This window comes from Streptosporangiales bacterium, from assembly GCA_009379825.1.
Lineage (GTDB): Bacteria > Actinomycetota > Actinomycetes > Streptosporangiales > WHST01 > WHST01.
The window spans coordinates 1-57482 of sequence record WHTA01000002.1 but is presented as its reverse complement, the minus strand read 5'-3'; the positions used below and the strand labels follow the sequence as shown (position 1 = coordinate 57482).

Here is a 57482-nt window from a genome sequence, read left to right as displayed (position 1 = left end):
GCAGCGGGCCGTCCAGATCGACGACACACGCACGGCACGCGGGCGCGTCGGTGACCTTCGGCTCCTGCGCCGTGGGCAGCGGCTCGCCGTACGTCACCATGCTGCGGTCCGCGTCGTACGACATCGACACCGTCACGGGAGTCGGCCAGCCCTTCACCCGGTGCGACGTGCACAGGCAGACCTGTTCCTGCTCCGACAGCGTCCGCCACAGGTAGGCGCCGAACATGTCGTCGCCGAAGGCGGCGGCCAGGCCGACCTTCAGCCCCAGCCGGCTCAGTGCCGTCGCCAGGTTCGCGATGCCACCGGGCGCGGAGCCGAGGCCGGACGTCCACAGCTCGGTACCCGGCTTCGGCGGCCCGGCCATCCCGGTGAAGATCATGTCGAGGAAGACGGTGCCGACGAGGAACACGTCGTACGGCTCCCCGTGCGTCCCGAGCGCCCGTACCCCGATCTCCTGCCGCTCCTCGCACGGGTCCTCGAGCGGGGCGCCGTACGGGTCGGCGGCGGGCGGGCAGTCTTCTTCCGCGCCGTGCAGCGCGTCGACATCCATCGTCGGCTCAGCCACGATCCCCACCTCCTCCAGTCAGCGCCCGAAGAGCCTGCCTACTTCCGGGTGTGCTGACACGTAATCGTCGAGCATGCGTTCGGCGTTCCGCACCGAATCGGTCAACGGGTGGCTTCCGAGCGCACGCAGCGCGAGCAACCGGTCACCGGTCAGCGCGGCCTCGATCGTGTCGCGTTCCACGGCCTTGACCGTGGTCAGCAGACCAGCGGCATGCCCCGGCACGTCAGCCATCGCGAGCGGACGCGGCCCACTGGCGTTGACAATGCACGGTACCTCGGCGACGGCGTCGTCCGGGAGGCAGGAAAGCGAACCCTTGTTACGCACGTCGAGGATCAGCTCGGTCGGCTCGCCGGTGCCGAGCGCACGCATCAACGCGACCGCTACGCCTTCGTAACCGCCTGCCTCCAGATCGTCGTGGTCGCGCCGGTCGGACGCCTCCCGGCTCTCCGCGAGATACGACTCCTCGCGCTCCCGCCTGGTCTGCTCCCACAGCGCGAGTGCGTCGCCTGGCGCCGCCTTCGCCGCCTCGTAGAACGCCTGCTGCTGCGCCTGCAGCAGCTCTCCCCTGGTCTGCTCGGCGCCGTGGATGCCGGCGACGGCCTCCCGGTTCGAGTAGTAGTAGTACAGGTACTCGTTCGGCACCATGCCGAGCGCGCGCAGCCAGGTGGCGCCGAACAGCCGGCCCTCCTCGAAGGCGGCGAGCTTGGCGTCGTCGGCGAGCAGCTCCGGCAGCCGGTCGGTGCCGTCCACGACGACCTGGTCCAGCCAGCCGAGGTGGTTCAGCCCGTAGTAGCGCAGTGACGCGTGGTCGGGTGCCACGCCCAACGTCCGCAGCACCCGTCGCCCGAGCGCGATCGGCGAGTCACAGATGCCGATCACCCGGTCGCCGAGCACGCGGCTCATCGCCTCGGTCACCATGCCGGCGGGGTTGGTGAAGTTCACCACCCAGGCCTGCGGGCACACCGCAGCGACCCGTTCCGCGACGGCCACCATCGGCGGCACCGAGCGCAACCCGTAACAGACGCCGCCCGGGCCGGTCGTCTCCTGGCCGAGCACGCCGTGGCGCAGCGCGACGCGCTCGTCGATGGTGCGCCCCTGCAGGCCGCCGACGCGCAGCGCGGCGAAGACGAAGTCCGCCCCGGCGAGCGCCTCGTCGAGGTCGGTGGTGACGACGACGCGCGGCGCGTCCTGGCGACCGTGACCCAGCTGCGCGAGCACCGCCTCGATCACCTGGAGCCGTTCCGCATCGGTGTCGAACAGCGCGATCTCGTCCACGAGGTCCTGGCCGAGCAACGCGCGGTAGATCAGCGGCACCCGGAAGCCGCCGCCACCCAACACAGCCAACCGGGTCATGCGCGCTTGTCCTGCACCAGCGTCCCCACTCTCGGTGTTCACAGGCCGACCCGGCCCCGCACGATCTTGCCGTACGCCGAGGGGCCGGTCTCCGGGTGGAAGGCCCGCGCCGCCTCGGTGATCGCCTCGTACTCGTCGTCGGCGAGCTCGATGTCGGCCGCGGCGACGTTCGCCTCCAGCTGCTCGACGGTGTGCGCCCCTGGAATCGCGACGACCGGCTCGTGGTACAGCAGCCAGGCCAGCGCCACCTGCGCCGGCTTGGCGTCGTGCGGCCCGCCGACCTCGCGCAGGGTACGCAGCAGCGGCTCGGCGAGCCTTAGGTTCTCCGGCAGGAAGAGCGGGTTGGCCGCGCGCAGGTCGGTGGGCCGGTGGTTCTCGTCGTACCGGCCGCCGAGCAGCCCCTGCTCGAGCGGGCTGTACGCGACCACCATGCGGTGGTTGTCGGCCGCCCACGGCACCAGCTCCCACAGCGGCCGCAGGTGCGCCAGCGAGAAGTGCACCTGGTTCGACACCACCGGCTGGCCGAGGGCCTGCTCCGCCGCGATCCACCGGCGCAGCGAGTAGTTCGACACGCCGATCGACTGCACCAGGCCCTCGTCGAGCATCTGCCGCGGCCCCTGCATGACCACCGCGTCGGGGATCACCGGGTTGGGCCAGTGCACCTGGTAGAGCGGGATCGAGTCGAGCCCGATGCGCTTGGCGCTCGCCTTCGCGGCGCGCTTCACCAGGCCGGCGACCGGAGCCACCGGGGTGACCTTCGTCGCCACCGTCACCGAGTTGCGGTCGGCGCCCAGTGCCTTGCCGAGGATCCGTTCGCTCTTGCCGAAGCCGTAGATCTCCGCGGTGTCGAACAGGGTCACGCCGAGGTCGAGCGCGCGGCGCACGATGGCGTGTGCCTCACCGCCCGCGTAGTTCTCGCCGTACCCCCATTCGCGGGATCCGAACTGCCACGTACCCAGGCCGATCTTGCTGACCGTGCCCAGGCCCTCCACCTCGACGGTACGCATGGGTCCAGTCTGCCCAGCCACGCTCCGTCGACCGCCCCCGGGGTTGTCGCAACCGGCGCGGCGCGGTAGGACGGCCACCATGCAACGTACGCGTGTCGTGGTCTCCGGCTCGGTGCAGGGCGTGTTCTTCCGCGACTCATGCCGTCGGGCCGCCGACGCCGCCGGTGTGGCCGGCTGGGTGCGCAACCGCAGCGACGGCACCGTGGAGGCCGTGTTCGAGGGACCCGCGGCCGCGGTCGACCAGCTGGTCGAGTGGTGCCGGCAGGGCCCGCGGCACGCCCGGGTGAGCGTCGTACAGACCTACCAGGAGCAGCCGACGGGCGCGCACGGCTTCCGGATCACGCACTAGCCGGAGGGCTAGACCTCCACCACGAACGGCACGATCATCGGGCGGCGGCGGTACGTCTCGTTCACCCACTTGCCCACCGTGCGCCGCACCAGCTGGCTGAGCTGGTGCACATCGGCGACGCCGTCGTCCGCGGCGCCCTGCAGCACCTCCGCGATGCGCGGCACCACCTCGTCGAAGGCCTCCTCGTCGATGCCGGAGCCGCGGGCCTGGATGAACGGGCCGCCGACGATCTTCCCGCTCGCCGCCTCGACGGCGACCACGACGCTGACGAAGCCTTCCTCGCCGAGGATCCTGCGGTCCTTCAGCGACGCCTCCGTCACGTCGCCGACGGACGCGCCGTCGACGTACACGTAGCCGACCGGCACCGCACCCTCGATGCTGGCCTTGCCGTCGACCAGGTCGACCACGACGCCGTTCTCCGCGATGACGATGCCGTCCTTCGGCACCCCGGCGGCCTCGGCCAGCTCGGCGTGCGCGCGCAGGTGCCGCCACTCGCCGTGCACGGGGATGAAGTTCCGCGGCCGGACCGCGTTCAGCACGTACAGCAGCTCGCCGGCCGGGGCGTGCCCGGACACGTGGACGAGCGCGTTGCCCTTGTGCACAACCGTCGCACCCCACCGGGTGAGGCCGTTGACGACGCGGAACACGTCGTTCTCGTTGCCCGGGATGAGCGAGCTCGCCAGCACGACGGTGTCGCCCTGCTCTATCCGCACCGGGTGGTCGCGGTTGGCCATCCGCGACAGCGCGGACATCGGCTCGCCCTGCGAGCCGGTGCAGACCAGCACGACCTCGTCGGGCGGCAGGCTGTCCACGTCCTCGCTCGGGTCGCACAGCACACCGCCGGGCACGCTGAGGTAGCCGAGGTCGCGCGCGACGCCCATGTTGCGCACCATCGACCGCCCGACGAACGCCACCCGCCTGCCGTGCTCGTGCGCGGCGTTGAGCACCTGCTGCACGCGGTGCACGTGGCTGGCGAAGCAGGCGACGATGATCCGCCGGTCCGCGCTGCCGAAGACCTGCCGCAGCACCGGGGTGATGTCCCGCTCGGCGGTGACGAACCCGGGCGTGACGGCGTTCGTCGAGTCGGACAGCAGCAGGTCGACACCGGCGGCACCCAACCGGGCGAAGCCCGGCAGGTCGGTCAGCCGGCCATCCAGCGGCAGCTGGTCCATCTTGAAGTCGCCGGTGTGCAGCACCACACCCGCGGGGGTGTGGATGGCCACGGCAAGCGCGTCGGGGATCGAGTGGTTCACGGCGAGGAACTCGCACTCGAACGGGCCGATCCGCTCGCGCTGCCCTTCCTTCACCTCCAGCGAGTACGGGTTGATCCGGTGCTCGGCGAGCTTGCTCTCCACGAGAGCCAGGGTGAGCTGGCTGCCGATCACCGGGATGTCGGGCTTCTCCCGCAGCAGGTACGGCAGCGCGCCGATGTGGTCCTCGTGGCCGTGGGTGAGTACGACCGCGTCGATCTGGTCCAGCCGGTCCCTGATGGGCGCGAAGTCCGGCAGGATCAGGTCGACTCCCGGCTGATCGGTCTCAGGGAAGAGCACGCCGCAGTCGACGACGAGCAACCGTCCGGAGTGCTCGAAAACCGTCATGTTGCGGCCGATCTCGCCGACGCCACCCAGCGGGACGACGCGAAGACCGCCTGGTGCCAGGTCTCCTGGTTCGGTCAGCTCGGGATGCGGATGACTCACGCGTTGCCTTCTCCTACGTCGATACCTGCGAGCGCCAAGTCGGCGCGGATCGCAGCCACCGTATCCGGGTCCGCGTCGACGTACGGCAGGCGCACCGGTCCCGCGGGCAATCCGAGCATCCGCAGCGCCGCCTTGCTGGCGATGCAGCCCTGGGTCCGCTTCATCAGGGTCTGTACCACCGGCAGCGTGCGCTGGTGGATCTCGAGCGCCTTCGTGGTCTCGCCCGCGTGGTACGCCTGGATCATCGCCGCGAGGTCGGCCGCGATCACGTGCCCGACGACGCTGACGAAGCCGGCGGCACCCACAGAAAGCCACGCGAGGTTGAGCGGGTCGTCGCCGGAGTAGTACACGAGGCCGGTCTCCGCGATCAGCTGTGAGGCCGCGAACAGGTCGCCCTTCGCGTCCTTCACCGCGACGATGCGGTCGTGCTCGGACAGCGCGCGCAGCGTGTCCGACTCGAGCGCGACCCCGGTGCGGCCCGGGATGTCGTAGAGCATCATCGGCAGGTCGGTGGCGTCCGCCACCGACCGGAAGTGCGCCAGCAGACCGGCTTGCGGCGGTTTGTTGTAGTACGGGCTCACCACGAGCAGCCCGTGCGCACCGGCCTGCGCGGCCCCGCGGGCCAGCCGCACGGTGTGCTCCGAGTCGTTGGTGCCGACGCCGGCGACGACGTAGGCGTCGGCACCCACGGCCGCCAGGACGGCGCGCAACAACCGGTCCTTCTCTTCGTCGGAGGTGACCGGGGACTCGCCGGTGGTGCCAGAGACCACGAGACCGTCGTTTCCCGCGTCGACCAGGTGCCTGGCCAGCCGCTGCGCACCTTCGACGTCGAGCTGACCATCCTCGGTGAAGGGCGTGACCATGGCAGTGAGCATGCGTCCGAATGGGGGGCTGAGAGTATGCGCTGTTGCCATGGACCGAACGCTACCCCGTCGCTCCCAGCCGCGCCCAACCGTTACTGCTCGTGAGATGCCATTTGCGCGGAGTAGCGATCCCATGAAAGACTGGACAACGTACACCCCGGCACCGCCCGCTCGGGGGTTCAGGCAGCGCCGGGGCTCTGTGGTGTACATCGGGGCACGGGCCGCGGGCGTTACGCCCGCGGCCCGTATTTTCTCTCCAGCCCCCCATGAATGGCCGCAGCCGGACACCTACGACGGCCGCCGACAGTGGGCCGCCGGAACACCCGCGCCCCCAACCGTGCATGTCACGTGACGATCCGTCGCAGCAGCTGCGCAGCCCTGGCTACTGACCGGTAAGAATGTGCGAGTAACGGTCCGCCGCTGCCTGAACCCCCGAGCGGGCAGCGGCGGGCCTGTTCATTGGCGGCCTCGCCAATTTCCCTGATCCCTTTGTTTCTTTCTGGGGGCCCGGCCCCAGACCCCCGGGTTCCCTGCGTCCGGTGGAAGGTGCGTGGCTGGAGGCCTTCGCTTCACTCGGCACGCACGTGGCCCACTCGCGGCCGTCGCGCGCCTCGCCGTGGGTTGGTTGTGGGGCGGGTCACAGCGGGGGGCGAGAAAAAGTTCGGGTGGCCCGTAACGTCGGCGGGGGTCGGCTCGATGACATGTACAGAAGCCCCGGCATCGTTTGAACCCCCGAGCAAGCGATGCCGGGGCTGAACCATGTCCGCAGCGGTGTTGACCTGCGTAGGGCACGGCGGAGCCAAAAAAGTCACCGACGGTTGTAACGAAAGCACGAGCCGTCGCGATTTCTCCATCAAAGCCAAGGGTTGGTTGAACCCCCGAGCAATCGATCCGAGGCTGAAAACTGCAACTGGTCGAGTGAAACCCGGTTAGCACGGAAACACCTCCGGGAGCTGTAACACTCGACCGACAGGCTCGATGTACACCACAGAGCCCCGGCCCTGTTCGAACCCCCGAGCGGATAGGGCCGGGGTTTTCCATGCCCCGGCGGCCTACGGGGAAGCCAGCGCCAGCTGCTCGTCGGTCTCGTCGTCGAGCACCGAGACGCGCACCACGGGCTCCCCGCGATCCCCCAGCCGCGCCCGCGCGTCGACCGCGAACAACACCGTCACCGGGCGCGCGCCGTACCGGCCGGCGTACCGCAGGATCCGCCAGCCGTCCACCAGCCAGTGCTCCAGCAGGCTCGACCGCACCACGTGGGCCGTCGACTGCCACGCCACGCTCGCCTCGAGCAGCTCGACGGCGGCCGCGGCCGGCGGCAGGTCCTCGTCCGCCGCCAGCGGGTGGCCGAACAGCCGCACCCGCAGCCGCCGCAGCGGCAGCAGCCACCGGTACGACGCCGGCGAGACCGCCAGCACGACCGCCGCGCAACACAGCAGCGCCGCTACGAACGCGACCGGCCGCAGCTGCGCCACCTGCCACCACGGATGCGTCCCGACCCCGACGACCGTGCCGCCGGCGGTGAGGGTCGCCGCACGCGCGAACGTACGCCAGGTGATCGGCGACGCCTCCGACCCGCACCCGCACGAGGAGCCCGGCGCCACCTTCCTGGCCCACGCCAGGTACCCGCAGAACACCACGCCGAGCACCGCGACCACGCCGCCGCCGGCCGGCGGCGCGAACAGCACCGCCCCGGCCACCGCCAGCTCGCCCAGCCCGACGGCCCGCAGCGCCAGTCGTGCCCGCGGCTTGCTACCCGCGAGCACGACCAGCGCCTCGGGAGGTGCGGCCGACGCCGACGGCCACACCTTCGCCGTGCCGGACCGGACGAGCAGCGCGGCCACCACCACCGCCGCAGCCGCCCACCCGCCGACATCGACGCTCAGCTCCATCACGACCCGCCCGCGGTGACCCTGGCTACGTCCACCGAGTCGTCCGCCGGGTTCCAGGCGCCCAGCACCTGCACGCTGTGCCCGATCCGCAGCCCGGACAGGTCGGCGGTGGCGGCGCGGCCGGCCACCTTCGCGACGGTGAGTCCGCGGACGACGCGGCCGAGGATGGAGTGGCCGGCGTGCAGGAGCGTAAGCCGGTCCTGGCCGACGTCCGTCAGGTCGCCGTCGAGGTTCACGATGTTCAGCCACACGGCGTCCGCCGCGATGCTGCCGTCGGGCATCGGCACGCCACGCCCGTACATGCCGTCGCCGAGCTCGATCGCATCGGCGTCGGCCGGGCGCAGCTTCCAGATGCTGGTGGCGTTGGTGACCTGCACGTGGTGCGTCTCCCCGTATGAGCCGGCAACGGTCAGCATGTTGCCGTTCCTGGCGGTGACGACCCCCTCGGCGAACGAGCTCTCCGACACCGCGGGATCCAACGGTTTCGTCGGCGCCGCGAACGCCGCGTCCGCGTCCAGCCCGCCGAGCGCGGAGGCGCCGACGATCGCGGCCCCGCTCAACGCCGCTGCGGTGAGGAAGTTCCTGCGGTCGATGCCGCTCATTCGTAGATCAGCACAGGGACGTGGCCGCTGTCCAGGTTCCCGATCTTGACGAACGCCGCCGGGGTGAGGTCGATGATGTGGTTCGTACGGCAGGTCGAGCCGCAGCACGACTTCGCGTCGCAGAAGCTCTTCGTCCGCGGCCCGCAGTCGGCGATGGTGATGCAGACGCTCTTGCCCGAGCAGTTGTGCTTCACCTTCATCTCCGCGCCGCACCCGCGCTTCGGCAGCTTCTCGCCGCAGCGGTCCGGCCGGGTGATGTCCCAGCAGTTGTCGGACGCGTACGGCCACGCCCCCATCAGCTTGTTCGACTGGCAGGTGCCGCACGCGCCGTTACCCGCCGACTTGCACGGCCCCCACTTGTTGCCGCAACAGAACCACGTGCATTTGCCCGCCCATAACGGCTTCGACCCGCAACCCATCGCGCCACTCCACAGATTCGACTACTTCTTGTGAAGGATTGTGCACGAAAAGTGACTGGCTGCCGGTGATCGACGCGTCCCATATCTTTGGTTACGTATCTCACAGGCACTGCCCGGGGCGTACGGCCACGCGGCGGGTCGATAGTTTCGGGCCGTGGAACAGTCCGACGTCAGCGTGCGCCCCGCGCTCGCGGCCGATGCCCCCGCGATCGCGCACATCCAGGTACGCAGCTGGCGCGCGGCGTTTCGCGAGCTGCTGCCCGCCACGGCGCTCGACTCGATGACCGGCGAGGCCGCACGCGAGCAGTACGAGCAGCAGTGGCTGCAGTCGGTCGAGCAGCCGCCGAGCAGCCACCACCGGGTACTGACCGCGCTGGCCAGGAACACCGTCACCGGGTTCGCCGCGTACGGACCGAGCGGCGACGACGACCGCTGGGCGCGTACCGACGCGGAGTTGTACACACTCACCGTCGACCCGGACCACTACCACGCCGGGCACGGCAGCCGGTTGCTCAACGCCACCGTCGACCTGCTGCGCGAGGACGGTTACCAGACGCTGTCCACGTGGGTGTTCGCCGATGACGCCCGCTACCGCGGCTTCCTCACCTCTTCCGGCTGGGCCGCGGACGGCTCCCGCCGCGGCCTCGACCTGGACGAGCTGGCGCCAGACACCGTCGCGGAACAGGTCCGGATGGTCACGCGGCTGAGCTGACCTGTCGATAAGCTGCCGCTGATGACGAGTACCGCCCGCGCCTGGCTGGATGGCGCCCGCCCGCGCACCCTGCCCGCTTCCGTCACCCCGGTACTCGTCGGCACCGCCGTGGCGTACGCGGAGGACGGCATCGTCTGGTGGCGGGCGCTGCTGGCGATGCTCGTCGCGGTGGCACTGCAGGTCGGCTGCAACTACGCGAACGACTACAGCGACGGCATCCGCGGCACCGACGAGCACCGCGTCGGGCCGGCCAGGCTGGTCGGCTCCGGTCTGGCCCGGCCGCGCACGGTGCTGGTGACGGCGGTCTGCTGCTTCGCCGTCGCGGCCGTCGTCGGGCTGGTCCTCGCGGTCGTCACCACGCTGTGGCTGTTGGCGGTCGGCGCGCCCGCGCTGGCGGCCGCCTGGTTCTACACCGGCGGCAGCAGGCCGTACGGCTACCGTGCGCTCGGCGAGATCAGCGTGCTGGTGTTCTTCGGCGTCGTACCGGTGGTCGGCACCGCGTTCGTGCAGACGGAGCAGCTCAGCTGGCTCGCGCTGTGGTGCAGCCTGCCGGTCGCGTTCCTCGTGGTGGACCTGCTCGTGGTCAACAACCTGCGCGACATCCCCACCGACGCCGCGGCCGGCAAGCGCACCCTGGCCGTGCTGCTCGGCGACCGCGGCACCCGCAGGCTCTACGTCGTGCTGCTCGCCGCCGCCCTCGCCGGCACGGTGGCGGTGATCGTGCTGCGGCCGTGGAGCGCACTCGCGCTGCTCGCCATCCCGCTCGCCTGGCTGCCGCTGCGGCTCGTGGTCGGCGGCGCGACGGGCGCGCCGTTGGTCCTGGCCCTGCGCGACACCGGCCGGCTGGAGCTCGCCTACGGCGTGCTGCTCACCGCCGGGCTGACCCTGTCCGCAGTGTGACCGGGTGACCCGACCGGCACCACGGCCGGCGACGCTGTGGCTGGCCGCCGCCCTCTCGCTCGGGCCGTTCGCCGCGCTCGGCCTCGGCCGGTTCGCCTACACCCTGCTGCTGCCGCCGATGAAGACACAGCTGCACTGGTCGTTCGCCACGGCGGGCGGGGTGAACACGGCCAACGCGATCGGCTACCTCGCCGGATCGCTGCTGGCGGCGAGGATCGCCGCCAGGTTCGGCTCCCGCCGTACGTTCGTCGGCAGCTTCCTGGTCACCGGCGGCTCGTTGCTCGGGTGCGCGCTCACCACGTCGCTGCTGCCGCTGTTGTTGCTCCGCGCCGTGTCCGGGTTCTCCGGCGCCGCCACCTTCGTCGTCGGCGCCGGTCTGCTGGTGCAGACGGTCAGCGCGCGAGGCGGCGCGGGTCCGCTGCCGATGGCCGTGTACTCGGCCGGCACGGGCACCGGCATCGCCGCGAGCGGCCTCACCGTGCCCGTACTGCTGGCCGCGCTCTCCGACAGCGTCGGCTGGCGGGTCGCGTGGGCGCTGCTCGGCGTGCTGACGTTCGCCGCGTTGCTGGCAGTGCTGCCGGCGGCACGACGGACGGTCGAACCGCCGCCGGCGCCGGTGCGTACCGGCGACAGCTGGCCGGCCGCGAAGCTCGTCCCCGCGCTGCTCGCCTACAGCCTGTTCGGGGTCGGCTGCATCGCCTACCTGACGTTCATCGTCGCGTTCCTGCAACACGAGGGCGTCGGCACGGTGGGCGTCGCCGGGTTCTGGTGCCTGCTCGGGCTGGCCGGCGTGGTCGGGCCGCTGTGCTGGTCGCCGGTGTTGCGACGGCTCGGCCACTCGGCCCGTACGGCGGCCGTCCTCGGTGTGCTCGCCGTGGGCGCCGGGATACCGCTGCTGACCCAGTCCGCCGTCGCGGGGCTGGTCTCCACGATCCTCTTCGGCACGTCGTTCCTCATGGTGGTCGCGGTCTTCACCGACATCGCCCGCGCCCAGCTCGCGCCGCACCAGTGGACGCCGGCGATCGGCGGGCTCACCGTCGCGTTCGCCACCGGCCAGTCCGCGGGACCGGTGCTTGCCGGCCTGCTCGCGGACACCGCCGGCGGGATCGAGCTCGGCCTCGCCGTGTCGACCGGTGTCCTCTTCGTCGCGGCCGGCGTCTCGCTGGCGCAGCGCCCGGCGCCGCGGTGAGTCAGAACCTGCCCTCGCGCAGCCAGTCGCGCAGCTCGGTGCGACGGATCTTGCCGGACACCGTCTTCGGCAGCTCGCTGACGAAGAACACCTCGCGCGGGTACTTGTACGGCGCGGTCTGGGCCTTCACGAACTCCTGGATCTCCACGGCGAGCTCGGGCGAACCGGTGTAGCCGGGCGCGAGGATGACGAACGCGGTGACGATCTGCGTCCGCTGCGGGTCGTCCTTGCCGACGACCGCTGACTCGGCGACGGCCGGGTGCTCGACGAGCGCTGACTCCACCTCGAACGGCCCGATCCGGTACGCAGACGACGTGATCACGTCGTCCGACCTGCCCTCGAACCAGAAGTAGCCGTCCGCGTCCTTGCGCGCCTTGTCGCCGGTGAAGTACCAGCCACCGGTGAACACCGCGGCGGTCGCGTCCGGCGCCCGGTAGTACTCGCGGAACAGCCCGAGCGGCCTCGGCTCGGCCCGCACGCAGACGTTGCCGACCTCACCGGTCGGCACCTCACCGCCGTCGTCGTCGCGCACGTCCACCTCGTAGCCGGGTGCCGGCTTGCCCATCGAGCCCGGCCGCACCGGCACCGCGCGGTAGTTGGCGACGATGTTCGTGGTCTCCGTCTGGCCGTAACCGTCGTAGACGGTCAGCCCGCCGGTGCCCTCCTTCCACACCTTGATCACCTCGGGGTTGAGCGGCTCGCCCGCGCTCGTGCAGTGCCGCAGCGTGGAGAAGTCGTACGCGCCGAGGTCGGCAAGCACGAGCATCCGGTACAGCGTCGGCGGCGCGCAGAACGACGTGATGCCCTGGTCCTGCACGACCCGGAGGATGGTGTCGGCGTCCGGCTTGCCCATGTCCATCTGCACGACGGTCGCGCGCTGGTGCCACTGGCCGAACAGCTTCCCCCACGCGGCCTTCGCCCAGCCGGTGTCTGAGATCGTCCAGTGCAGGTCGCCGGGCCGCAGGTCGTGCCAGTACCGCGCGGTGATGACGTGGCCGAGGCTCAGCGACGCCTGGGTGTGCAACACCATCTTCGGGTGCGCGACCGTGCCGGAGGTGAAGTAGATGAGCATCGGGTCGGACGCCGCCGTCGGATCGGTTGGCGTCGCGGCGTCACCGGCCTCGGCGACGGCCGTGTCGAAGTCGATCCAGCCGTCCGCCACGGCGCCGTCGCCGGCCACGCAGAGCTTGCGCCGTACCGTCGGCAGCTCGGCCACCACCTCGTCGACCTTCGCCGCGCCAGGTCCGTCGACGACGACGGCGACCGCGTCGGCAGACGTGACCCGGTACGCGATGTCCTTGGCGGTGAGCAGGTTCGGCCCCGGCATGGGGATGGCGCCGATCCTGATCGCGCCGAGCACGGCCGCGTACCAGGCGGGCACCCGCGGGAGCATCACGAAGACGGAGTCGCCCTTGCCGATGCCCAGGTCGAGGAACGCACGCGCGGCCTGCCGCGACAGCGCCGCCAGCTCTGCCGCGGTGTGCCTCGCCGACACGTCGCCCTTGGCGTCCAGGCTGAGCAGTGCGAGCGCGTCCGGGTCGGCCTTCGCCCAACTCTCCACGATGTCGAGGACGGGGTTGAACCGTTCCGGCGGCGTCAGGTCGAAAGCGGCCCGCTCGTCGTCGTAGGACTGCAGGTTGGGTTCGCAGTCACGGGTCGGTCGCTCGACAGGCATCATCGTCCTCCGTTCGATTCTCCCCGGAGGCTAGTCGCTTCCGGCACTGTCGGCTACCGCCTGTCGGTCGGCGACCGGGGGACGGCGGCACGGTAACCTCGCGACGTGCGCAACGGCCGGAAATGGGTAGTAGCGGGCACCGTCGCAAGCCTCGTGGCGACCGCGGCCTGTGTGCCCGCGACGTCCGACGCGCGCTCCACCGGCACCCCGGACGAGTCGCGCAGCACGTCTTCGTCGGAACGCACACCGACGAAGAGCGCCACGGCCGACCGGCCACCGCTGCACGGCCGGGTGATCGTGGTCGACCCCGGGCACAACGGCGCCAACGCCGCGCATCCGCAGCGGATCAACAAGCTGGTCGACGCGGGCGGGCTGCGCAAGCCGTGCAACACCGTCGGCGCCGAGACCGACGGCGGCTACCCGGAGCACGCGCTCAACTGGGCGGTCACGAAGCGGCTGACGAAGCGGCTGCGCGCACACGGCGCCACGGTGATCCTCACCAGGAAGAACGACCACGGCGTCGGACCGTGCATGGACGAGCGCGGCAGGACGGCCGCCAGGCACGACGCCGACCTGCTCGTCTCCGTACATGCCGACGGCAGCAGCGCGCGGGCGCACGGCTTCACCGTGCTGCGTCCGGCGAAGGTCCCCGGCTACACCGCCGGTACGTTCGGCGAGTCGAGGTCGCTCGCGACCGACGTCGCGGACGCGCTCGCCGGCCACGGCTTCACCAGGTCGACGTACCTGGGCAAGAACGGCATCGAGGCGCGCGACGACCTCGGCACGTTGAACCTGGCGCGCTCCCCCGCGGCCATGGTGGAGATGGGCAACATGCGCAACACGGCGGACGCGAAGGTGCTGCGCAGCGCCAAGGGCAGGAAGCGGATGGTCCGCGGTCTCACCGCCGGCGTGGTCGACTACCTGGCCCGCGGCTGACCGTGGCCGGTTCCGGTCGTGCACCGTCGAGCCAGCGATGGCACCATGCGGTGATGTTCAGACGCGCGGCACTCGCCGGGATCGTCACGGGTGCGGCCCTGCTCGCGGCCGGCTGCGGTGGCGGCTGCAGCAGCTCGACAGGAACCTGCGAGGCGGAGACCAACTGGCCAGCCATCATCGGCGGCCTCGCCGCCGCGGTAGTGTTCGTCGGCCTGGTCGTGCTCGTCATCGTCCTCATGGCCCGCAGCTCGGCGAAGAAGAAACGGCAGCGGGAGCACGAGCTGCAGCAGGTACTCAGCGGCCCGCCGGTCCTAGGCAACCAGGCACCCACCTCGCCGTACGGCCCACCGCCACAAGGACCACCGCCGCCGCAGCGACACACCGCCACAAGGACCACCGCCGCCGGAGCAGGGCTGGCAGCCACCGCCGCAGTAGGCGGCGGGCGGTCGGCCCCGTCCGTGGCCGGCTGCGGGCGGTTGGCTGCGGTGCCCGTCGGTACCGGTATGGGCCCCGAGTAGCCGGCCGCCGGCAGAGGAGAAGCATGCCCCTGCCGCCAGTCCGCCAGCCGTTGCCCGGCGACCGCAGCCTCCGCCGCCGCCCCGGCGGCAAGGCCGGGCGGAAATGCGTCAGGCTCCCGGCCGGTGGGCCGGGAGCCTGGTCTAATGCTCGTCGAGCGAGGTGAGGATCAGCGAGCCTCGTGCTGCGCCGGAGCGGTACGGGAACGCGAGCTCATGATCCACTTCGCTGCCACCACTGACAGGACGACACCCAGCGCCGCCTCACCGGCCAGCAGTGCCCATACCGTCGCCATTGCTATCTCCTCCTCGATGGTCATCATGTCTTACGTCTGGTATCTGTATCAGCGGATCATCAACCACCGCCGTACATATCCATTGAAACTCAAAAACCGACGCTTGTCTTCCTTGGAACCGTCAAGAGTCGGTGTGATCTAGCGCACTTGGTCCGGCCCGAAGCGCACCGGCGCGTGGAAGGCCGCCTTGCGCACCGCCCGGCGCAGCGTCGCGAGCAGCACGCGGCCGGTCACCGCGATCAGCACCGCATTCGTGAGGGCCCGGCCGGCGTCCCACCCCAGCGAGGTGGCCAGGTCGTAAAGCACGTACCGGTGCAGGTTCGTCCAGGCGGACGCCGCCGGGTCGAACGAAAGCGCGGTGTCGCCGCCGAGCACGAACGGCCAGGCGGAGAGGTTGATCGCGAACCCGTAGAGGAACGCCGACAGCGCGCCGTAGCCGGCCAGCAGGACGACCTCCGCGCGGCCGCGGGCGGGCGGGAGCAGCCCGGCGCCGAGCCCCACCCAGGCCGCGGCGAACATCTGGAACGGCAGCCACGGACCGACGCCGCCGGTGAGCAGCGCGGACGCGAACAGCGTCGTGCTGCCGAGCACGAACCCGAAGCCTGGCCCGAGCACCCGGCCAGCGACGACGAGCAGGAAGAAGACGGTCTCCAGGCCGGCCAGCCCGGCGCCCAACGGCCGCAGCACCGCACCGATCGCCGTCAGCACGCCGAGCAGCGCGAGCGCTTTCACGTCGATACCGCCCTCGGCCAGCTGGGCGAGCACCACGGCGACGACCAACAGCAACAGCGTCGCGAACAGCAGCGGCGCCTCGTGTGCCGCGCTGAAGCTCGACCCCGGCGTCATGAAGAACGGCCAGCCGAACATCACCAGCCCGACGACGGACGAGGCCACCAGCGCCACCACCGACCACGGCCGCAGCCGCACCGCCGCCGGCCCGGTCACCGGCCCTCGCCCGTCGGTGCGGCGAGGTCCGGCAGCCCGCGCCGTACCTCGTCGACGGTCAGCCACGGTCCCGTACGGAGCACCTTGGCCACCTGGGGCGCGAACAGCGGCGACGAGACGACCACCGCCGCGGCCGCGTCGTCGGCGACGACCTCGCCGCCGGCGAGCACCACCACGCGGCCGGCAACGCCGGCCGCGAACTCCACGTCGTGCGTCGCCACGAGCACGCTGGCGCCGTCGCTGGCCAGCGAACGCAACACCTCCGCCAGCCGCCGCTTCGCCGGGTAGTCCAACCCGCGGGTGGGCTCGTCCAGCAGCACCACCGACGGCCGGCCGACGAGCTGCACCGCGAGCACCAGGGCGAGCCGCTGGCCCTCGGACAGGTCGTCCGGGTGCCGTGCGCCGTCGATACCCGGCGCCAGCTCGTCCAGCAGCGCACGGGTCGCGTCGGCCGGTACGGCGGACTCGGCGTCGGCCTGCGCGCACTCCTCGTCGACCGTCTCCAGGTAGAGCAGGTCGCCAGGTGTCTGCGGTACGAGCGCCACCAGCGACCGCGCCTGCGCCGCCGATAGCCGGCCGGGGTCCGCGGCGCCGACCCGTACGGTGCCGCCGTGCCGCGGACCGCTGCCCTGCAGCGCCCACAGCAGCGACGACTTGCCCGCCCCGTTGCGTCCCATCAGCGCGGTGACCTCGCCCGCGGACAGCTCCAGGTCGACGGCACGTACGGCAACCACGTCGCCGTGCCTGACCAGCACGCCGCGTGCGGCCAGCAGGGTGTCGCCGGCGCCGTTCGCCGACGGCGGCGGCGTGGCCGCCGCCAGCCGCTCACGCAGCGGGCCGGCGAGCCGGCGCGCGTCCCGTACGGAAAGCGGCAGCGGCCGCCAGCCGGCGAGCCGGCCGAGCTCGACGACCGGCGGCGCGACCTCGGTCGTCAGCAGCATGCCCGCCGGCGGGCCGTCGGTGACCGAGCCGTCGGCCGCCACCGCCACCACCCGGTCGGCGTACTGCACCACGCGCTCCAGCCGGTGCTCGGCGAGCAGCACCGTCACGCCCAGGTCGTGCACCAGCCTGGTGACGGCGGCGAGCACCTCCTCGGCGCCGCCCGGATCGAGCGCGGACGTCGGCTCGTCGAGCACCAGCACGCTCGGATGGGCGGTGAGCACCGAGCCGATCGCCACCCGTTGCTGCTGGCCGCCGGATAACGTGCGCAGCGACCGCCCGCGCAGGTCCGCGAGCCCGAGCAGGTCGAGCGTCTCCTCGACCCGCTTGCGCATCACGTCGGCGGGGAGCGCGAGCTGCTCCATGCCGTACGCGAGCTCCTCCTTGACGGTGTCCGTGACGAACCCGGCGAGCGGGTCCTGGCCCACCCGGCCGACCACGTCGGCGAGCTCTCTGGGCCGGTGGGTGCGGGTGTCGCGGCCGGCGACCGTGACCCGGCCCGCCACCGTGCCGCCGGTGAAGTGCGGCACCAGACCGGTGACCAAGCCGAGCAGGGTGGACTTACCCGCCCCGGTACGCCCGACGACCAGGCACAGCTCGCCTTCAGGGACGGTGAGGTCGGCGTCCACCAGGGTCGGCGCAGCGGCGTCGGTGTACGTCACGGTGACCTGCTCGAGGTGGATCATCCGACCACCTCGGCCGGCCACCGGGGGCCTGGTGTGCCGGTCTCCCCCGTACGTACCGGCGCCGGCGCCACGACCGCGGGCGCGCACGCGACCAGCACGGCGAGCAGCGGCAGCCAGCCCAGCTGCGGTGCGGCCAGCGGCTGCTCGGCCGCCTGGGCCACCGCCGCCGAGCTGGCGACGACGAGCGCCGCCGCGACCACTCCGCTGCCGGCGACCAGCCACTCCGGCAACCGCCACGGGTCCGGCCGGTAGCTCGTCCGGCTGACCCGGCGCCCGCCGGCCACCAGGCCGGCGACGCACAGCGCGACGCCCAGGCCCAGCATCGGCAGGCCGAGCACGGCCGGCGCGGCGCCGTCCAGCAGGCCGTACGCACCGAGGCACACCCCGACCAGGCCGCCGACGACCAGCACCGCGGTGGCTCTCCTGCTGGCGGCCGACGCGGTGACCGTGCGGCCGTACCCGCGGGAGTCCATCGCCGCGGCCAGCGCCAGCGACCGGTTGAGCGCGTCCTGCAGCACCGGCACGGCGAGCCCGCGCAGCCGCCGCAGCCAGCCGCCTGTCGCGCCGCGCAGCCGCCGCGCCCGCAGCACCCGCTGGCCGCTCTCGATGACCTGCGGCGCGACGGTCAGCGCGATCACCACGGCGACCCCGACCTCGTGCAGTGCGCCGGGTAGCGCGCGCAGCGCCCGCTTCGGGTTCGCCAGCACGTTCGCGGCACCCACGCAGCACAGCAGGGTGGCCAGCCGCAGCCCCTCGTACGCCGCGGCCAGCACACCGCCGAGCAGCACCGGACCGCCGAGCCTGATGCCGGCCAGCCACTCCGGCAGGGGCACGGTGGGCAGCTCGAACAGCACCGGGTCGTCGCTGCTGCCGCCGGTGCCGAGCAGCATGTGGAACGCCACCCGGATGGCGACGACGACCAGCCCGAGGACCAGGTAGACGCGGAACCCGCGGGCCCACGGCGCGTCGCCGCGCTTGGTGACGACGACGAGCGCGACGCAGCCGAGGACCAGGCCGAGCAGGAGGGGGTTGGTGGTGCGGCTCGCCGCGGTCGCCAACCCGAGCGCCCACAACCACCAGGCGATCGGATGCAAGCCCCGCGGGGCAACACGTAGCACTGCCTTCACTTGCCTCTCGGGGTCGGTGAGTGCGCGCACCGGACCCCGCACGCCCGGACAGTACGAGTCCCCGTGCAGTGCACGGGGACGGCGACCGGACCGGGCGGTCCGGGCTCCGTCCCGCAAACCTCGACGGAGGAGCCGCAGGTGGTCGCTCAGGTTCTCCGGCTCACCCGGGACGGGCTCACGGTTGCGGGTCAGCGCCGGATTCGCACCGGCTTCCCCTGGACGACCACGTATCGAGTTGTCTGAGCACCCATGGTACCGATGCGCAGCACCGGCGGGCTCAGCCGCGGGTCAGCCGCTGGCCCTGGCGCTCGCCGTGCCAGCGTCCGGCGCTCACCACGAACTTGCCGGCCTGCATGACCCAGCTGATCCCGGTCGGCGCGTGCACAGGGTCGCGGTAGTCGCCGACGTCGCGCACCTCGGCCGGGTCGAACGCGACCAGGTCGGCGACCATGCCCGGCCGGATGCTGCCGCGGTCGGCCAGGCCGAACGTGGCGGCGGGCAGCGCGGTCATCTTGTGTACGGCGACGCTCAGGTCGAGCAGCTGCCGCTCCCGTACGTACCGGCCGAGCACCCGCGGGAAAGTACCGAACAGCCGCGGATGCGGCTTGCCGCCGACACCGGGCGGCAGCCCGTCGGAACCGATCATCGTGTGGTCGTCGAGCAGGCCGGCGACGAGGTCGTCCTCGGTCATGCTGAACATCACCGCGGACACCCGCAGCCGTTCCCTGCACAGCACCTCGACGAAGGCGTCGAACGGGTCGCAGCCGAGCCGCTCGCCGATCTCCCTGACGGTCAGCCCCTCCAGCTCGTGGCTTGCGGTGGACGCGACGAGCACCTCGTCCCACGCGTCGCTGCACTCCGCCCGGAGCCGGTCGAGGGTCGGCGGGTCGGCGAGGCCGGCAAGCATGTCGGGCTCACCATCCTCCTGGAACCACGCCGGCAGCCAGGTGGTCAGCATGGTGGAAGACGCCGTGTACGGGTAGACGTCCTGGGTGACCGGCTGGCCCGCCTCCCGCGCCGCGGCGAGCTGCTCGAGCGCCGCAGGCACGCTCCCCCAGCTCGGCCGGCCGGCGGCCTTCAGGTGGGAGATCTGCACGGCGCGGTCGGCCGACCGGCCGATGGTCAACGCCTCGTCGATGCTCTGCGCCAGGTGCTCACCCTCGTTGCGCATGTGGGTCGCGTAGATCCCGCCGTCCGGCAGCCACTTCGCCAGCTCGACCAGCTCGTCGGCGTCGCTGAACACCGCTGGCGGGTAGATCAGACCGCTGGACAGGCCGAAGCAGCCGGCGTCCATCGCCGCGCGCAGCAGCTCCCCCATCTGCCGGCGCTGCGGCCGGGTGGTCGGCTTGTTCGCCATGCCGGCCACGGCGAGCCGCAGCGTGCCGTGCCCGGCAAGCGGCACGTAGTTCGTCACGTACCCGGCGGTGTCGAGCCGGTCGAGCAGCTCCGCGAACGACGACCAGCCCCACGGCAGCTCGGGGAAGATCCGGCTGGTCAGCGCGGCCAGCTCGGCCCGCCTGCCATGCCCGACGGGAGCCAGCGAGAACCCGCAGTTGCCGACGACCTCCGTGGTGACGCCCTGCAGGATCTTCGTGGTGTCGTCCTCGTCGAGCAGCGGCGCGTTGTCCGCGTGCGAGTGCACGTCGATGAACCCGGGCGCGAGCACCAGGTCGCCTGCGTCGAGGCTGCGGTACCCCTCGGACGGGATCGCGCCGGCGGGCTCCACGGCCGCGATCCGCGCGCCGTCGAGCAGGACGTCGCGTACCTCGGGCGTGCCGAGGAGCCCGTCCACCACCGTTGCGCCCCGGATCACGACGTCACCGCCACGACCCGCCGTGCTGAACGTAGCGGCCACCGCCGAGTACCTCCGTCTACCCCCGAGTCGTACCCCCTCGGATGTTGATCATGGCGAAGGTGTCGGTCCGGCGTCCACCCCCTGCGGCTAGTTCTGCCGCTGGCTACCCGAGTCTGCCGACCCGTCGGCGCCGTTGGCCTCGCTGATGACCAGCTCGAACCCCCCGCTGTGTTCCTTGGCGCCCTTGACGACCGCGGTCTCGAGCACGTCCGAGCCCTTGGCGTCGCGCTGCATCATCGGGTCGGTACGCAGGTCCCTGGTCAGCGAGAAACACAGCAGCACGAGCACGATCGCAAACGGCAGCGCGCCGATGAAGGTCGGGTTCTGGATGCCCTGGAGCGCCTTGTTCCCGCCGGTCGCGGCTCCCCAGAAGATGACCATCCAGCGGCGCGGCTCGATGGATCCGCGCTGCGACAACGTGCCCATCACGATCGACGCCGCGTCGGCACCTGAGACGAAGAAGATGGCCACCAACGCCATGACCACCACCGACGTGATGCCGGTCCACGGCAGCTGCTGCAGCACGTTGAAGGTGATCTCCTCGGGGAAGCCGTCCCCGAAGGGGTTGCCGCCCTTCCGCTGCTCGTCGATCGCGGTGCCGCCGAAGATCGAGAACCAGACCAGGCTCACCAGGCTGGGCACCAGGATCACGCCGGCCACGAACTGCCGCACGGTGCGGCCGCGGCTGATCCGGGCGAGGAACATCCCGACGAACGGCGTCCAGGAGATCCACCACGCCCAGTAGAAGATCGTCCAGGTGGACAGGAACTTGTCCATCTCCTTGCCGCCGGTCGCGCCCGAGCGAGCCGCCATCGTGCCGAAGTCCTGGAGGTACGTCCCGACCGAGGTCGGCAGGAGCTGCATGATGAGGACGGTCGGGCCGACGACGAACAGGAAGAGCGCGAGCAGCGCCGCAAGCACCATGTTGAGGTTCGACAGGTACTGGATGCCCCGTGCGATGCCGGAGACGGCGGACAGGATGAAACACACGGTCAACACGACGATGATCGGGACCAGCACGGACGGTCCGAGACCGGCGATCCAGCCCGCTTCCTGCATGCCGGTCTTGATCTGCAGCGCGCCGATGCCGAGCGAGGCGGCCGACCCGAACAGCGTGGCGAACAACGCGAGCGCGTCGATCAGCTTGCTCACCGGGCCCTCGGCGCGCCGCCTGCCGAGCAGCGGTACGAAGGCGGCGCTGATCAGCTGCCGGCGGCCGCGGCGGAAGGAGCTATACGCGATGGCCAGGCCCAGCACCGCGTAGATCGCCCACGGGTGCAGCGTCCAGTGGAACAGGGACGTCGCCATGGCCGTCTCGATCGCCGCCTGGCTCCTGGCAGGCTCGGTGCCTGGCGGCGGGCCCATGAAGAAGGTCAGCGGCTCCGCCATGCCGAAGAACATCAGGCCGATGCCCATACCCGCGCTGAACATCATGGCGATCCATGAGACCGTGCGGAACTCCGGCTTCTCGTCGTCGCTGCCGAGCGGGATGTTCCCGTACCTGCTGAAGGCCAGCCACAGCACGAACACCACGAACCCGGTGGCGGCGAGCACGAACGTCCAGCCCAGGTTCGCCAGCAGCCAGCTCAGCGCGCCCTTACACGATCCAGTCGGTACGCGCGGGCCCGACGGTGCCAGCGGCGGCGCCACCGGTGTCGGTCAGGCTGGGCCGCTCCTCGAGCTCGACTGCTTGGTCCCCGTCCGTTCTTGCCATCGTCGCAGCCGTGCGCGGCCTACCTCCCCGAGTCGTCGGCACCTCAGCGCGCGCCAAGTTACCAGTCGGGGAAGAACGATCATCGCGAAGGACGGTGCGACGAACAGTCTTGACTGCCGTATTACCTAATCGAGGTCGAGGAAGGTCTCCAGGCCCACGGAGAGTCCCGGCGTGGCCGGCACCCGCCGCACGCCGAGCAGCACGCCGGGCATGAACGAGGCCCGGTCGAACGAGTCGTGTCTGATCGTCAGCGCCTCGCCAGTGGTGCCGAACAGCACCTCCTGGTGCGCCACCCGCCCGGCCAGCCGCGCCGCGTGCACCCGCACGCCGTCGACATCGGTGCCGCGCGCACCGTCGAGCTCCTGCACGGTGGCGTCCGGCGCCGGACCGAGACCGCCCTCCGCGCGCGCCTGCGCGATCAGCTGCGCCGTGCGGTACGCGGTGCCGCTCGGTGCGTCCACCTTGTTCGGGTGGTGCAGCTCGAGCACCTCGGCGGACTCGTAGAACCTCGCCGCACGGGTGGCGAAGTGCATCATGAGCACCGCGCCGACGCTGAAGTTCGCGGCGACGAGCACGCCGACCGACGGCGCCTCGCGCAGCCAGCCACGTACCGCCGCCAGCCGGTCCTCGTCGAACCCGGAGGTGCCCACGACGGCGTGCACGCCGTGCTCGACGCACCAGCGCAGGTTGTCCATCACGACGTCCGGTCGGGTGAAGTCCACCACCACCTCGGCGCCGGACGACGTCAGCACGTCGAGCTTGTCGTCCTGGTCGACCCTGGCGACCAGCTCCAGGTCGTCGGCATCGTCGACCGCCCGGCACACCTCGCCGCCCATCCGGCCGGCGGCGCCGAGCACACCTACTCGCGTCGTCATTCGCGCACCGTTTCGCTGAAGTCCTTGTCCTCGTCGAACGGGCCCACGACGGCGAGGTTCAGCCGGCCACGCAGCAGGTCGCGTGCGACCGCGCGAACCTCGTCGAGCGTCACCGCGCTGATCCGCTCGAGCACCTGGTCGATGGAGAGCAGCTCGCCGTGCACGAGCTCGCTCTTGCCGAGCCGGCTCATCCGCGACGACGTGTCCTCGATACCGAGCACAGTGGCGCCGCGCAGCTGCCCCTTGCCGCGGTCCAGCTCCTCCTCGGCGATGCCGTGCTCGGCCACCTCGAGCAGCTGGTCGCGGCAGATGGCGAGCACGTCGTCGACCTTCTCCGGCAGGCAGCCCGCGTAGATGCCGAACAGCCCGGCGTCGGCGTACTGCGACGCGTAGGAGAACACGTTGTACGCCAGGCCGCGCTTCTCCCGCACCTCCTGGAACAGCCGCGACGACATGCCGCCGCCGAGCGCGGCGTTCAGCACGCCGAGCGCGAACCTGCGGTCGTCGGCACGGGCCAGGCCGGGCAGGCCGAGCACCAGGTTCGCCTGCTCCGTCTTCCTGCGCAGTACGGAGACCGGGTCACCCACCGCCGGCAGCGGTGCCGGGCCGGACCGCGCCGGCGAAGGCGCGGTGTCCGGGTCGCCGAGCGCCTCGGCCCGGTTGAACGCGGACCGCACCTGCCGCACCACCTTGGCGTGGTCGAGGTTGCCCGCGGCGGCGACCACGATGTGCGGTGCCCGGTAGCGCCTGCGGTAGTACCCGGCCACCTGCCGGCGGCTCAGCGCGTTGATCGACTCGACGGTGCCGAGGATCGGCCGGCCGAGCGGGCTGTCGCCGAACAGCGTCGCCGCGAACACGTCGTGCACGACGTCGCCAGGGTCGTCCTCGTTCATGGCGATCTCTTCGAGCACGACGCCGCGTTCGCTCTCCACGTCGTGCGCGGTGATCACCGACGACGTCACCATGTCGCACACCACGTCCACGGCGAGCGACAGGTCGACGTCGAGCACCCGCGCGTAGAAGCAGGTGTACTCCTTGGTGGTGAACGCGTTCATCTCACCACCGACGGCGTCGACCTCTTCGGCGATGTCGAGCGCGCTCCTGCGCTTGGTGCCCTTGAAGAGCAGGTGCTCGAGGTAGTGGCTGGCGCCGGCCAGCGACGAGGTCTCGTCGCGGGAGCCGACGCCTACCCACACCCCGAACGAGACCGAGCGGACGTTCGGCACCGCCTCCGTGACGACCCGCAACCCGCCGGGCAGCACCGTGCGGCGGGTGGCTCCCGCGCCGTCACGTGCCCTCACCAGGGTGCGGGTCGATCCCGGTGGCTGGTCGGTTGCCAGCACAGCACCTCGCTTCGCCGTTGGAATCCCCCGGGACGCGCCGTTACTCCTCGTCGTCGTCCTCGGAGTTCCCCTCGAGCACGGGCACGAGCGACAGCTTGCCGCGCGAGTCGATCTCGGTGATCTCCACCTGGATCTTGTCACCGATCTTGGCCACGTCCTCCACCTCGTTGACCCGCTTGTTGTCGTTGAGGGCCCGCATGTTGGAGACGTGCAGCAACCCGTCACGGCCGGGCAGCAGCGAGATGAACGCACCGAACGACGTGATCTTCACGACCGTGCCCAGGTAGCGCTCGCCGACCTCGGGCAGCTGCGGGTTGGCGATGGCGTTGATCTGCGCACGCGCCTCCTCGGCGGACTTGCCGTCGGACGCACCGATGTAGATCGTGCCGTCGTCCTCGATCGAGATGTCCGCGCCGGTCTCGTCCTGGATCGTGTTGATGACCTTGCCCTTCGGCCCGATCACCTCGCCGATCTTGTCCACCGGCACCTTGATGGTGATGATCCGCGGCGCGTACGGGGACATCTCGGCCGGGGCGGAGATGGCCTCCTCCATCACACCGAGGATGGTCAGCCTGGCCTCACGTGCCTGGGTGAGCGCGCCGGCGAGGATGTTCGCCGGGATGCCGTCGAGCTTCGTGTCGAGCTGCAGCGCAGTGACGTACTCGCGGCTGCCTGCGACCTTGAAGTCCATGTCGCCGAACGCGTCCTCGGCACCGAGGATGTCGGTCAGCGTCACGTACTGGGTCTGCCCGTCGTCGTCCTTGTCGCTGATCAGACCCATGGCGATGCCGGCAATGGTGGCCTTCAGCGGAACGCCCGCCTGCAGCAGCCCCATGGTGCTCGCGCACACCGAGCCCATCGACGTCGACCCGTTCGAGCCGATCGCCTCGGACACCTGGCGGATCGCGTACGGGAACTCCTCCCGCGTCGGCAGCACCGGTTCGATGGCCCGCTCGGCGAGCGCACCGTGGCCGATCTCGCGCCGCTTCGGCGACCCGACGCGGCCGGTCTCACCGGTGGAGAACGGCGGCATGTTGTAGTTGTGCATGTACCGCTTCGTCGTCTCCGGCGAGAGCGTGTCGAGCTTCTGCTCCAGCCCGAGCATGTTCAGCGTGGTGATGCCGAGCACCTGGGTCTCGCCGCGCTCGAAGAGCGCCGAGCCGTGCACCCGCGGCACCACGCCGACCTCGGCCGACAGCCGCCTGATGTCGGCCAGCCCGCGCCCGTCGATACGCACCTTGTCGCGGATGATCCGCTGCCTGACCAGCTTCTTGGTCAGCGACCTGAACGCGGCGGAGATCTCCTTCTCGCGCTCGGTGAAGCGCTCGGCGAGCTGCTCCTTGACGTTCGCCTTCACCTGGTCGGTCTCGGACTCGCGCTGCTGCTTGTCCGCGATGGTCAGCACGCGGCCGAGCTCGTCGGCCGCGGCCGCCTCGACGGCCTCCGCGACGTCCTCCTGGTAGTCGACGACCACCGGGTACTCGCCGTGCGTTACGCCGGCGCGCCGGGCCAGGTCGGCCTGCGCGTGGCAGAGCACCCTGATGTGCGGCTTGGCGGCCTCCAGGCCGCTGGCCACGATCTCCTCCGTCGGCGCCTGCGCGCCACCGCGCACCAGCTCGACGGTGGCCCCGGTGGCCTCCGCCTCGACCATCATGATCGCGACGTCGTCGTCGTCGAGCATCCGGCCGGCGATCACCATGTCGAAGACGGCCTTGCCGACCTGCTCGTGCGTCGGGAACGCGATCCATTCGCCGTCGACCAGCGCCATCCGCACCGAGCCGAGCGGGCCGCTGAACGGCAGGCCGGCCAGCAGCGTGGACGCGTACGCGGCGTTCATCGCCACGACGTCGTACATGTGGTCCGGCTCCAGCGAGAGCACGGTGGCCACGATCTGCACCTCGTTGCGCAGACCGTCGACGAACGACGGGCGCAGCGCGCGGTCGGTCAACCGGCAGGTGAGGACGGCGTCCGTGCTCGGGCGCCCCTCCCGGCGGAAGAACGAGCCGGGAATCCGGCCGACCGCGTACATCTTCTCCTCGACGTCGACCGTCAGGGGGAAGAAGTCGAGGTGCTCCTTCGGCTGCTTCGACGCGGTGGTCGCGGACAACACCATGGTGTCGCCGAGATACGCGACGGCGGAGCCGTTCGCCAGCCGGGCCAGCCGACCGGTCTCGAACCTGATGACCTGCTTGCCGAACGAGCCATTGTCGATGACTGCCTCGGCGTAGTGAACCTCTGGACCCTCCACGGGTCGCTCCTTCCTTACCGGCCCACTCTTCGCTGCTAGGGCGTCGCGCCGGTCATCGATCGAAGCACGCGGTGTCGCGCCTGGCGCTCACCGCGTACCACTACCGAGGACCGTCGAGACGCTAGTCCCGAAGTGTGGGCAGGTACGTTGATCCAGTTGTGCAAATACTGAAGAGAGCGGACTCCTCGTCGAGAGTCCGCTCTCCGGGTTTGTCAGCGCCGCAACCCGAGCCGTTCGATGAGGCTCCGGTAGCGGGTGATGTCGCTCTTGTGTAGGTAGTTCAGCAGCCGACGGCGCTTCCCTACCAGGAGCAGCAGACCACGACGGCTGTGGTGGTCGTGCTTGTGCTCCTTCATGTGCTCGGTGAGCTCGGTGATGCGCTGGGTCAGCAGCGCCACCTGGACCTCTGGCGAACCGGTGTCACCCTCAGCCGTGGCGTACTCGGAGATGATCTTCTGCTTCGTGGCGATGTCGAGCGACACGAGGCTCCTTCCAATGGTCGTTGCGCGGCGCTGCGGGCCTTGACAGGTGCGCTCCGGGTCAACCGGCGCCACACCACCCGCGCACTCTCGATCCGCGGCCGGCATAGACGGCATGTCCAGAGTAACAGCCCAGGTGAACACGTCCCCCCGCAGGCATGCCGGGCCGGCTAGGTGGAGCCGAGCAACTCGCGGATGGCGTCCACGTCGGCCTTCATCTGCTCGACCAGCGCATCCACCGAGTCGAAGACCTGCTGCCCGCGGACCCGGGCGACGAACTCCACCCGGACGCGCTCGCCGTACAGCTCCAGGTCGTCGCGGTCCAGGCAGTACGCCTCCACCTGTCGTTCCGCACCGTGGAACTGCGGGTTCGTCCCCACCGAGATCGCCGCCGGCAGCCGGCTGCCCCCGGCCCGCTCCAGCCAGCCCGCGTAGATCCCGTCCGCGGGCACCACGAGCTCCTGCGGGCTCATCAGGTTGGCGGTGGGAAAGCCGAGCTCACGGCCGCGGTGGGCACCCTCGACGACCACGCCGGACACGGCGAACGGCCGGCCGAGCACCTCGGCGGCGACCGCCACGTCACCGGCAAGCAGCGCCGCCCGGGTGCGCGAGGACGAGAACCGCGCCTCCACGTCGCCCTGCGCGGGGATGATCTCCGCCGTGTAGCCGTAGCGCTGCCCCAGCTCGGCGAGCAGCTGCACGTCGCCGGCCGCCTTGTGCCCGAACCTGAAGTCGTCGCCGACGACGAACGCCGTCGGCCGCAGCCACCGCACCAGGTCCGCGACGAAGTCCTCCGGCGCCTGCTTGGACATCTCCGCGGTGAACGGCAGCACAAGGACGGCGTCGGCACCCGCGGCGGCCGCGAGCGGTGCCCGGTGCTCCGGCAGCGACAGCAGCGGCAGCGCCGTGTCCGGGCGGATCACGCTCTGCGGGTGCGGGTGGAAGGTGACCACGACGGTCTGCGCGCCCACCGCGCGGGCGCGTTCCGCGGCGGCGCCGACGACCCGCGCGTGCCCGCGGTGCACGCCGTCGAACACTCCGATGGTCACCACCGAGGGACCGAAGCCTTCTGGCACCTCGTCGAACCCGTGCCACAGCGGCACCGCGCTCACCTGACCCCTACCTTTCACGATCCCTACGACGTGTCCAGCCACCTGCCGCCCACTCTACGGACCGGCGGTGGACACCGTTACGGCGCGAACACGGCGACCGGTTTCGCCCGTCCTGCCTGGTCCTCCACCAGCGCGAGGAAGCTGCCGTCCGGGCCGTAGACGGCCACCGGCCCCTCCGTGCCCGTCGCCGGCAACCGGCCGCCGTGGGCCAGCGACCTGGCCATGGCGGCGTCGACCTGCCGGCGCGGGAACGCCAGCGCGGCCGCGTCGCCGAGCGGCAGCGCGGTGAACTCCTCGGCCAGCTGCTCGAGCGTGCGCGCCACGTCGAGGGTGAACGGCCCCACCCTGGTACGCCGCAGCGCGGTCAGGTGGCCGCCGACGCCGAGCGCCGCGCCGAGGTCACGGGCGAGCGCGCGGACGTACGTGCCGGTGCTGCACTCCACCACAGCGTCCACGTCGAGGTACGCCGGGTCGTCGCGCCTGACGGCCGACACGTCGAAGCGGCTCACCGTCACCTGGCGTGCCTCCAGCTCGACCTGCTCGCCGGACCTGACCCGCTGGTACGCGCGCTTGCCGTCCACCTTGACCGCGGACACGGCGGACGGCACCTGGCTGATGGTACCGGTGAGCGTCCGAACGGCGTCCGCGAACGCGGCGTCGGTGACGCCGGCAGGTGCCGCCTGCGCGACCAGCTCGCCCTCGGCGTCGTCGGTCGTCGTCGACGCCCCCAGCCTGATCGTCGCTTCGTAGACCTTGTCGGTCAGCGCCAGCCGGCCGAGCAGCCTGGTCGCCCTGCCGATGCCGACGACCAGCACGCCGGTCGCCATCGGGTCCAGCGTGCCGGCGTGGCCGACCTTGCGGGTGCCGGCCAGCCGGCGCATCTTCGCGACCACGTCGTGCGACGTCCAGCCGGCCGGCTTGTCGACGATCGCCAGCCCTCCCGGCGCCTCGTTCGCGTCACCCATGACAGGCCGGTCTTACGCCTCGTCGTCGGTCGCCGGCTTGCGGTACGGGTCCGCGTCGCCGATCGGCTGGGCGTCGACGGCCAGCTGCGCGACCTCTTCGTCGCGACGGCGCGCCTGGTGGATCAGGTCGTCGATGTGCCGCGCGTTGGTGGGCAGCTCGTCCGGCTGGAACGCCACCGTCGGCGTGTGCTTGATGCCGGTCTGCTTGCCCACCTCGGCGCGGATCAGCCCCTGCGCGCTGGCCAGCGCGGCCGCCGTGCCCTCCCAGTCGGCGTCGTCGCCGTAGACGGTGTAGAAGACCGTGGCGTCGCGCAGGTCCGCGGTGATCCGCACGTCGGTCACCGTTACGAACCCGAGCCGTGGGTCCTTGATCTGCCGCTCCAGCATGCGCGCGACGATCTCGCGGATGCGGTCCTGCAGCCTCCGCTGTCGCTGTTCGTTCACCGGCACCGCGGCCGCCCCCTCTCTCCCTACGTGTCTTCGTCGCCGAGGACCCGGTGCCTGGCGGCCAGCACGTCCAGCTCCGGGCGGGCGGCGACGAGCCGCTCACAAGCTTCGAGGACATGCTGGCAGTGCCCGGCGGCACCGGCCACGACCGCCACTCCGACGGTCACCCGCCGGTACACCTCGACATCGCCGACCTCGGCTGCGGCGACGAGGAAACGCCGCCGCAGCTCGGCCACGACCGGCCGTACGATCGACCGCTTCTCCTTCAGCGAGTGGACGTCACCGAGGAGCAGGTCGAGCTCCAGTGTCCCGACGAACATGACAGTCAGTTCTCACCTGCCGCGAGCTGGCGCCCGCCGCAGACCTAGACCCTGGCCTTCTCCCTCATCTCGTACGTCTCGATCGTGTCGCCCTCCTCGATCTCGCTGTAGCTGAGGGTCAGACCGCACTCGAAGCCCTCACGGACCTCCGTGACGTCGTCCTTCTCCCTGCGCAGCGAGGCCACCTTGAGGTTGTCCCGCACGACCACGCCGTTGCGCATCAGGCGGGCACTCGCGCCACGCTTGACCAGACCGTCGGTGACCATGCAGCCGGCGATGTTGCCGAACCTGCTCGACCGGAACACCGCACGGATCTCCGCGCCGCCGAGGTGCACTTCCTCGTAGATCGGCTTGAGCATGCCCTTGAGCGCCGCCTCGATCTCCTCGATCGCCTGGTAGATGACCGAGTAGAACCTGATCTCGACGCCTTCGCGCTCCGCCAGCTCCGCCGTCTTGCCCTGCGGCCGGACGTTGAAGCCGATGATGATCGCACCGTCGATGGTCGCCAGGTTGACGTCGCTCTCGGTGATGGCGCCGACGCCGCGGTGTAGGATCCGCAGGTCGACCTCCTCGCCGACGTCCAGCTTGAGCAGCGCCTCCTCGAGCGCCTCGACCGAACCGGACACGTCGCCCTTGATGATGAGGTTGAGCGTGCGCTTCTCCTCGAGGATCTTGGAGAGATCGTCGAGGCTGACCCGCTTGCTGCTGCGAGCGAGCTGCGCGTTGCGTTCCCGCGCTTCCCTCGTCTGGGCGATCTGCCGCGCCGTGCGGTCCTCCCGGACGGCGAGCAGGTTGTCCCCGGCCGAAGGCAGGCTGGTGAGACCGACGACCAACGCCGGTCGTGACGGGCCTGCCTTCTCCAGGTTCTGGTTGTGCTCGTCGAGCAGTGCCCGCACTCGACCGAACCCGGTGCCGCAGACGATCGTGTCGCCGACGCGCAGCGTGCCGCGCTGCACCAGGACGGTTGCGACCGGACCGCGACCGCGGTCGAGGTGCGCCTCGATCGCGACGCCCTCGGCGGGCTGGTTCGGGTTCGCGTGCAGGTCCAAGGTGGCGTCCGCGGTGAGCACCAGCGCCTCGAGCACGCCCGCGATGTTGACCAGGTTCTTCGGCGAGCACTCCACGAACATCGTGTCGCCGCCGAACTCTTCCGCAACGAGGTTGTACTCGGTGAGCTGGCTGCGCACCTTCGTCGGGTCCGCACCCTCGACGTCGATCTTGGTGATCGCCACCACGATCGGCACACCCGCCGCCTGTGCGTGGTTCAGCGCTTCGACCGTCTGCGGCATGACGCCGTCGTCGGCCGCCACCACCAGGACGACGATGTCCGTCGTCTGCGCACCGCGGGCACGCATGGAGGTGAACGCCTCGTGGCCGGGGGTGTCGATGAACGTCAGCTTGCGCTCGTTCTCTTCCACCTCGGTCGTCACCTGGTACGCACCGATGTGCTGGGTGATGCCGCCGGCTTCCTCGTCGACGATGTTCGTCCGGCGGATCGCGTCGAGCAGCTTGGTCTTGCCGTGGTCGACGTGACCCATGATGGTGACCACCGGCGGCCGCGGCAGCATGTCCGCCTCGTCGCCGACGTCCTCACCGAACTCGAGCTTGAACGACTCGAGCAGCTCGCGGTCCTCGTCCTCAGGCGAGACCACGCGGATCTCGTACCCCAGCTCGGAGCCGAGCACCTCGAGCGTCTCGTCGGACACCGACTGGGTCGCGGTGACCATCTCGCCGAGGTGGAACATCACCTGCACGAGCGACGCCGGGTTGGCGCCGATCTTGTCGGCGAAGTCGGTCAGCGTCGCGCCGCGGCGCAGCCGGATCGTCTGCCCGGAGCCACGCGGCACCTGCACACCGCCGACCGACGGCGCCTGCATGTTGTCGAACTCTTGACGGCGCTGCTTGCGCGACTTCCGGCCCTTGCCCGCCCGGCCGCCAGGCCGCCCGAAGGCACCGGCAGTGCCACCGCGTCCGCGGCCACCGCCGCCACCGGGGCGACCACGACCGCCGGGGCCGCCTGGACCGCCAGGCCCCGGGGGGCCACCGCCACCGGGGCCGCCGCGGCCGCCTCCCGGCGGGCCACCCGCCGGTGCGAAACCGCCGCCACCGCCGCCGCGCGGAGCACCGCGGCCACCGCCACCGCCACCGCCGCGCTGGCCACCGCCACCGCCGCCCTGGCCACCGCCACCGCCGCCCTGGCCACCGCCACCGGGACGCCCAGGACCCTGCGGGCCCTGCGGTCGCGGCGGCATCATGCTCGGCGTCGGCCTGGCACCGCTCGGCAGCCGCGGACCGTCGCCGCCGCGCCCCTGGCCGGAGCCGGCGCCACCTGTTGGGCGGGCCTGCTGCCCTCCGGGCCGTGGGCCGCTCGGCTTCGGCCGAGCGGTCTGGCCCATACCGGTGCTGGACGACGACAGGAACGGGTTGTTGCCGGGACGCGGACGTCCCTGCCCCCGCTTGTCCGCAGGCGGACCTGGCCGCGGCCCCGGGCGCGGGCCCGGACGCGGCGGCGCGGGGGTGGACGCAGCCGCGGGCTCCGCCCCGTCGGCCCCGTCGCCGGGCTCGGCGGGCTGGTCGGGCTGGTCGGCCGCACCGGTGTCGACGGGCTCAGCCGCCACCGGCTCGACCGGCTGGTCCCCGATCACGGACGCGGCTGGCTCCTCGGCCACCGGCGGTGACACCGCCTCTTCCTGCTGTTCGGCCACCTCGACGGCGGGCTCGGCTGGAGGCACGGGCTCCTGACTTGGCGGAGCCGGTTTCGGCGCAGCCGGCTTCTGCTCCGCCTTCTTGGCCGCCTTCTTCGCTGGTTTCTTCGCCGCTTTGCCATCCTGTTTGGCCTTCCCGCCGTCGGCGGGCATAGCCTCCCGTACCCGGCGGACGACCGGCGCTTCGATGGTGGATGACGCCGAACGGACGAACTCGCCCATCTCCTGGAGCTTGGCGAGTACCGCCTTGCTCTCGACGCCGAGCTCCTTAGCGAGCTCGTATACCCGGACCTTTGCCACTCTCGCTCCCATCGGCCCGGGCGCGCCGGACCGCTACTCGTCGGTGTTCATCGCCTGCTGCTCATCGAGCGCTCATCACTTCATCGACCCGTCTTTCGTGTTCATCCCGCTCCGCCGATCTCTCGGCGTCGTAGCGTCACGCTCGGCGGATATGACATCGCACTCCTCGCTTTCTCCGCCGGGGACGGTCCCCGCCAGGAACGTCCTGACTCGCGCCAGGTCGAGGCCGCCGTCGGCACGCAGAGCACGTGCGAACGCCCGTCTGCGCGTGGCGAGATCCAGGCACGCGAGCGCGGGGTGCAAGTATGCACCCCGCCCCGGCGTCCGGGCGCGTGGGTCGGGGACCAGTACGTCACCGACGGCCACTACCCGGAGTAAGTCGCTCTTGGCCGCCCGACCCCGACAGCCCACACAGGTGCGCTGTGGCGGCCGCTCGACCATCACGGGGGAAGTCTACCCAAGAGTGGCATCGGCCGCCGCGCCCGGCGTCGGCTCGGCCGTGTCGGGCCGGATGTCGATGCGCCATCCGGTGAGCCTGGCGGCCAGTCGCGCGTTCTGTCCCTCCCGGCCGATCGCCAGTGACAACTGGTAGTCAGGGACGACGATCCTGGCCGCACGCGCGGTCGGGTCGATGATCTCCACCTTCGCCACCCGGGCCGGCGAGAGCGCCTGCCGGATGAACTCCGCCGGGTCGTCCGAGTAGTCGACGATGTCGATTTTTTCGCCGTGTAGCTCCGCCATTACGTTGCGTACACGCTGACCCATCGGCCCGATGCAGGCGCCCTTCGCGTTCAGCCCCGGCTTCGTGGACCGCACCGCGATCTTCGTCCGGTGCCCCGCCTCCCGCGCGACGGCGGAGATCTCTACGCTGCCGTCGGCGATCTCCGGCACCTCGAGCTCGAACAGCTTCTTCACCAGGTTCGGGTGGGTGCGGGAGACGGTGACCGACGGACCCCGGACGCCCTTGCGCACCCCGATGATGTAGCAGCGCAGCCGCTCGCCGTGCTCGTAGACCTCGCCCGGCACCTGCTCCGCGGGCGGCAGCACGGCCTCCAGGTCGCCGAGGTCGACGAAGACGTTCCGCGGGTCCTTGCCCTGCTGGATGATGCCGGCGGCGACGTCGCCCTCGCGGCCGGCGTACTCCCCGTAGGTGACCTCTTCCTCGGCCTCCCGCAGCCGCTGCAGGATCACCTGCTTGGCGGTGGTCGCGGCGATCCGGCCGAATCCGACAGGGGTGTCGTCGTACTCGCGCAGCACGGTGCCGTCCTCGGCGTGCTCCTGCCCCCACACGGTGACCACGCCGGTCTCGCGGTCGAGCTCCACCCGGGCGTGCTGCCTCGAGCCCGTGTTGTGGTGGTACGCGACGAGGAGTGCGGCCTCGATGGTCGTGACGATCTGCTCGAACGAGATGTCCTTCTCGCGTTCGAGCCCGCGCAGCGCCTGGATATCGATGTTCACTGCACGTCCTCCCCTGCCTCCGGCTCGGCTGCCCCAGCGGCGTCGCCAGCCGGCCGCCGGAACTCGACCTCGACCCTGCCTGCACCGAGGTTCTCGTATAGGTAACGATGCTGGTCGCCGTCGTGCTCCAGCACGACGGCGTCGTCGTCCGCGGTGACCACCCGGCCACGCAGCTCGACGGTCTCGTCGTCGGCCTGCTGCAGCGGCACGCGGACCAGCCTGGAGCGGGCGCGGCGCCAGTGCTTCGGCTCGGACAGTGGTCGGTCGGTCCCCGGAGTGCTCAGCTCCAGCGTGTACGCACCGGCACCCATGGTGTCCGCCTCGTCCAGCGCGCGGGACACCCGCTGGCTGGCCTCGGCGAGCTCGTCCGACGTCACGCCGCCGTCGCGGTCGACGACCACGCGTACGACGCGGCGGCGACCCACGGGCTGGACGGTGACGGTCTCGAGCTCGAGACCGTCGTCACCTACCGCCGGGCCGATCACCGCGACCAGTCGGTCACGCAACTCGGTGCCGGGCACGCACCCCACCTCCCCCCTCGCCGCTACGCGGCACGTCTGTCGAGAACCTGAATCGGTGGGCTGTCACAGCGTAGCGGGAGTTCCGCGCAAGCGTCGGCCAGCAACGGCCTTTGCGCCGCCAGGTGTGTCGACGCGCCCGATCCCGCCACGGGGCGGTATGAAAGATTGACCTCCGTGCCCGAGCACTCACCACGACCGACGGCGGCGCCCGCCCGCCGGCGATTCCTGGCCGGAGCGGCGTCGACGGTCGCGGCGATCGGCCTCTCCGCCGGGTGCCGGCCGTTACTGAAGGAGCGTACGGAGTCCGCACCGCCCGATCCGGACATCGCGATCACGGTGCGCGCGCTGAAGCGTACCGACGAGCTCCTCGCGGCGTACGACGCGGTCGCCGACGACCGCGGGCGGCTGGCGGCCACGCTGCGGCCGTTCAGAAAGCGGCACGAAGCACACCGCAGCGAGCTGCGCGCCAGGTTGCCCAAGGGGCACCGCGCCAAGCGGTCCACCAGCGCCACCCCGTCGGCATCGCCCACCACCGCGGCGCCGACGCTCGCCGACCTCCGCCGGCTGGAACGCCGCGCCGCGACCCGTCTGGTGGACGACGCGCTCGAGGCCGGCAGGACGCTCGCGCAGGTGCTGGCCAGCATGAGCGCCTGCTCGGCCGCCCACGACCAGCTGCTCCGCGAGGTGCGCCAGTGACCCCTTCACCCGCACCGGGCCCCGTCGACGCGCTGCAGGAGGCGCTGGACCGGGAGCACGCGGCCGTCTACGGGTACGCCGTCGCGGGGGCGCACCTGCGCGGGCGGCAGCGCAAACGGGCGGCGGAACACCTGAACGCGCACCGGGCGGCGCGGGACCGGCTGGAGGCCGTGATCCGGGCGAAGGACGCCACGCCACGGCCGGCCGCGGCCAGCTACCGCCTGCCGTTCCCTGTCACCGGACCCGCGAAGGCGCGGGACCTGGCCGCCGACCTGGAACGCGCGACGCTGGGCGCGTACTCCCAGCTGGTAGCGGCAGCCGGCCGGCGCATCCGCCGGCTGAGCATCCTCGCCATGCAGGAGAGCGCGGTACGGCAGGCGGAGTGGAGCGGCGCCGTCGACCCACTACCCGGCCTGCGGACCTGACCGGCTACTTGCGCCGGGGATGAACGTCCAGGCGTTCTTGTTGTAGGAGTACGGGAATCCGAACTCGTCGTTCATCAGGTCCCTGATCTTCATGACCTCGATCGACGCGAAGCTCTCCCCCACCAGCTCGCGCACCTTCGGCATGCTCAGCCGGTTCCAGAAGTACTTCCGGCGCGGCCGCACCATGTGCTCGGGCTCGTCGACCATGCTGAAGAAGGTCAGCACCATCCCCTTCTTCGCCAACCGGCAGGCCTCCCGCACCGCCTGCTCCATGGCTTCCAGCGACAGGTGCTCGAAGATGTCGAACGCCACGACGTAGTCGAAGCTCCGGCTCTTGTGCGGCAGGTGGAGGACGCTGCCCACCTCGAAGTTCACCGTCGGGAACCGGCGCCTGGCGTTGGCGACGTTCTTGTCGTTCAGGTCGACGCCGGTGTAGTCGAGGAACCTGGCGATGCCGTAGCTGTCGAAGTAGCGGTAGTCGTTGGCCGAGCCGCAGGCGAACTCCAGCACCGACAACGGCTTGGCCTTGCGGTCCGCGAGGGCCGCCGCCCACTCCTTCTCGTACGTGTCCTGCCAATCGGCGATGACCTCGCTCACCTCGAGCACGCCCGCTCGCTTGTGGTCCTTCAGGAAGGACCCCATCCGGACGTCAAGCTCCTTGGCGCGGCGGCGCAGTGCCTTGGTCGCCTCGACGCAGTGTTCGAGCTCGGCCCGCATCAGGTCCTCGTACCGGTTGCCGAACAGCTGCCGGATCAGGTGGTGCCTGGCGATGATGCTCTGGGCGTTGACCTGCGGGTTCTGGAAACCGCTGACCAGGTAGTTCTCCAGCGCGTTCGGGTCCTTGTCGGCCCAGCTCTCCTTCAGCGTCCGGTTCTCCCTGCGCACCACGGGTGGTGGCGGCGGTGGCGTCCGGTCCGGTCGCACCTTCCGCGCCAAGCCAGCGGCCAGCTTCCTCCGTCTGGTGCCACGAGGTGCCACCTTCTCCGTCAGCCCCACCCGGTCACCCTCACCTCTCCGTCCGGACACTCCGTTCCGGCGACGGTAACCGAGAGGTAGGCATCAAACTACAATGAGTAGCTAAAATTTGGTCGATTTGCCGGCTGCACGCCATTCGTCGACCAGCGGCAGGAGGTCGGCCAGGCACTGGACGGTGGCGTCCGGCTCTGCCGGCTCGCCCCAGCGTTCGGCGGCCGGGATGTCGCTGTGCGGCACCAGCACCGTCCGCATGCCGGCGCGCTGGGCCCCGTAGACGTCGTCGTAGGCGCGGTCACCGACGTACACGGCGCTGGCCGGCGTCTGCACCCCTACGCGCTCCATCGCGTGGCGGAACGCCTCCGGGTGCGGTTTCACGCAGTCCAGCTCGCAGCTGTACACGGTGGCGTCGAAGTGCCCGAGCACACCGTCCCTGGCGAGCACGCCGTCCAGCCAGTCGCGCGGCCAGGTGGTGTTCGACAGCAGGCCCACCACGATGTCGCGCGCCCGCAGCTCCCGCAGCAACGCGTCGGCGTCCGGGTCGGTGTACGTGTGCGCCTCCCACGCCTGGAAGAACGCGCTGCGGTACGCGTCGTCCAGCGGGATGCCCGCGGCGGCGCACACCTCCGCCATGTGCCCGCTGCGCTGTTCCTCCCGCGCCCGCCGCCACAGCTCCTCCTCGGCGCCGAGCAGCGCCGCGGTGAGGTCGTCCGCCCGCGCGGGGTCGAGCGTCCTGGCGACCTGCCGCCACACCTCGACGTAGTCGAGCTGGTGGTACGGCGTGAGCGTGCCGCCCCAGTCGAAGATGACCGCCCGTACGGTCATCAGGAGACCTCCCGCGTGAGCATCGCAGCGAGCAGGCAACGGGTGGGATGTGCGCAGGGCGCAAGTGAGCGAGGAGCGGAGCGCGGGAGGTCGGCAGGAGGCGCAGTCATCGGCGGGGGCCGAGCTGGCCGGCGATCTGCTCGACGGCGTCGTCCACGCTGACGTCGCGGCGCTCGCCGGACGCGCGGTCGCGTACCTCGATCTTGCCGTCCGCGAGGCCGCGGCCGACCACGACGAGGGTCGGCACGCCGAGCAGCTCCGCGTCGTTGAACTTCACGCCCGCGGACACCCCGCGCCGGTCGTCGTAGAGCACCTGCGCACGCTGCGACTCCAGGCCGGCGGCGAGCTTCTCCGCCGCGGCGAAGACGGCGTCGTCCTTGCCGGTGGCCACCACGTGCACGTCGGCGGGGCTGACCTCGCGCGGCCACACCAGGCCCATGTCGTCGTGGTGCTTCTCCGCGATGGTGGCGACCAGCCGGCTCACCCCGATGCCGTACGACCCCATCGTCACGGTCACCTGCTCGCCGCGCTCGTCGAGCACGGTGAGGCCGAGCGCCTCGGCGTAGCGGGTGCCGAGCTGGAAGATGTGGCCGATCTCGATGCCGCGGGCGATGCTCATCGGTGACCCGCACCGCGGGCACGGGTCGCCGTCGGCGACCTCGGCGGCCTCGATCGTGCCGTCGGCGGTGAAGTCGCGCCCTGCGACCAGGTCGGCGACGTGCTTGCCCGGCTCGTTCGCGCCGGTGATCCACCGGGTGCCGTCTACGATCCGCGGATCGACGAGGAAGCGGACACCGGCGGGCTTGTCCTCGCCGAGGATCTGCGGGCCGATGTAGCCCTTGACCATGGCCGGGTGCGCCTCGAAGTCCTCCTCGGTGAACGGCTCGATGGTGGCCGGGTAGACCTGGGCGTCCAGCCGCTTCTGGTCGACGTCGCGGTCGCCGGGCACGCCCACGACGAGCGGCTGGGTGCTGCCGTCCGGGTGTACGAGCTTCACGACGACGTTCTTCAGCGTGTCCGCCGCGGTCCAGTCGCGGTCCGGGCGGCGCAGGTCGTCGCGCTGGTTGAACAGGTCGACGAGGGTCTCGATGGTCGGGGTGTCCGGCGTGTCCTCCACGTGTGCCGCCGGCAGCCCGTCGACCAGCCGCGGCTGCGGCGGGGAGACCTCGACGGCCTCGGTGTTGGCGGCGTAGTCGCACGAGCTGCAGCTGACGAAGGTGTCCTCGCCGGCCTCGAGCGGCGTGAGGAACTCCTCGCTGCGCGAGCCGCCCATCGCGCCGGACATCGCCGCCACCGTCACGTAGTCGAGTCCCAGCCGGTCGAACAGTCGCTTGTACGCCTCGCGGTGCCTGTCGTACGACCGGTCGAGCCCGGCGCCGTCCACGTCGAACGAGTAGGAGTCCTTCATGCAGAACTCCCTGCCGCGGAGGATTCCGGCACGCGGCCGCGGCTCGTCGCGGTACTTCCACTGGATCTGGTAGATCGACAGCGGCAGGTCCTTGTACGAGGAGTACAGGTCCTTCACCGCGAGCGCGAACATCTCCTCGTGCGTCGGCGCGAGCAGCATGTCGTTGCCCCTGCGGTCCTTCAACCGGAACATGTCGTCGCCGTACTCCAGCCACCTGTTGGTCGCCTCGTACGGGGCGCGCGGCAGCAGCGCGGGGAAGTGCACCTCCTGGAAGCCCGCCGCGTCCATCTCCTCCCTGACGATGCGCTCGACGTTCATGTAGACCCGCCAGCCAAGCGGCAGCCAGGAGTAGATGCCGGGAGCCGCCCTGCGGATGTAGCCGGCACGCACGAGCAGCCGGTGACTCGGCACCTCGGCGTCCGTGGGGTCCTCGCGCAGGGTGCGAAGGAACAGGGTGGACATCCTGAGCACGGCCAGCTCCTCGGTCGTCGGGAAGTGATGCACGCGAGGATAGCGATCCGCTCGACCGCCGCTCACGCGGACTTCCACGCCGGGCCGGCCTGGATCACCGAAAGCGGCGCCCGGCACACCGCGGTGCCGGGCGCCGTCGTCGGTCGCGCGAGCTCAGCCGCCGGCCTGGGCCGGCATCGCCGCGCTCGCCGTGCTCCGCCAGTTGACCGAAGGCCGCATGGCCTCCGGGTCGACGCGGTGCTTCTGCTGCTCGATCACGCCGTACAGCGACTCGAGCAGCGTGTCGGACAGCAGGTGCGGCTGCAGACCGAGGTCGACGAGAGCGGTGTGCTTGACGTTGTAGTAGTGGTTCTCCAGCTCAACCCGCGGGTTGTCCACGTACTCGATGTCCACCGGGTGTGGGTACGTGTTCTGGATGGTCTTGGCGATCTCGCCCATGGAGAACGACTCGGTCATCTGGTTGAACACCCGGAACTCGCCGCGCTCGGCGGGGTTCTCACAGGCCAGCCGGATGCACTCGACGGTGTCGCGGATCTCGATCAGCCCGCGCGTCTGGGTGCCGTTGCCGTAGACGGTCAGCGGGTGGCCGAGCACGGCCTGGATGGCGAACCGGTTCAGCACGGTGCCGAACACCGAGTCGTAGTCGAACCGCGTCGCCAGCCGCGGGTCGAGCTTGGTCTCCTCGGTCTCCTGGCCGTACACGACGCCCTGGTTGAGGTCGGTCGCCCTGAGACCCCAGATCCGGCAGGTGAACTCGATGTTGTGGCTGTCGTGCACCTTGGACAGGTGGTAGAACGAGCCGGGCCGCTTCGGGTAGAGCATCCGGTCCTTGCGGCCGTTGTGCTCGACCTCCAGCCAGCCCTCCTCGATGTCGATGTTCGGGGTGCCGTACTCCCCCATCGTGCCGAGCTTCACCAGGTGGATGTCGCGGTCCACCTCGCCGATGGCGAAGAGCAGGTTCAACGTGCCGACCACGTTGTTCACCTGGGTGTACACCGCGTGTTTACGGTCGATCATCGAGTACGGAGCGGCACGCTGTTCCGCGAAGTGGACGACCGCATCGGGTGCGAATTCGCGGATCGTCCGGTAGGTAAATTCTTCGTCCTGTAGATCCCCGGAGAACATTACGATTTCTTTACCTGAAATCTCGCGCCAGGCGCGTACGCGGTCGCGCAAGGACGCGATGGGGACCAGGCTGTCGACGCCGAGCTCGTGGTCGTATTGTCGACGCACGTAGTTGTCGAGCACCCCCACATCGTGGCCGTGTCGAGAGAGGTACAGGGCGGTCGGCCACCCGAGATAGCCGTCACCACCAAGCACGAGGATCCGCATTGACCGGGCTCTTTCAGCTGTGGACTACTGGTCATCTCGTCGCGGCGACCCGAACGGGCACCAGCTGCCGCCACCAGTCCTTCCGACCTTAACCGATAGGCTGGCGGGCCTGTGACGAGACTGTTACAAATCCAGATAAAGGATCGTCGGAGAACACTGTTTTGAGTTCCGAACCAGCGACCGGAAGTGGCGCATTCTTCGCCGCTACCGGACGTGACCCAGAAGACTCGGGCCTGCAGGTGCGCTACAAGCGCTACCAGCATGATCTCATCCGCCCGCACTGTGGCGACATCGTACTCGAGGTCGGCGCGGGCATGGGCGAGTTCGCGAGCACGTTCACCGGGCCGAAGCACTACCTGGTGACCGACCTCGACCCCGACTGCGTACGACTGATGGCGCAGCGGTTCGACGAGCGCCCGGAGATCGAGGCCAGACAGATGGACGCGGAGGGCACCGTGGACCTGGACGAGCCGGTCGACACCGTGCTCGCGGTCAACGTGCTCGAGCACATCGAAGACGACGTCGACGCGCTGCGCCGGCTGGCCGCGCACGTCCGCCCGGGCGGCACGGTGATCATGTGGGTACCCGGGTACCAGGCGCTCTACGGCGACTTCGACCGCGCGGTAGGTCACCATCGTCGGTACACACCGCGCACGCTCCGTGCCGCGTTCGAGAGCGCCGGGCTGCGGCCGGACAGCGTCCGGCCGGTCAACCTGCTCGGCGGCATCGCCTGGTGGCTGGCGGTACGCAAGGGCGGCGTCGGCAGTCCCAACCCGCGCCTGGTGCGGCTCTACGACCGGTTCGTGGTGCCGGTGACCCGGGCGACCGAGCGGTTCTTCACGCCGCCGTTCGGCCAGTCCGTCCTCGGCGTGGCACGCGTGCCGTGCTGACCCCGTCCACCAGCCGGGAGCCCAACGGGTCGTCGCCGCCTGCGACCCGTTGGGGTAGCGTGCGAAGACGACTCATGCAGAACCCGCTCGCCGCCCGGATCCTGCGGTCACCGCTCGGCGTGAAGCTGAGCAAGTACACCGCGGGTTCCGTCATCGCGACCATCTGCTCCGAGGTCGCCTTCCTCTTCGTGTACGGCGTCGTAGGCGCGGGCAGCACCGCCGCGACCGTGCTCGGCTGGCTGGCCGGCGCCGTCCCGAACTACTTCCTCAACCGCAACTGGACCTGGGGCCGCAAGGGCCGGCACGACCTGCTGCGCGAGGTGCTCCCGTACGTCGCCATCGTGCTCGTGACCGTCGGGCTGGCGAGCCTCAGCACGCACGCGGCGAGCATCCTCGTGCCGAAGGTGACCAGCATCCACTGGCTCGAGGTCGGCCTGGTCGGCGCGGTGTTCCTCGCGACCTACGCGGTGCTCTTCGCCGGCCGCTTCGTGCTCCTCGACCGCCTGTTCCGGCCGCGTTCCCGCCGCCAGGTGCCGACCACCACGCGGAAGTAGTTCCAGCCGTAGACGACCGAACCGCCCTTCTTCGTGCTGCCCTGGTTGCGGCGCAGCATGCGCATCGGCTGTTCGAGCACGCGGTAGCCCCGGGCGAGCACGCCGATCAGCAGCTCAGAGGACTGGTACTGCGGTTGCGCGAGCGTGACGTCGCCGGTGACCTCGGCGCGCATCGCGCGGAACCCGAACGACGTGTCGGTCACCCTCGTCCCGGTCAGCGCGCTGACCAACCAGGCGAACACCGGCGTGCCCACCCGCCGAGCGACGTCGGTCGCCTGGTGGCTGCCGAGCACCCGGGACCCGGTGACGAAGTCCGCGGTGCCGTCGACGAGCGGCTGCAGCAGCAGCGGCAGCTCCTCGATGTCGTACTGGCCGTCCGCGTCGGTGGTGACGAGGCACTGCGCGCCGCGTTCCCTCGCGAGCCGGTAGCCAAGCCGCAGCGCCGCACCCTGGCCGCGGTTGCGCGGCGCGCGGCAGACGTACGCACCGTGCCTGCGGGCGGCGTCTGCGGTCGCGTCCGGGCTGCCGTCATCGACGACGAGCGTCTGGACGTCCATGCCGCAGCTACACCGCGGTATCCGCTCGACGACCGCACCGATCCCCTGCGCCTCGTTGTACGCCGCGATGATGATCACGACAGGACTGAACCTGGCGTCGCCGTACTCCTGCGCGAACGCGCGCAGGGCTTGCGTGTCGGTGTCGTCGATGGCCGGTTCGACGTCGGTAGTCGTCACCTCGGTCGCCTTCCCGTACAGCTCGCAGGTATTCACCCGGTCTCGGCCGGGCGCCAGTCGTCCCATACGGTAGCCAACCCGGACGCCAGGTCGTGGCCGGGTACGTAGCCCCTGGCGCGGGAGCGCGCGACGTCGACCACGACGGCGGGCATCTCGCCGGCCTTCGCCGGCACGCGCGTCACGGGGATCGGCGCGCCCGTCACCTCGCGCGCCGCGGCGACCAGCTCGTTCACCGTCACCGACTGTCCGGACGCGATGATCGCCGGGCCGGGCAGCTGGCCGGCGAGAGCCAGCCGTACGCCCTGCACCGCGTCGTCGACGTGCACCAGGTCGCGGCACTGCTCACCGTCGCCGTAGACCTCTACCCCGGTGCCGGTCAGCGCCGCACGCATCAGCCGCGGCACGAAGCTGTCCTTCTCCTGCATGCCCGGCCCGTAGACGTTCGAGAACCGCAGCGCCGACGTGGTCATCTGGTACGCGCCCGCGTACCCGGCGAGCAGCATCTCCGCCGCCGCCTTGGTGGCGCCGTACGGCGACATCGGGCGCAGCGGGGAGTCCTCGGTGATCGGCGTGGTGCCGTGGTCGCCTGCGACCGCGTTCGTGGACGCAAGCACGAACGTTCCGACGTCGCGGAGCCTGGACAGTTCGAGCAGCTGTGCGGTGAGCTCCACGTTGGCCCGCAGGCAGTCTGCCGGCCGTTCCACGGAGCGCAGCACGGACGTGAACGCGGCCAGGTGCACGACGGCGTCGACGCCGGCCGCGAACGCCTTCTCGCGGATCGCGGGGTCGAGCAGGTCGCCGGCTACGTACGCGACCTCGCGGTTGGCCGGCGGCCTGCGGTCGGCGACGACGACCTCGTCGCCGGCCGCCACCAACGCGTCGACCACCGCGGTGCCGATGAAACCCGCACCACCCGTGACCAGGACGCGACGACCAGCGGAGACCCTCGGAGTGCTCGTACGCATGGGGATGACAGAACTCCTGCGGACGACGTCGGGGGGCAGTTTCCTCGAAGTCTAACCGCGATCATCCCGGCTCCGGCACGGGCATCACGCGGTGTGCACGGCGTAGCAGGTCAGAGCCAGCCGCGTGTCTCCGCCACCCGGGCCGCCTCGGCCCTGGTCCTCGTGTCGGTCTTGCCGATCGCGCTGGACAGGTAGTTACGCACCGTTCCCTCGGAGAGGTACAGCCGCCCGGCGAGGTCGGCGATGGTGCCGCCGTCGCGGGCCGCCACGAGCGCGTCGCGTTCCCGCGCGGTCAGCGGCGACTCCCCCGCCGCGAGCGACGCGGCCGCCAGGTCCGGGTCGACCACCCGCAGCCCCGCGTGCACCCGCCTGATCGCGTCCGCGAGCTGCTCGACGGGCGCGTCCTTCACCATGAACCCGCTCGCGCCCGCCTCCATCGCCCGCCGCAGGTAGCCGGGCCGGCCGAAGGTCGTGACGACCAGCACCCGGCAGGTCGGCACCGTCTCCCGCAGGGCGGCCGTGCAGGCGATGCCGTCCAGCCCGGGCAGCTGCACGTCGAGCAGCGCGACGTCCGGCCGTGCCTGCTCGGCCGCCGCGACCACCCGGTCGCCGTGGTCGACCTGCGCGACGACCTCGATGTCGCGTTCCAGCGAGAGCAGCGCGGCCATCGCGCCCCGCACCAGGTTCTGGTCGTCGGCGAGTAGCACGGTGATGGTCATGCCGGCACCCCGCGGTCCGCGGCCGGCTCGTGCGCCGGCATCGCGGCGTGCAGCCGGAACCCGCCGCCGGCGGGGGCGTCGGCGGTCACCGTGCCACCGGCCGCCTGTACGCGCTCCCGCAGCCCGGTGAGCCCGTTGCCGTCCGCCGCCTTCGCGCCGCGCCCGTCGTCGGCCACCGTCACCGACATGGCGGTAACGGCGATCCGGCAGGTGTGCGCCCGGCTGTGCCGCACCACGTTCGTCACCCCCTCGCGGACCACCCAGCCGAACAGCTGACGCAGCTCGCCCGGCACCTCGTCGACCGCGGCCGGCAGGTCCGCCACGATCCCCGCGGCGTCGAGCACTGCACGGGCCGACGCCAGCTCGCCCGCGAGCGTGACCTCCCGGTACCCGGCCGCCGCTTCGCCAACGCGGCGGCGAGCTCCGCCTTCACGATGATGCCGGTGAGGCTGTGCCCGACGATGTCGTGCAGGTCGCGGGAGAACCTGGCCCGCTCCGCGTCGACAGCCAGCTGCGCCATGTCCTCGCGCGCCCTGCGGGTCACCGCCTGCTGCCGCTGCAGGTGCCGCAGCACGTAGATGAGCGCGGCCACCACCACGATGATGACGACGAGCTCCACCACCGGGGGTTCGCCGAGCAGCCGCGGCAGCAGGTACGACGCCCACCCGACGGCCACGGCCGTCAGCGCCAGGCTCGCCGCGGGCCGCCACAGCGCGATCGCCACGACGATGCTGAACACCAGGTAGGTGCTGCTCGCCAGCCCGACGAGCAGGACCATGCAGCCGGTGATCGCGAGCAGCCCGAGCGGCACGCACGCCAGTGCGCACCGCGCCCGAGGTCAGGGGCCAGCCCACAGCGCAGGGCAAGCAGGTAGACCCCCGCGAACGCCACGGTGAGCGCGACACCCGCGGCCACCTGCCACCACGGCCGGGCCGAGGTGGCCAGGTCGGTCACCGGGTAGACGAGGTAGAGCAGCCACACCCCGGCCAACAGCCAGCTCCATCGCCTGCCGGGGAACTTCGGCTCCTCGAACGGGGGCCGCTCGCCGTCGCCTGCCATGTCCTGCACGGTACTCCGCCCCGTCACACGCGGGTGGTGTCTGCCCGGTACCGCCACGCGGCGAGCCCGCCGAACAGCACGGCCCAGGCCGCCAGCACGAGCACGCCCTCGACCCCGAAGCCCGGTGCGCCGAGCGGTGCCCGGCCGGCGGCGCCGAGCCAGTACGAAGGCACCACCCTGGCCAGCTGTGCCAGCAGGTCCGGCATCGCCTGCACCGGCACCCACAGCCCGCCGACGATCGACATGCCGAGGAACACGATCATGGTCACGGGCTGCACCAGGTCGACCTTGCCGACGTACCCGATGCCGATACCGAGCAGCACGAACGGCAGCACCGCGAGCCAGGTGGCGGCGAGCGACTCCAGCCACCGCGTCCACGTCAGGTCGACCCCGCAGCCGAGACCGACGAGGTACACCAGCAACAGCCCCACCAGCGTCACCAGCCACGCCACGGTCCCCTTCACGAGCACGTACGCCTGCGGCGGCAACGGGGTCAGCCGCAGCTGCCTGTTCCAGCCGATCCTGCGTTCGAGCGCGATGCCGGACGCGGAGAACATCGCCGCGCCGATCGAGCCGTACGCGGCCATGCTCACCATCAGGTAGGCACTCGACGAGATGCCACCGAGCTCACCGCTGCTGGTGTTGCTGAAGATCAGGAACAGCACCGACGGCATCGCCACGGTGAAGATCAGCGTCCTCGGGTCCCGCACCTGCCGCATGATCTCGACGCGCAGATAGGTCAGGCTCATTCGTCCGCTCCACCGGTCAGGGTGAGGAAGGCCGCGGTGAGGTCGGCACCGGTCACCTCCGGGTGCTCGGCCCGTGGGTACGCGGCGAGCAGCGCTCGCAGCGCGGCGTCGGAATCACTGCACCGCAGCTGCACCGTGCTGCCGTGCACGGTGACGTCGTCGACGCCGGGCAACAGCCGCAGCCGCCCGGCGTCGGCCGCCGGGAGCGTCGCCGACACCAGCCGGCTCGACACCACGGACTTGACCTCGGCGGCGGAGCCGTCGGCGACGACCCTGCCCCGGTTCAGCACCACGACCCGGTCGGCCTGCTCGTCCGCCTCGGCCAGGTAGTGGGTGGCGAACAGCACTCTTGCCCGCCGTGGTCTCGGCGCGGATGGACCGCCAGAACGCGATCCGCGACTCCACGTCCATCCCGGCCGTCGGCTCGTCCAGCACGATCAGGTCCGGGTCGGCGACGAGCGCCATGGCGTACCGCACCCGCTGCTGCTGCCCGCCGGAGAGCCTGCCGGTCCTGCGCCTGGCCAGCTGCTCGATGCCCGCACGCGCCAGCGCCTCGCCGACGGCCGCCGGGTTATGGTGCAGCGAGGCGACCAGGGCCACCGCTTCTGTCACGGTGATGTCCGGCAGCAGCTGCCCGTTCTGCAGCATTGCGCCGACCTGGCCGGCCGCGATCGCGGCGCGCGGCGGTCGCCCGAACAGCTCCCCAGTGCCCGCGTCCGGCCGGGTGAGGCCGAGCATCATGTCGATGGTCGTGGACTTGCCGGCGCCGTTCGGGCCGAGCAACGCCACGACCTCACCGGGTGCGACGGCCAGCTGCACCCCGTCGACGGCGGTGGTCGGCCCGTACCGCTTGACCAGACCGGCCAACGAGACGGCGGCGAATGGGGGTGTCATACCGACGACTCTGACCGCGGCGACGTCGCAGCGGCAGTGATGCACATCGGCAGCTCACCATGACAACCGTCATGGTGAACGTCAGAACAGCACGGACATGAAGCAGCCGATCTCGCCGAAGCCGGCCTTCTGGTACGCCGCCCTGGCGGGCGCGTTGTAGTCGTTGACGTACAGGCTCACCCGCGATGCGACCGACCGTTGCGCCTCGGCGGCCACCGCCGCGATACCGGCCGCGGCGAGTCCTCGGCTGCGGAACTCCGGCGGCACCCAGACGCCCTGGATCTGGCACGCCTGCCGGGTGGCGGCCGCGATCTCCGCCTTGAACACCACCACACCGTCCTCGATGCGCGCGAAGGCACGGCCCTGCCTGATCAGCTCCCACACCCGCGCGCGGTAGAGAGCGCCGCCGTCACCAGCCACCGGTGACACCCCGACCTCCTCGATGAACATGGCGATGCACGACGGCAGGACCAGGTCGACCTCGTCCTCACGTACCCGCCGCACGGCCGGGTCGGGTGCGCAGCCGGGCGACGCGCCCGCGGCCATGTGCGGCTGTACGCGCACCGCGCGCGCTGGTCCCCACGCGGACTCCAGCATCCGCCACATCGGCTCGACCGCCTGGATCGGCCCGACGATCGACGAACACCGCCTGCCCTGCCGGCGCGCCCGGTCGGCGAAGACCCGTGCGGCCGCCTGGGTCGCCTGCACCGGCACCAGGTTCGCACCGGAATAGCAGAGCGAGACCAGCTCGCCGTGCTCGTGGTACCCCCAGATCTCGGCGCCGAGCCGCCACGAGTCCAGCCCGCAGGTGCTGACCCGCGAGCCGACGAAGACGTCGGTGACCGGGTCGCGCGCGAGTACAGCCTGGACGGCCGGCAGGTCCCGATCGTCCAGCACGCGACACGGCGAGGTCCGCAGCACGCGCCCACCTCTCCGGCTAGGTGACCGACACCTCGGGTGGCCCAGAGCTTACGCCGTCGGACTCCATGTCCTCGGCAATTCGCATCGCCTCTTCGATCAGCGTCTCCACGATCATCGCCTCGGGCACCGTCTTGACGACCTCGCCCTTGACGAAGATCTGGCCCTTGCCGTTGCCCGACGCCACCCCGAGGTCCGCTTCGCGCGCCTCGCCGGGGCCGTTCACCACGCAGCCCATCACCGCGACCCGCAGCGGCACCTCCATGCCCTCCAGACCCGCGGTGACCTCGTCGGCCAGCTTGTAGACGTCCACCTGGGCACGGCCGCACGACGGGCAGGAGACGATCTCCAGCTTCCGCGGCCGCAGGCCGAGCGACTCGAGGATCGCGCTGCCGACCTTGACCTCCTCGACCGGCGGCGCCGACAGCGAGACCCTGATGGTGTCGCCGATGCCCTCGGCGAGCAGCGCACCGAACGCGGTCGCGGACTTGATGGTGCCCTGGAACGCCGGGCCCGCCTCGGTCACACCGAGGTGCAGCGGGTAGTCGCAGCGGTCGGCGAGCTGCCGGTACGCCTGCACCATGACGACGGGGTCGTGGTGCTTCACGGAGATCTTTATGTCGTAGAAGCCGTGCTCCTCGAACAGCGACGCCTCCCACAGCGCCGACTCCACGAGTGCCTCCGCCGTCGCCTTGCCGTGCTTCTCCAGCAGGCGCGGGTCGAGCGAGCCGGCGTTCACACCGATCCGGATCGGCGTGCCGTTGGCCTTGGCCGCGGCGGCGATCTCCTTGACCTGGTCGTCGAACTTCTTGATGTTGCCCGGGTTGACCCGCACCGCCGCGCAGCCGGCCTCGATCGCGCCGAAGACGTACTTCGGCTGGAAGTGGATGTCCGCGACGACCGGCAGCTGGCTCTTCGCCACGATCGCCGGCAGTGCCTCGGAGTCGTCCCTGCTCGGCACGGCGACCCGGACGATGTCGCAGCCGGCCGCGGTCAGCTCCGCGATCTGCTGAAGCGTCGCGTCCACGTCCGTCGTCTTCGTCACCGTCATCGACTGCACCGAGATCGGTGCGCCGCCGCCTACCGGCACCTTGCCGACCATCAGCTGCCGGGTCGCACGCCGCTCGGCCAGCGCCTGCGGCGGCAACGTCGGCATCCCGAGGTTAGTGCTCATCTACGTCCGTCCCCTCAGAACGGGCTTTCCAGCGGGTTGACCACGTCAGCCGTGATCAACACCGCGCCCAGACCGACCAACAGTACGAACACCGCGTAGGTCAGCGGCATCAGCTTGGTCATGTCCACCGGACCTGGGTCCAGCTTCCCGCGCTTGCGCGCGAACCACGCCTTTATCCGCTCCCAGAACAGCACCGCGATGTGCCCGCCGTCCATCGGCAGCAACGGGAGCAGGTTGAACACGCCGATGAACACGTTGATGCTCTGCAGCATGTTCAGGAAGTTCGACGCCTTGGCGCGACCTGGGTCGTCGGAGCCGAACAGCGAGCCGGCCATCCGGCCCGCGCCGACCACGCTGCCTACCTGACCGCCCTCGGTCTCGCCGCGCTCCTCGCTGAACAGCTTCGGGATCGCGGCGGGCAGCTGGCCGAGCGTCTTGAAGATCAGCCCGATCTGCAGCACGAAGACCTCGCCGGTCTTCCCGACCGCCTCGAGCGGACCGTACGTCTGGTAGCCGCTGATGCGCTCACCCGCGGTCACGCCGAGGAAACCGATCTGCTTGCCGGTCTGCTGGTCCTCGACCGTCGCGAGGGTCGTCGACAGCTCCTTCGTCTGGCCGCCCCGCTCGACGGTCACCGTGACCTTCTCGCCGCCGTGCGCCCGCAGCTCCTTGCTGAGCCCGTCCCACGACTGCACCGGCGCACCGTTGAACCCGGTGATCTTGTCGCCCGGCTTGATGCCGGCCTTCGCCGCGGGGGTCTTGCCCGCGTCCGAGGCGCAGGACGCGCTGGCGTTCGAGGTGGGCAGGCACTTCGAGACCGCCTGCAGCTCGAGGGTCTGCTCCTTCATCGGGATCCCGACGGCCATCAACAGGATCAGCAGGATCACGATGCCGATCACGAAGTGCGTCAGCGAGCCGGCCACGAGCACCATGAAGCGGTGCCACGGCTTCTGCTTGTAGAACGCCCGGTGCTGCTCGGCCGGGTCGAGCTCCTCCAGCGGCGTCATGCCGAGGATCTTCACGTAGCCACCGAGCGGCAGCGCCTTGATCCCGAACTCGGTCTCACCGCGCCGGAACGACCACAGCCGCGGCCCGAAGCCGACGAAGAACTCCGACGCCTTCATGCCGTACTTCTTGGCGAACACGAAGTGGCCGGCCTCGTGCAGCATGATCGACGTCAGTAGGGCCACGATGAAGAGCAGGATGCCCGCCCAGCCGAGCAACGCAATGTCGGACATCTACTGCCTCTTATCCCTTCGGATGCCTGCGATCTCTCGAGCCCTCTCCCGCGCCCAGGCGTCCGCCTCCAGCACGGCACCGACCGTCAACCCGGCAGTGGCCGCGGGGTCGGCCGCCTCTGCGTGCGCCTCGACGACGCGTTGGACAGTGTCGACGATACCGAGGAAAGGCAGCTGGTGGTCGAGGAAGGCGGTGACACATTCCTCGTTGGCCGCGTTGTAGACGGCAGGGTACGTGCCGCCGCTGGCCGCCACCTCCCTGGCCAGGCGCACCGAGGGGAACGCCTCGTCGTCGAGCGGGAAGAACTCCCAGGTGTGCGCCTGCCGCCAGTCGACCGCGGGCGCCGCGTCCGCGACCCGGCGTGGCCAGCCGAGGCCGAGCGAGATCGGCAGCCGCATGTCCGGCGGCGAGCACTGCGCCAGCGTCGAACCGTCGACGAACTCGACCATCGAGTGGATCATCGACTGCGGGTGGACGGTGACCTCGATCCGGTCGAGCGGCACCCCGAACAGCAGGTGCGCCTCGATGACCTCGAGCGCCTTGTTCACCAGGGTTGCGGAGTTGACCGTGACCAGCGGGCCCATCTGCCAGGTCGGGTGCGCGAGCGCCTGCTCCGGGGTGACCTCGGTCAGGTCCGCCCGCGACCTGCCGCGGAACGGCCCGCCACTGGCGGTGAGCACCAGCTTGCGCACCTCGTCCGGGTCGCCGCCGCGCAGGCACTGGGCGAGCGCGGAGTGCTCGGAGTCGACGGGCACGATCTGCCCGGGCGCGGCCAGCTGCCGCACCAGCTCGCCGCCGACGATCAGCGACTCCTTGTTGGCCAGCGCCAGCGTGCGGCCGGCGGTCAGCGCGGCCAGCGTGGCCGGCAGCCCGGCGGAGCCGTCGATCGCGTTCAGCACGGTGTCGCACGGCCACGCCGCCAGCTCGGCGGCCGCGTCCGGCCCGCCGAGCAGCTTCGGCAGTCGGTGTTCGCCCTTGGCGTACCCCCGCTTCTGCGCCTCGGCGTAGAGCGCGAGCTGGACGTCCTGCACCGCCGACGTGCGCGTCACGGCGATCGCCGCGACGCCGAAGTCCAGCGCCTGCTGCACGAGCAGCTCGGTGCGCGTGCCGCTCGCCGCCAGCCCGACCACGCGGAACGCGTCCGGGTTCCGCCCCGCGACCTCGAGCGCCTGGGTGCCGACGGAGCCGGTCGAGCCGAGCACCACGATGTCGCGAGCCGATGCGTTGTCTGCCACGTACCCCATTGTCCAGCCCTGCCCTGCGCACCGCGGACGCAGCCCGCGGGGGACAGCGGGCAGCGATCTGGCCGACACCCTCGGTCCCGCGCTTTCGGCAACTGCCGACCTCAACTACCCTGCATAACAGGGGGACGGCGTACTTCACCGCACGCTGCCATACTGTCTGCTCAGGCTTCGGGAGTCGCTCCGTTGTCGCGCACTGCATGGCGCCATGACGCCATCCGGGTATGCGCTACACGTGACCCCGTACAAGTGGAGAAGCTGCTCCGTTCCTACACCGAGCTGGCCACCGGGACGGCGCCGGACGCGCTGAAGATGTTCCTCGTCCGCTGGCTGAAGCCACCCGACTGGCGGCTGCTGCGCGGCCTCGCCGACTCGACCGACCCGTCCGCGCGGCAGGTGGCCGCGCTGCTCGTGCCGTCCGCCTGGCTGGTCCGCGCGGCCGCCGCCGAGGCGCGGCTGCGCCGGCTGGCCAGGGACGAGTCCCCGGCCGTGCGCGACTGGGTGGCGCTGGCCATCGCCGAGCTGGTCACGTCGTACAGCGACGGCTCGGACGTCGTGAAGCGGTGGGCGAGCCACTCCTCCGTGGAGGCCCGCAGGGCCGCCGCGGTCGGCACCGGCTGGGCGGCCGCGTCCGCGGACACCGCCACCGCGCGCCGGCTGCTCGACGCGCTGACGCCGCTGATGGCGGACGGCACCGAGGAGGTGCGCTACGTGCTCGCGCCGATCACCATCGGCGACGGCATGCTGCGCTACCACCCGGACCTCACCCTGGCGTGGCTCGGCACCCTGGCCAGGGGGACGCAGCCACAGGCCAGGTGGGCGGTCGCCCGTGCGCTCGGCTGCCGCGCGGCGAAGGCGCACCAGGAGGCCGCCTGGCGGGTGCTCGCACCGCTGGTCGACGACCGGGAGCAGGAGGTGCGGCAGGCCGCCAGGCTCGCCGCCGCCTCACTCAGCCCCAGCCTGTTCTGACCCTGGCGGTCACTCGCCGCGGAACGCGACCAGCACGCGGTCGTCGCCGGACTGCCAGACCGTACCGGCCTCGACGAAGCCGGTCTTGTCGAGCAGCTCCAGCCGGTCGGCGAACCAGACGTCGCTGCTGCCGTTGTGGTCCAGGGAGCGCTGCGACCGCTCGGTCACCAGCTCCGCCAGCTCGGGCGCCGCGGTCACCTCGGCCCACCAGCTCTGCCACGCGGTGCCGTCGTGCGGCACGCCGGCCCGCACCGCCCGCGTCTCCCGCAAGGTACGGATCAGCTGGTCGAGGCGGGGCCGGTCGGGCCCCTCGTAGATGTGGTCGCCGTCCACGAACACCCCGCCGGGCCGCAGCACGCCGGCGAAGTCCGCGTACGCCCTCGCCAGCTCGTCGCGGTACAGCCAGTGCAGCGCTGTGGTGCTGACGACCGCGTCCGCGGGCCGGTCGAGGCCGAGCCGGCCCGGCCAGCCGTCGGCGCGCAGGTCGGCGTCGACCAGCCGCAGGCCGGAGCGGTCGCCGTACGCGCCGGCGGCCAGCCCGAGCAGCAGCGGGTCGCTGTCCACGCCCACCACCTGCGCGGCGGGCAGCCGGTCGAGGATGCGTGCCGCCAGCGACCCCGGGCCGCAGCCCACGTCCACGACCAGCGGGTCCGGTCGGCCGGTGGTGGTCTCCAGGACGTCCGCGATCACCGCGAACCGCTCCTCGCGGTCGGCCATGTACTTCTCCTGCTGGCGATCCCAGCTCGCCACCCAGGACACGGCGGCATCGGTCTGCAGCATGAGGACTCCCGTCACTGGCATAATCGAGTACGACAGTGATCTAGTCAGGAAGGCGTGACCGGTCAAGTGGACTTCAACAGTCACATGGATGCGGTCGTGCGGGTGACGGTCGACCTGGTCAACGTCGCGACCCCCGGCGAGGCCCGCGGCCGGCCGTACCCGCTGCCCGCCGGCGACGCCCTGCTCGACGCCGTCGCCGGCGCCCTCGCGGCCACCAGCTCGCCGAACCGGCGGCAGACCGCGCCTGACCGCGCCGACGTCGACGACCTGGTCGCCCTCGCCGCGCGGCTGCGTACGGTCTTCGAGGCAGTCGCCGCCGCCGACCTCGACACCGCCGCCGGCACCGTCAACCGGCTGCTCGCGGACAGCGGCGCACGCCCAGAGCTCAGCAAGCACGACGGCGAGCCCTGGCACCTGCACTTCCACGGCACCGACGGCTCGCTCGTCGGCGGCTGGACCGCGAGCTGCGCAACCGGCCTCGCCGTAGTGCTCGGCGGCGAGTACGCCGAGCGGCTCGGCATCTGCTCAGCACCGAGCTGCGACCGCGCGTACGTGGACACCTCACGCAGGTTCTGCTCGACCGCCTGCCAGAGCCGGGTGAAGGCCGCCGCCTACCGGGAGCGCCGGCAGACCTGACCGCTCACTCAGGCGACGAACGCGACCAGGGTGTACACCGGGTCGGGGCGTCTGGCCGTCTGGTCCGGCAGGGCCTCCAGCTCGCGGACGCATGCGGCCTTCGCGTCGTCGTCGAGCCGGCCGATGGGCACCATGCCGTCGGCCATCTCCCGTGCCACGTGTGCGGGCACCATGCCGCGGCCGTGGCCGACGTACGTGGTCTCGCCCGCGTACCGCGCCCCTGCGGCGTCCGCCGCGGCCACCACCTTGTCGCGCCGGTCGCGTTCCCGGTCCTGCCAGCCCGGCTTCGCGTAGCGCATGAGGATCTCCGTGACGTCGGACGCCACCCGCTGGTGGGTGGAGTGCACCTCGACGCTGGTGACGAACAGCCCGCCCGGCCGCAACACCCGCACGCACTCCGCGACCGCGCCGGCGGAGTCGCGCACCAGGTGCAGCAGCCACATCACGAACACCCCGTCGAACATGCCGTCACGGACCGGCAGCCTGGTCACGTCGGCGCACATCCGCCTGCCGGGCAGCCGCCCGGCGGCCAGCCGCAGCATGCCGGCCGACGCGTCCGCGCCGTACACCGTCTTGCCGGTGGCAGCCAGCGCCGCACTGACGATCCCCGTACCGGCGCCGACGTCGAGCACCTGCCGCACGGTGGGGCCGAACAACCAGTCTAGCGCGTCCGCGGCGGCGTCGGCACGCACCTGGCCGCCCCTGGTCGCGTCGTAGCAGTCCGCTTCGCGGTCGTAGTCGAGCACAGGCCGAATCTACGCGGTCGCCATCACCACGGGTACCACCTGCGGCCAAGGCGTTGACCGACGTCACCCAGGTGGGTAAGTTGCCTGGCTAACGGCAGCTGGGGCAAATTTCCCCCGTACGCCGATTCGCTGCGCGCCGCAGGGAGACAGCCATGCGTAGTCGTCGTATCGTCCCAACGTTCGCGGTAGCCGCACTGCTCGCCACCGGGGTGACCGCGCCCGCGGCCCATGCGGGGAACTCGGCAAAGGACTCTCGGATGCACGGCTGGATCAAGTCGACCATCGCCGGGATGACGCTGAAGGAGAAGGTCGGACAGCTCTTCTCCACCAGGGTCTACGGGCAGACCGCCGACGGGCCGCACCAGGGCAACATCGACGACTACGGCGTGCCGACGGCGCGCGAGGTGGTGGAGAAGTACCACCTGGGCGGCGTGCTGTACTTCGCGTGGGCGGACAACACCAGCCATCCGACGAAGGTCGCCGAGCTCTCCAACGGCCTGCAGGAGACCGCCACGTCCACCGGCGCCGAGGTGCCGCTGCTCGCCTCGATCGACCAGGAGGGCGGCGTGATCGTCCGTGTCGGCCCACCGGCGACCCAGTTCCCCGGCAACATGGCACTCGCCGCCGGCGGGAGCACCGCGGCGTCCCGTGACGCCGCCGCGATCACCGGCACTGAGCTGGCCGCGATGGGCGTACGGCACGACTTCGCGCCCGTGGCGGACGTGAACGTCAACCCGCTGAACCCGGTGATCGGCGTGCGGTCGTTCAGCGAGGACCCACAGCTGGCGGCACAGCACACCGCCGCACAGGTCGGCGGCTACGAGGGCGACGCGGGGATCTCGTCCGCGGCGAAGCACTTCCCCGGCCACGGCGACACAGCCACCGACAGCCACTACGGCTTCCCGGTTATCGAGCACACCAGGCAGCAGTGGGAGGAGCTCGACCTGCCGCCGTTCGAGGCCGCCATCGACCGCGGCATCGACTCGATCATGACGGCGCACATCCAGGTGCCCGCGCTCGATCCCTCCGGTGACCCGGCCACCGTGTCGAAGCCGATCCTCACCGACATCCTGCGCGGCGAGCTCGGGTACGACGGCGTCATCGTCACCGACTCGCTCGACATGGCCGGCATCACGGAGAAGTACGGCAACGACCGCGCACCCGTGCTAGCGCTGAAGGCGGGCGCCGACGTCCTGCTCAACCCGCCCGAGTTCGACGTCGCGTACGACGCGGTGATCGATGCGGTGAAGGACGGCGAGCTGACCGAGAAGCGCATCGACGAGTCCGTGTACCGGGTGCTCGAACTGAAGTGGCGCAACGGCCAGATCGACCACCCGTTCGTCGACGAGGACGCTGTGATGGACGTCGTGGGCACCGAGCAGAACCTCGCCCGCGCACAGGAGATCACCGATAGCACGACGACGCTGGTGAAGAACGGCGGCGATCACCTGCCGCTGTCCGCCGAACCGCGCAACGTTCTCGTCACCGGCTGGGGCGAGGACACCACGGGCGCGCTCGCGTCCTCGCTTGAGGAGCGCGACGCCACCACGCAGACGCTCGAGACCGGCGCACGCCCGTCCGACGAGTCGATCGCCGCGGCCAAGGCAGCCGCCGAGACGAACGACGTCACCGTGGTGCTGACGATGAAGGCGTGGGACACCGACGAGACCAACCCCGGGGGCAACCCGACCGACCCGGCGGGCAAGCAGCAGCAGCTGGTGCGCGAGCTGGTCGCGACCGGCAAACCGGTGGTGGTCGTCGGTGTGCGCGACCCGTACGACATCGCGTACGTCACCGAGGCGGACACCCACCTCGCCACCTACTCGTTCAACGCGGTCGCCATGGAGTCGCTGGCGAAGGTGATGTACGGCGAGAAGGCGCCGCAGGGCAAGCTGCCGGTGACGATCCCGCGGGCGGACGACCCGGACACGCCGCTGTACCCGTTCGGGCACGGTCTGACGTGGTGAGCCTGGCGGGCTTCGGCCGGCGGGCGTTCCTCGCCGGCGCCGCGGCTTCCGGTGCCGCGCTCGGCACGGCGGGCACGGTCTGACGTGGTGAGCCTGGCGGGCTTCGGCCG

Annotated in this window: 52 protein-coding genes, 2 pseudogenes and 1 riboswitch (1 of these 55 running past the window's edge); of the genes and pseudogenes, 12 read left to right on the top strand and 42 right to left on the bottom strand. The window is 71.2% G+C overall.

Features of this window, described 5'->3' with window-relative positions; translation table 11 throughout:
* The 3 genes in view from GEV07_01490 to GEV07_01480 are tightly spaced (at most 38 nt apart) and all read right to left on the bottom strand, a layout consistent with a single transcriptional unit that may run on beyond the window.
* Positions 1-550, bottom strand: the start of a protein-coding gene (locus GEV07_01490) for a carbohydrate kinase family protein (protein MQA01438.1). It extends 584 nt beyond the left edge of the window; only the first 550 of its 1134 coding nucleotides appear in the window; the start codon lies at positions 548-550; its stop codon lies off the left edge, out of view.
* Between the two features lie 33 nt (positions 551-583).
* Positions 584-1918 (bottom strand): 6-phospho-beta-glucosidase, encoded by a 1335-nt coding sequence (locus GEV07_01485; GenBank protein ID MQA01437.1) that lies wholly within the window; start codon positions 1916-1918, stop codon positions 584-586.
* 38 nt (positions 1919-1956) lie between these two features.
* A complete protein-coding gene (locus GEV07_01480) occupies positions 1957-2925 on the bottom strand; it encodes an oxidoreductase (GenBank protein ID MQA01436.1) in 969 nt (322 codons plus the stop codon).
* Between the two features lie 97 nt (positions 2926-3022).
* Between GEV07_01480 and GEV07_01475 the strand changes: the two genes are divergently transcribed.
* Entirely contained in the window at positions 3023-3274 is a 252-nt protein-coding gene (locus GEV07_01475) for an acylphosphatase (protein MQA01435.1), read from the top strand.
* A gap of 8 nt (positions 3275-3282) precedes the next feature.
* Here GEV07_01475 and GEV07_01470 read toward each other — a convergent pair whose 3' ends face one another.
* The 5 genes from GEV07_01470 to GEV07_01450 all read right to left on the bottom strand — a co-directional run bounded on the left by GEV07_01470 (position 3283) and on the right by GEV07_01450 (position 8747).
* Complete coding sequence (locus tag GEV07_01470; protein ID MQA01434.1) at positions 3283-4971, bottom strand: RNase J family beta-CASP ribonuclease; 1689 nt, start codon at positions 4969-4971, stop codon at positions 3283-3285.
* A complete protein-coding gene (gene dapA, locus GEV07_01465; protein ID MQA01433.1) occupies positions 4968-5885 on the bottom strand; it encodes a 4-hydroxy-tetrahydrodipicolinate synthase in 918 nt (305 codons plus the stop codon). Before dapA ends, GEV07_01470 begins: the two co-directional genes overlap by 4 nt.
* A gap of 1001 nt (positions 5886-6886) precedes the next feature.
* Positions 6887-7726 carry a hypothetical protein gene (locus GEV07_01460; protein MQA01432.1) on the bottom strand — a complete coding sequence of 280 codons (840 nt, stop codon included), beginning with the start codon at positions 7724-7726 and terminating at the stop codon, positions 6887-6889.
* The gene (locus tag GEV07_01455; GenBank protein MQA01431.1) at positions 7726-8328 is read right to left on the bottom strand and encodes a twin-arginine translocation signal domain-containing protein; all 603 of its coding nucleotides are present in this window, start codon (positions 8326-8328) and stop codon (positions 7726-7728) included. The genes GEV07_01460 and GEV07_01455 overlap by 1 nt, the downstream gene beginning before the upstream one ends.
* Positions 8325-8747, bottom strand: a complete 423-nt coding sequence (locus GEV07_01450) for a hypothetical protein (protein ID MQA01430.1) — start codon at positions 8745-8747, stop codon at positions 8325-8327. Before GEV07_01450 ends, GEV07_01455 begins: the two co-directional genes overlap by 4 nt.
* 175 nt (positions 8748-8922) lie before the next feature.
* Between GEV07_01450 and GEV07_01445 the strand changes: the two genes are divergently transcribed.
* The 3 genes from GEV07_01445 to GEV07_01435 all read left to right on the top strand — a co-directional run bounded on the left by GEV07_01445 (position 8923) and on the right by GEV07_01435 (position 11548).
* Positions 8923-9459, top strand: coding sequence for a GNAT family N-acetyltransferase (locus tag GEV07_01445; GenBank protein MQA01429.1), 537 nt, complete (start codon positions 8923-8925; stop codon positions 9457-9459).
* 21 nt (positions 9460-9480) lie between these two features.
* Entirely contained in the window at positions 9481-10359 is an 879-nt protein-coding gene (locus tag GEV07_01440; protein MQA01428.1) for a 1,4-dihydroxy-2-naphthoate polyprenyltransferase, read from the top strand.
* A gap of 118 nt (positions 10360-10477) precedes the next feature.
* On the top strand, positions 10478-11548 hold the full coding sequence (locus GEV07_01435) for a YbfB/YjiJ family MFS transporter (GenBank protein MQA01427.1): 1071 nt from the start codon (positions 10478-10480) through the stop codon (positions 11546-11548).
* A gap of 1 nt (position 11549) precedes the next feature.
* Here the strand turns inward: GEV07_01435 and GEV07_01430 are convergent, their stop codons facing one another.
* On the bottom strand, positions 11550-13223 hold the full coding sequence (locus tag GEV07_01430; GenBank protein MQA01426.1) for an AMP-binding protein: 1674 nt from the start codon (positions 13221-13223) through the stop codon (positions 11550-11552).
* Positions 13224-13328: 105 nt separating this feature from the next.
* Between GEV07_01430 and GEV07_01425 the strand changes: the two genes are divergently transcribed.
* Entirely contained in the window at positions 13329-14159 is an 831-nt protein-coding gene (locus GEV07_01425; GenBank protein MQA01425.1) for an N-acetylmuramoyl-L-alanine amidase, read from the top strand.
* Between the two features lie 53 nt (positions 14160-14212).
* A complete protein-coding gene (locus GEV07_01420) occupies positions 14213-14677 on the top strand; it encodes a hypothetical protein (protein ID MQA01424.1) in 465 nt (154 codons plus the stop codon).
* 431 nt (positions 14678-15108) lie between these two features.
* Here GEV07_01420 and GEV07_01415 read toward each other — a convergent pair whose 3' ends face one another.
* The 17 genes from GEV07_01415 to rimP all read right to left on the bottom strand — a co-directional run bounded on the left by GEV07_01415 (position 15109) and on the right by rimP (position 35009).
* A complete protein-coding gene (locus tag GEV07_01415) occupies positions 15109-15837 on the bottom strand; it encodes an ECF transporter S component (GenBank protein ID MQA01423.1) in 729 nt (242 codons plus the stop codon).
* A gap of 74 nt (positions 15838-15911) precedes the next feature.
* Positions 15912-17540, bottom strand: coding sequence for an ATP-binding cassette domain-containing protein (locus tag GEV07_01410; protein MQA01422.1), 1629 nt, complete (start codon positions 17538-17540; stop codon positions 15912-15914).
* The gene (locus GEV07_01405; protein ID MQA01421.1) at positions 17537-18697 is read right to left on the bottom strand and encodes an energy-coupling factor transporter transmembrane protein EcfT; all 1161 of its coding nucleotides are present in this window, start codon (positions 18695-18697) and stop codon (positions 17537-17539) included. The genes GEV07_01410 and GEV07_01405 overlap by 4 nt, the downstream gene beginning before the upstream one ends.
* A gap of 119 nt (positions 18698-18816) precedes the next feature.
* Positions 18817-18882, bottom strand: a riboswitch (cobalamin riboswitch).
* A 62-nt stretch (positions 18883-18944) separates the two neighbouring features.
* Positions 18945-20522, bottom strand: a complete 1578-nt coding sequence (locus tag GEV07_01400; protein ID MQA01420.1) for an amidohydrolase family protein — start codon at positions 20520-20522, stop codon at positions 18945-18947.
* 87 nt (positions 20523-20609) lie between these two features.
* Entirely contained in the window at positions 20610-22172 is a 1563-nt protein-coding gene (locus tag GEV07_01395) for a BCCT family transporter (GenBank protein ID MQA01419.1), read from the bottom strand.
* A 189-nt stretch (positions 22173-22361) separates the two neighbouring features.
* Entirely contained in the window at positions 22362-23111 is a 750-nt protein-coding gene (locus GEV07_01390) for a 4-hydroxy-tetrahydrodipicolinate reductase (protein ID MQA01418.1), read from the bottom strand.
* Positions 23108-24478, bottom strand: coding sequence for an insulinase family protein (locus GEV07_01385; GenBank protein MQA01417.1), 1371 nt, complete (start codon positions 24476-24478; stop codon positions 23108-23110). The genes GEV07_01390 and GEV07_01385 overlap by 4 nt, the downstream gene beginning before the upstream one ends.
* A 16-nt stretch (positions 24479-24494) precedes the next feature.
* Positions 24495-26702, bottom strand: coding sequence for a polyribonucleotide nucleotidyltransferase (locus tag GEV07_01380; GenBank protein ID MQA01416.1), 2208 nt, complete (start codon positions 26700-26702; stop codon positions 24495-24497).
* A gap of 212 nt (positions 26703-26914) precedes the next feature.
* Positions 26915-27184, bottom strand: coding sequence for a 30S ribosomal protein S15 (gene rpsO, locus GEV07_01375; GenBank protein ID MQA01415.1), 270 nt, complete (start codon positions 27182-27184; stop codon positions 26915-26917).
* 167 nt (positions 27185-27351) lie between these two features.
* Positions 27352-28284 (bottom strand): bifunctional riboflavin kinase/FAD synthetase, encoded by a 933-nt coding sequence (locus GEV07_01370; GenBank protein MQA01414.1) that lies wholly within the window; start codon positions 28282-28284, stop codon positions 27352-27354.
* Between the two features lie 86 nt (positions 28285-28370).
* Entirely contained in the window at positions 28371-29258 is an 888-nt protein-coding gene (gene truB / locus GEV07_01365) for a tRNA pseudouridine(55) synthase TruB (protein MQA01413.1), read from the bottom strand.
* Between the two features lie 12 nt (positions 29259-29270).
* On the bottom strand, positions 29271-29702 hold the full coding sequence (rbfA, locus tag GEV07_01360; protein ID MQA01412.1) for a 30S ribosome-binding factor RbfA: 432 nt from the start codon (positions 29700-29702) through the stop codon (positions 29271-29273).
* 26 nt (positions 29703-29728) lie between these two features.
* Positions 29729-30025 carry a DUF503 family protein gene (locus GEV07_01355; GenBank protein MQA01411.1) on the bottom strand — a complete coding sequence of 99 codons (297 nt, stop codon included), beginning with the start codon at positions 30023-30025 and terminating at the stop codon, positions 29729-29731.
* A 44-nt stretch (positions 30026-30069) separates the two neighbouring features.
* Positions 30070-33042, bottom strand: a complete 2973-nt coding sequence (infB, locus tag GEV07_01350) for a translation initiation factor IF-2 (protein MQA01410.1) — start codon at positions 33040-33042, stop codon at positions 30070-30072.
* 63 nt (positions 33043-33105) lie between these two features.
* A complete protein-coding gene (locus GEV07_01345) occupies positions 33106-33471 on the bottom strand; it encodes a DUF448 domain-containing protein (GenBank protein ID MQA01409.1) in 366 nt (121 codons plus the stop codon).
* Positions 33472-33483: 12 nt separating this feature from the next.
* On the bottom strand, positions 33484-34488 hold the full coding sequence (gene nusA, locus GEV07_01340; GenBank protein MQA01408.1) for a transcription termination/antitermination protein NusA: 1005 nt from the start codon (positions 34486-34488) through the stop codon (positions 33484-33486).
* Positions 34485-35009: a ribosome maturation factor RimP gene (gene rimP, locus GEV07_01335; GenBank protein MQA01407.1), complete on the bottom strand. Its 525-nt coding sequence runs from the start codon at positions 35007-35009 to the stop codon at positions 34485-34487. The genes nusA and rimP overlap by 4 nt, the downstream gene beginning before the upstream one ends.
* A 164-nt stretch (positions 35010-35173) precedes the next feature.
* Between rimP and GEV07_01330 the strand changes: the two genes are divergently transcribed.
* Positions 35174-36130: a DUF4439 domain-containing protein gene (locus GEV07_01330; GenBank protein MQA01406.1), complete on the top strand. Its 957-nt coding sequence runs from the start codon at positions 35174-35176 to the stop codon at positions 36128-36130.
* Here GEV07_01330 and GEV07_01325 read toward each other — a convergent pair.
* From GEV07_01325 to GEV07_01310, 4 genes are all read right to left on the bottom strand, one after another.
* On the bottom strand, positions 36110-37126 hold the full coding sequence (locus tag GEV07_01325; GenBank protein ID MQA01405.1) for a methyltransferase domain-containing protein: 1017 nt from the start codon (positions 37124-37126) through the stop codon (positions 36110-36112). The two genes, GEV07_01330 and GEV07_01325, sit on opposite strands and share 21 nt — an antisense overlap.
* An 81-nt stretch (positions 37127-37207) precedes the next feature.
* The gene (locus GEV07_01320) at positions 37208-37927 is read right to left on the bottom strand and encodes an HAD-IA family hydrolase (protein MQA01404.1); all 720 of its coding nucleotides are present in this window, start codon (positions 37925-37927) and stop codon (positions 37208-37210) included.
* 106 nt (positions 37928-38033) lie between these two features.
* Entirely contained in the window at positions 38034-39797 is a 1764-nt protein-coding gene (locus GEV07_01315; GenBank protein MQA01403.1) for a proline--tRNA ligase, read from the bottom strand.
* 162 nt (positions 39798-39959) lie between these two features.
* A complete protein-coding gene (locus tag GEV07_01310; GenBank protein ID MQA01402.1) occupies positions 39960-41138 on the bottom strand; it encodes an NAD-dependent epimerase/dehydratase family protein in 1179 nt (392 codons plus the stop codon).
* A gap of 161 nt (positions 41139-41299) precedes the next feature.
* Here GEV07_01310 and GEV07_01305 point away from each other — a divergent pair, with 161 nt between their 5' ends.
* Both GEV07_01305 and GEV07_01300 read left to right on the top strand, forming a co-directional pair.
* Entirely contained in the window at positions 41300-42028 is a 729-nt protein-coding gene (locus GEV07_01305) for a methyltransferase domain-containing protein (protein MQA01401.1), read from the top strand.
* Between the two features lie 74 nt (positions 42029-42102).
* Positions 42103-42582, top strand: a complete 480-nt coding sequence (locus GEV07_01300; protein MQA01400.1) for a hypothetical protein — start codon at positions 42103-42105, stop codon at positions 42580-42582.
* Here GEV07_01300 and GEV07_01295 read toward each other — a convergent pair.
* From GEV07_01295 to GEV07_01250, 10 genes and pseudogenes are all read right to left on the bottom strand, one after another.
* Positions 42489-43382, bottom strand: a complete 894-nt coding sequence (locus GEV07_01295; GenBank protein ID MQA01399.1) for a glycosyltransferase — start codon at positions 43380-43382, stop codon at positions 42489-42491. The genes GEV07_01300 and GEV07_01295 overlap by 94 nt on opposite strands.
* Positions 43349-44281 (bottom strand): NAD-dependent epimerase/dehydratase family protein, encoded by a 933-nt coding sequence (locus tag GEV07_01290; protein MQA01398.1) that lies wholly within the window; start codon positions 44279-44281, stop codon positions 43349-43351. Before GEV07_01290 ends, GEV07_01295 begins: the two co-directional genes overlap by 34 nt.
* A gap of 110 nt (positions 44282-44391) precedes the next feature.
* Positions 44392-45000, bottom strand: coding sequence for a response regulator (locus GEV07_01285; GenBank protein ID MQA01397.1), 609 nt, complete (start codon positions 44998-45000; stop codon positions 44392-44394).
* Positions 44997-45778, bottom strand: a pseudogene (locus GEV07_01280) (hypothetical protein). The gene GEV07_01285 and the pseudogene GEV07_01280 overlap by 4 nt, the downstream one beginning before the upstream one ends.
* Positions 45779-46082: 304 nt before the next feature.
* Entirely contained in the window at positions 46083-46808 is a 726-nt protein-coding gene (locus GEV07_01275) for an ABC transporter permease (protein ID MQA01396.1), read from the bottom strand.
* A pseudogene (locus tag GEV07_01270) lies at positions 46805-47702 on the bottom strand (ATP-binding cassette domain-containing protein). Before GEV07_01270 ends, GEV07_01275 begins: the two are co-directional and overlap by 4 nt.
* A gap of 81 nt (positions 47703-47783) precedes the next feature.
* Complete coding sequence (locus GEV07_01265; protein ID MQA01395.1) at positions 47784-48620, bottom strand: GNAT family N-acetyltransferase; 837 nt, start codon at positions 48618-48620, stop codon at positions 47784-47786.
* Positions 48621-48639: 19 nt separating this feature from the next.
* Positions 48640-49794, bottom strand: coding sequence for a flavodoxin-dependent (E)-4-hydroxy-3-methylbut-2-enyl-diphosphate synthase (gene ispG / locus GEV07_01260; protein ID MQA01394.1), 1155 nt, complete (start codon positions 49792-49794; stop codon positions 48640-48642).
* Positions 49795-49808: 14 nt separating this feature from the next.
* Positions 49809-51032 (bottom strand): PDZ domain-containing protein, encoded by a 1224-nt coding sequence (locus GEV07_01255; GenBank protein MQA01393.1) that lies wholly within the window; start codon positions 51030-51032, stop codon positions 49809-49811.
* The gene (locus GEV07_01250; protein MQA01392.1) at positions 51033-52277 is read right to left on the bottom strand and encodes a 1-deoxy-D-xylulose-5-phosphate reductoisomerase; all 1245 of its coding nucleotides are present in this window, start codon (positions 52275-52277) and stop codon (positions 51033-51035) included.
* 246 nt (positions 52278-52523) lie between these two features.
* Between GEV07_01250 and GEV07_01245 the strand changes: the two genes are divergently transcribed.
* On the top strand, positions 52524-53243 hold the full coding sequence (locus tag GEV07_01245; GenBank protein ID MQA01391.1) for a hypothetical protein: 720 nt from the start codon (positions 52524-52526) through the stop codon (positions 53241-53243).
* A gap of 9 nt (positions 53244-53252) precedes the next feature.
* Here the strand turns inward: GEV07_01245 and GEV07_01240 are convergent, their stop codons facing one another.
* Complete coding sequence (locus GEV07_01240) at positions 53253-54023, bottom strand: methyltransferase domain-containing protein (protein MQA01390.1); 771 nt, start codon at positions 54021-54023, stop codon at positions 53253-53255.
* Between the two features lie 66 nt (positions 54024-54089).
* Between GEV07_01240 and GEV07_01235 the strand changes: the two genes are divergently transcribed.
* Complete coding sequence (locus GEV07_01235) at positions 54090-54659, top strand: CGNR zinc finger domain-containing protein (GenBank protein MQA01389.1); 570 nt, start codon at positions 54090-54092, stop codon at positions 54657-54659.
* Between the two features lie 8 nt (positions 54660-54667).
* Here GEV07_01235 and GEV07_01230 read toward each other — a convergent pair whose 3' ends face one another.
* On the bottom strand, positions 54668-55405 hold the full coding sequence (locus GEV07_01230) for a methyltransferase domain-containing protein (protein MQA01388.1): 738 nt from the start codon (positions 55403-55405) through the stop codon (positions 54668-54670).
* Between the two features lie 152 nt (positions 55406-55557).
* On the opposite strand from GEV07_01230, the gene GEV07_01225 reads away from it, so the two are divergent.
* Positions 55558-57372 (top strand): glycoside hydrolase family 3 protein, encoded by a 1815-nt coding sequence (locus GEV07_01225; GenBank protein ID MQA01387.1) that lies wholly within the window; start codon positions 55558-55560, stop codon positions 57370-57372.
* The last annotated feature ends 110 nt before the right edge of the window (positions 57373-57482 follow it).

Excerpts from the sequence above, each read along its gene's own strand:
- GEV07_01485 (MQA01437.1), bottom strand. The coding sequence starts at position 1,918 with ATGACCCGGTTGGCTGTGTTGGGTGGCGGCGGCTTCCGGGTGCCGCTG.
- GEV07_01480 (MQA01436.1), bottom strand. The coding sequence starts at position 2,925 with ATGCGTACCGTCGAGGTGGAGGGCCTGGGCACGGTCAGCAAGATCGGC.
- dapA (MQA01433.1), bottom strand. The coding sequence starts at position 5,885 with ATGGCAACAGCGCATACTCTCAGCCCCCCATTCGGACGCATGCTCACT.
- GEV07_01460 (MQA01432.1), bottom strand. The coding sequence starts at position 7,726 with ATGGAGCTGAGCGTCGATGTCGGCGGGTGGGCGGCTGCGGCGGTGGTG.
- GEV07_01455 (MQA01431.1), bottom strand. The coding sequence starts at position 8,328 with ATGAGCGGCATCGACCGCAGGAACTTCCTCACCGCAGCGGCGTTGAGC.
- GEV07_01450 (MQA01430.1), bottom strand. The coding sequence starts at position 8,747 with ATGGGTTGCGGGTCGAAGCCGTTATGGGCGGGCAAATGCACGTGGTTC.
- GEV07_01440 (MQA01428.1), top strand. The coding sequence starts at position 9,481 with ATGACGAGTACCGCCCGCGCCTGGCTGGATGGCGCCCGCCCGCGCACC.
- GEV07_01435 (MQA01427.1), top strand. The coding sequence starts at position 10,478 with ATGAAGACACAGCTGCACTGGTCGTTCGCCACGGCGGGCGGGGTGAAC.
- GEV07_01430 (MQA01426.1), bottom strand. The coding sequence starts at position 13,223 with ATGCCTGTCGAGCGACCGACCCGTGACTGCGAACCCAACCTGCAGTCC.
- GEV07_01420 (MQA01424.1), top strand. The coding sequence starts at position 14,213 with ATGTTCAGACGCGCGGCACTCGCCGGGATCGTCACGGGTGCGGCCCTG.
- GEV07_01415 (MQA01423.1), bottom strand. The coding sequence starts at position 15,837 with ATGTTCGGCTGGCCGTTCTTCATGACGCCGGGGTCGAGCTTCAGCGCG.
- GEV07_01410 (MQA01422.1), bottom strand. The coding sequence starts at position 17,540 with ATGATCCACCTCGAGCAGGTCACCGTGACGTACACCGACGCCGCTGCG.
- GEV07_01390 (MQA01418.1), bottom strand. The coding sequence starts at position 23,111 with ATGACGACGCGAGTAGGTGTGCTCGGCGCCGCCGGCCGGATGGGCGGC.
- truB (MQA01413.1), bottom strand. The coding sequence starts at position 29,258 with ATGGGTGACGCGAACGAGGCGCCGGGAGGGCTGGCGATCGTCGACAAG.
- GEV07_01355 (MQA01411.1), bottom strand. The coding sequence starts at position 30,025 with ATGTTCGTCGGGACACTGGAGCTCGACCTGCTCCTCGGTGACGTCCAC.
- infB (MQA01410.1), bottom strand. The coding sequence starts at position 33,042 with ATGGGAGCGAGAGTGGCAAAGGTCCGGGTATACGAGCTCGCTAAGGAG.
- GEV07_01345 (MQA01409.1), bottom strand. The coding sequence starts at position 33,471 with ATGGTCGAGCGGCCGCCACAGCGCACCTGTGTGGGCTGTCGGGGTCGG.
- GEV07_01320 (MQA01404.1), bottom strand. The coding sequence starts at position 37,927 with ATGACCGTACGGGCGGTCATCTTCGACTGGGGCGGCACGCTCACGCCG.
- GEV07_01315 (MQA01403.1), bottom strand. The coding sequence starts at position 39,797 with ATGTCCACCCTGTTCCTTCGCACCCTGCGCGAGGACCCCACGGACGCC.
- GEV07_01310 (MQA01402.1), bottom strand. The coding sequence starts at position 41,138 with ATGCGGATCCTCGTGCTTGGTGGTGACGGCTATCTCGGGTGGCCGACC.
- GEV07_01300 (MQA01400.1), top strand. The coding sequence starts at position 42,103 with ATGCAGAACCCGCTCGCCGCCCGGATCCTGCGGTCACCGCTCGGCGTG.
- GEV07_01295 (MQA01399.1), bottom strand. The coding sequence starts at position 43,382 with ATGGGACGACTGGCGCCCGGCCGAGACCGGGTGAATACCTGCGAGCTG.
- GEV07_01290 (MQA01398.1), bottom strand. The coding sequence starts at position 44,281 with ATGCGTACGAGCACTCCGAGGGTCTCCGCTGGTCGTCGCGTCCTGGTC.
- GEV07_01285 (MQA01397.1), bottom strand. The coding sequence starts at position 45,000 with ATGACCATCACCGTGCTACTCGCCGACGACCAGAACCTGGTGCGGGGC.
- GEV07_01275 (MQA01396.1), bottom strand. The coding sequence starts at position 46,808 with ATGAGCCTGACCTATCTGCGCGTCGAGATCATGCGGCAGGTGCGGGAC.
- ispG (MQA01394.1), bottom strand. The coding sequence starts at position 49,794 with ATGAGCACTAACCTCGGGATGCCGACGTTGCCGCCGCAGGCGCTGGCC.
- GEV07_01255 (MQA01393.1), bottom strand. The coding sequence starts at position 51,032 with ATGTCCGACATTGCGTTGCTCGGCTGGGCGGGCATCCTGCTCTTCATC.
- GEV07_01250 (MQA01392.1), bottom strand. The coding sequence starts at position 52,277 with ATGGGGTACGTGGCAGACAACGCATCGGCTCGCGACATCGTGGTGCTC.
- GEV07_01240 (MQA01390.1), bottom strand. The coding sequence starts at position 54,023 with ATGCTGCAGACCGATGCCGCCGTGTCCTGGGTGGCGAGCTGGGATCGC.
- GEV07_01225 (MQA01387.1), top strand. The coding sequence starts at position 55,558 with ATGCGTAGTCGTCGTATCGTCCCAACGTTCGCGGTAGCCGCACTGCTC.